Raw genomic sequence first — 49,899 nt, forward strand, 5'->3', positions numbered from 1 at the left:
TTAATACTGCGCTAGTGTGCGTGAGAGACCATTCATTCGTCCACATTAAATTAAATGCTTTTCGTTTTGTTTGAGCAGTAGCAGCATGCTTAGTTGGTAAAAATGAATCAGTACCATGGATGGCAAAGACTTGAGCCCAATACCGTATCTGTCTTGAAGAAATTGAATATTGTTTTGCTAAGTAGAGAGATGACGTGCCATCTAAGTATTGCTTAGCAATGATACATTTTAGCTCTCGGCTATATTTGGACATAAAAAGACCCCCAATAATTGGTGTCTAACTATTGGGGGTCAGTTCAATTGCGGGCTTTTTCAATCAAGTAGAATCATACTAGTCTTTAACTAACAAGATTTCACTCCACGGTAAATTTTCATCACCCAAAACAATAAAGTTGGGGTTTTCTAACGTATCACGCTCGTTGTATGACAACGGCTCTAATTGGGTACTTAAGATTCGCCCACCCGCTTCTTCAACAATGCACTGGGTCGCTGCGGTATCCCACTCACCTGTCGGACCAAGGCGCAAGTAGCAATCCACCGCCCCTTCAGCAACTAGGCATGCTTTTAATGCCGCAGAGCCTAATGGCACTAAATCGTAATTCCACGCACTGCACATACGGCTAGTAATACGGTTGATATCTTGGCGTCGACTAATCGCAATCGCGATTGGATGTTGTTGACCTTGATGTTGGTGCGTGGTGATGCGAACACTTTCGTTCATATCAGGGATTTTCCATGCCCCTTTGCCCTTATAAGCATAAAAAGTCACGCCAGAGACTGGTGCATAAACCACACCCATAACCGGCTGATGGTTTTCAATTAAGGCAATGATGGTAGCAAAGTCACCACTGCGAGCAATGAACTCTTGCGTACCATCAAGGGGATCCACCAGCCAATAACGATCCCACTGAGAGCGCAACTCTAAACTGACGTCAGCCGCTTCTTCTGACAACACCGGAATATCCGGTGTCAATGCAGACAACTTTTCAACGATAAATTTGTGTGCAGCTAAATCAGCACTGGTAACGGGCGTGTCATCGTCTTTAATGAATTCTTCGTACTGCTTTTTCTGGTAGATATCTAAAATTAACTGTCCAGCAGTTCTCGCCACATCAATCACTGCGGGAAGATGGTGCGATAGGTCTTGGGTTATTGGCATAACAAATTCCTTGGGCACGTCGCTCTATTATAGTTTTAGGTGTCTAAGAGCGAGCATAAGTGCGGTAATACTCCGCGCCTCACAAAAGTCGAGGTGCGTTAACAGTTCTTCTGCTTGGGCAAGCGGCCAACGAACAAGCTCTAGTGGTTCTGGCTCATCACCTTGCAACTGCTCTGGGTATAAGTCCTGCGCGACGTATAGTGTCATTTTGCTAGAGAAATAAGATGGGGCTAACACCACCTCTTTTAATGGCACGAGGTTATTAGCACCAAACCCAATCTCTTCTTTTAGCTCACGGTTTGCCGCGTCTAACGCGCTCTCACCTTCGTCGATCAAACCCTTAGGAAAGCCCAACTCATAACGTTCTGTGCCTGCGGCATATTCACGTACCAGTAATAGGTCTCCTTGCGCAGTAACTGGTACGATCATCACCGCATGGCGACCACTTGGGCGCATGCGCTCATAAGTACGCTCTTCACCGTTACTAAAGCGTAGATCCAACGCTTCAATGGCAAATAATCGCGATTGGGCAACCGTCTGCTTTGCCAAAATTTCTGGCAGCGTCTTTCTGCTCACAAGATTTCTCCTTCTCTCAGCGCTCGATTCTTAATATATGAGAAGACACAACTTTAAACCAGTTCCAAACGCACTAATTTGCACAATTCGATCTATGGTTGTAGCAAGTGAAGCAGAATATCTCCGCAACAAAGAGGCGAAAATCGCGAGTTGCTATGCATTTTTCATGCAGCATGATGAGTGCACCCATCTCAGAGTGAGACTAAAAACCCACATTCAACACATTGCACGGTATCTTGAACAAATTACTTCCACCACGCACATTCTTTTCGTAAAACTGGTCGCATACTGCTCGAAATTCAACCATCAAAAATGAGGGCAGTACGATGAAAATTCATCACATTTTAACCAGCACGATACTCTATTTAGTGGCATCTACTTTCGCGCATGCGCAAGAAAGCCAGCCAAATGGGCAATGGTATTTTCAAGGGTCGATTGGCTATAGTGTTATCGATCTAGATGATATGCTTGATAGTGATCACTATGGTATCGAGGATAGCGATACTAGTTATGAGCTTGCGCTCGGATATTTATTTACCGAACATGTTGGAATTAAGTTTGGCTACCGAGAACTCGGTGAAGGACAATTTATACAAGATGATACTCCCGACAAGCTATTTGTTCAAAAACTAGATAGCTTATTCATCGCGATGACGGGGCATTACCCAATATCAGACCAATTTGAATTACTCGGTGCAATTGGTTTTTCCAAAATATCTCAAGATCTTCAAGTTACCCGCCTAGATAGTAGCGGTAGTGCATCTTTCAGTTACGATTTTACCGAACCCTATTTTTCTTTAGGGATCGAATATAAATTCAATAACACTCTCTCCATTCTCTCTGAGTTTATTCATCAGCCTATACCAAATCTTGTTGAAGGGAATACCTACCAAATTGGTCTTAAATACAAATTTTAAAGACAAAAAAGGCGCTCTTGAGCGCCTTTTGACCATCTTAACGATGAAAATTAGTAGTAAGAGTGCTCACCACGATCATGCTCTGTTGCATCACGTACCGCCGTTAGTTCGCCTTCAAACTGTTGTAGTAATTCTTTCTCGATGCCTTCTTTTAGCGTCACATCAACCATAGAACAACCGTTACAACCGCCACCAAACGCAACAATCGCGATACCCGCTTCTGTAATCTCAATTAAACTAACGTGGCCACCATGCCCCGCCAATTGTGGGTTAACTTGAGTTTGAATGGCATACTCTACACGCTCTACCAAAGAGGCATCATCTGCCACTTTACGCATTTTTGCATTTGGCGCTTTAAGCGTTAACTGAGAGCCCATCTTATCCGTCACGTAATCAATGTCGGCGTCTTCAAGGAATGGAAGGCTTAGCTCATCAACATACGCAGATAGAACTTCGAATTTTAACTCTGTATCAGTAGCTTCGACTGCTTCTGGTGGGCAGTAAGAAACACCACATTCTGCATTTTGAGTGCCTGGATTAACAACAAACACGCGAATGTTGGTGCCTTCAGGCTGCTGAGCTAGCAGCTTAGCAAAGTGTTCTTGAGCGCTTTGGCTAATAGTAATTGTATTTGACACGACGAATACCTGAGTAAAATTGTAAGATATTTGTTAACCATTCTACTCCTGAAAATTTTCAGATCTAGTCCTTTGAGGCGAAATCATTCGCTTATCGCCTATTGATCGGTTCAGGAGTTCGGCAAACACAATAAATATCAACGTTTTGGACGCCATCAGCAAGCAGTAATTTGCATAGTTGCTGTACGGTACTGCCTGTCGTCACGACATCATCCACAATGGCAATTGAAGCATAATCGGATGCCGCCTTAAGACGGAAAGCGTTGCGTAGATTGTTCTGCCTATCGTTTCTGTCCATGCCCAATTGCGTTCGCGTCGCTCGTGTACGTTGAAACATAGAGATACAAGGGATGTTAAGCTGCTTCGCGAGCGGTCTAGCTAACCATTCACTTTGATTAAAGCCACGCCAAAGTTGCCTGCGCCAATGCATAGGGACATAAGTTATCGCGTCGACATCTAATGCAACTCTATCTGCCAATAACCGCGCCAGTAAATCCGCTTGATGTAGTTGCTGTGAAAACTTGAGTTGCTGAACATAACTGGAGAGAGGCAGCGTATAATCACCAACACAATAAAGCTTGCGCCAAAGTGGTGGTTGCGTAAGACATTGCCCACAGTGCTCTACCTCAAACGAACTTCGCAATCCACAATGAGAACACCGAGGCTGCACCATATCACTGATACAGTGTTGACATAACACCCAAGGTAAAGAGCCCCCCAAGCTTCGAGGCTCAATCGGTAACAAACAATGCTGACAATAATGCACTATCAACCGTTGCCTGTTTTTCTGCCACCATTGCGTTAACATAGTCAAACTAAAAGAGAGAGATTTGGCTTCATAGTGCAAGTCGAGTAAGCAAAGAATGGATGAATTAAGTGGCACAAACTGAGAGTAAAACAACAAAGTTGCATTGGCAGAGCTTTGGTGAAGGTGAAAATCTTGTGCTGCTGCATGGCTGGGGCATGAATGGCGCGGTATGGCAGCAAACTGCTGAGGTACTTAGCCAATATTTTCGCGTACACGTCGTTGACTTGCCCGGGTTTGGCTATAGCCGCCACTCATCTTTTCAACGCATCGACGATCTCACCGAACAAGTGTTAGCGGATGCACCAGAGCAAGCAATTTGGCTCGGATGGTCATTAGGCGGTTTGGTGGCTTCTCACATTGCTATTCACCATTCAAGCCGCATAAATGGGCTTATAACGGTGGCGAGTTCGCCGTGCTTTTCAGAACAAAAACCATGGCGTGGCATCCAACAGAAAGTCCTCCAAGCCTTCACTGTGCAACTATTAGAAGATTTCCAGCTCACAATCGAACGCTTTATTGCCCTGCAAGCGATGGGTAGCCCATCAGCAAGACAAGACTTAAAAGCACTTAAACAAGCCGTGTTATCTCGCCCCGCGCCAAACCAACAGGCACTATTGGCGGGTTTACAATTACTCGGTGATGTCGATTATCGAGAGCAACTGCATCACGTATCCGCACCCACGTTGCGCTTATATGGTCGACTTGATGGTTTGGTACCGATACAAGTGGCGAAAGACGTAACTGAGCTCATGCCAAATAGCCAAAGCTTTGTGTTTACTCAATCCTCTCATGCGCCCTTTATGACGGAACTAGAGTCCTTTTGCCAGCAAGTCACTGCGTTTTCCGGTCTCAAACAAGCGACAAAAAATTGAATAAAGCGCTAAATTTTTGACCACTTTTGCCGATAATAACTTCAACTGACATTACTAATAGCCATGTCAGTGGGCGAAACTGAGGAGGTCTCGGTTATGATCGTGTCACCCACAAACGTGAGTGTGCCACTTATCGCCCCATCGGTTAATGTGCATACAGAACAAACCGCGCGTGACAATAAAATTCGCGAGCCAATTGTTGCCACTGTTGCACTAGCCAGAAGTAATGCTGAACGTAAAATCAATTCAGAGGATAAGCGCAGGCGAGAGTCAGCGTGGGACCCCTCCGAACATCCAAACTATGGCACCGATGATGAGCACGAGATCAACGCTTCTCAACACGACCCGCCAGAAAACAGTTTGGATCGTTTGTTTGAACTGCTGGCACTCTCCAGCTATAGCGCACAGCAAGGTAAAGGCTACGCGATGCGGTTTCGTTTACCGAAGCGCGTAATCGATGCAGCGATAACCGAAGGTCGAATGGCTAAACGCCGTGTCATAATTAAGTTTCGTTATGGTCATGCCGTTGCGCCACATACACCTTCCGAGGTCATTGCGGTGTTGTAGTCGCCCTTTACAATCAAAAAGGGTGAATACCAGACAAACAAAGCCCCACTCATTCGAGTGGGGCTTTTTATTTTTACAACCTGTCCCGTTAATTAACTAGCGTTTGGCTTTAGCAAAGGCGTCGGCAAAAGCACCGCCCATCGCACTATTTTGCGACTCTTCACGCTTACGTGGTTGGCTTTGCGCACGCGCTTGATTTTGTCCTTGATTGCGCCCTTTATTATGAGCAGGTGCCGAACTACGTTGAGTACGATTATCTTGCCCAGGCTCATCATTTAAGCGCATTGAAAGTGCAATACGTTTACGCTGTACATCCACTTCCATCACTTTTACTTTCACAATATCACCCGCTTTCACCACTTCACGCGGATCAGATACGTAGCGATCGGTTAACGCGGAGATATGTACCAAACCATCTTGGTGTACGCCAATATCAACGAAAGCGCCAAAATTGGCGACGTTGGAAACCACACCTTCCAGTACCATACCCACTTCAAGATCCGACATCGAATTTACACCGTCAGCAAAGGTAGCGGTTTTAAATTCAGGACGCGGGTCACGACCTGGTTTATCTAGCTCTTTAATGATGTCTGTTACGGTTGGCAAACCAAAATTATCATCAATGTAATCAATCGCGCGCAAATCTTTGAGGAAATTTGAATCGCCGATCAGTACTTTGACGGCTTTGCCACTCTTCTCAGCAATGCTTTTCACCACAGGGTAAGCTTCTGGGTGAACAGATGAAGCATCAAGCGGATTTTTGCCATCCATAATACGTAGGAAACCGGCACATTGCTCAAATGCTTTAGGTCCAAGGCGTGCCACTTTCTTCAGCGTAGTACGGCTTTCAAAGCGACCGTTCTCATCACGGTAATCAACGATATTTTGCGCCAAGGTGGTTGAAAGACCCGCAACACGAGTCAGCAATGCAGCAGAAGCGGTATTCACATCTACACCCACCGCATTTACACAATCTTCCACGACCGCATCAAGTCGTTTCGCCAACATAGATTGGCTAACATCGTGCTGATATTGACCAACACCTATCGATTTAGGGTCAATTTTCACTAATTCTGCTAGTGGATCTTGCAAGCGACGAGCAATCGACACCGCGCCACGCAGGGATACATCTAAATTCGGAAATTCATTGGCAGCCAATTCAGAGGCAGAGTAAACCGATGCGCCCGCTTCGCTCACCATGATTTTTTGTGTATTTAGATTGCCACGCTGAATGACATCTGCAACAAAGCTATCTGTTTCGCGTGAGGCAGTACCGTTACCAATCGCAATCAAGTCCACATTGTATTTACGTACCAACTGCTCAACCACATGTGCAGATTTGTCGTACTGCTTTTGTGGTGGATGCGGATAAATAGTCTCTGTCGCAAGCACTTTACCAGTAGGATCGACAATCGCGATTTTGGAGCCAGTTCGTAAACCCGGGTCCAAACCTAATGTTGCACGTGGTCCGGCTGGCGCAGCCATTAATAAATCTTTCAAGTTGGTAGCAAACACTTCAATCGCTTCGATTTCGGCACGCTCTTTCATGGCGCCCATCAACTCAGTTTCCATGTGCATTGAAACTTTAATCCGCCATGCCCAGCTAATCACCTGCTTCCGCCATGCATCCGCAGGGGCTTGGCTAAGAGAAATGCCATAATGATCAGAGATAAGCGTTTCGCAATATGAGTGACGAACACCTTCTTCTTGCTCAGGATCTGCATTCATAGAAAGTGAAAGGAAACCTTCATTACGACCGCGTAGCATCGCTAGTGCTCGGTGTGATGGCGCCTTACTGATCGCTTCATTGTGGGCAAAGTAATCTTTGAACTTCTCACCCGCTTGCTCTTGTCCAGCAACCACGCGAGAACCTAACTGAGCGTTACGCTTAAGATGATTTCGGATCTTTTCCAACAGGTTCGCATCTTCTGCAATACGCTCCATGATGATCGCACGTGCACCGTCAAGTGCCGCTTTGTTGTCGGCAATGCCTTTATCCGCATCAAGGTATTTTGCGGCTTCGCTTTCTGGCTCAGTCTGCGGTTCATTCCATAACTTGTCCGCTAATGGTTCTAAACCCGCTTCAATCGCGATTTGACCTTTAGTGCGGCGCTTAGGTTTATATGGCAAATACAAATCTTCCAAACGCGTTTTGCTGTCGGCTTGTTGGATCTCTTGCTCCAACTCCACGCTGAGTTTGCCTTGCTCTTTAATTGATTTCAGAATGGTTTGGCGACGGTCATCCAATTCACGCAGGTAAGCCAAGCGGCTATCTAAGTTACGCAGTTGAGTATCGTCTAGCCCACCCGTCACCTCTTTACGGTAACGCGCAATAAAAGGCACCGTGTTGCCATCATCAATTAACTTAACAGCGGCAATCACTTGCTCAGAGCGAACATTCAGCTCTTGAGCGATTAATTTGCAGATAGCTTGGCTCATCCGTGCAATCTCTTTTGGGGAATTAGTAAGTATATGAGGGTGGAATTGAGAAAAACCACCCTAACGGTCGGTGGTCCGAGGTTAATCGTGATAATGAATAGCGTTAACAAACCACTCTTTATCACCATCCGGCGTTTTTACTGAAAAATCATCATCGACTTGTTTTTTCAGCAAAGCTCGCGCCATCGGTGAATCAATAGAGATGTAGCCTTTCGCACCGCCGTAGATCTCATCAGGTCCCACGATGCGAAATGATTTGGTCTCACCATGTTCATTTTCGATCTCAACCCAAGCACCAAAAAACACTTTGCCTTCTTGCTGGGGAGAATAATCAACAACGGTGATCTGCTCTAAACGCTTACGCAAAAAGCGCACTCGGCGGTCTATTTCACGCAAGCGCTTCTTGTTGTACTGGTAATCCGCGTTTTCACTACGGTCGCCTAAACTCGCCGCCCAAGTCACTTTCTTTGTTACTTCTGGGCGATCTTCTTTCCATAGAAAGTCGAGTTCTTTCTTAAGGCGATCAAAGCCTTCACGGGTGATCAGGTTAGTTTTCACACTAGTTATCCATCTCGGTTAGTATCCACTGATTGTCGTTATTTTTTAACCTCTGGCAATAGCTAACACTTGTACTGAGCCACATTCAATCATCAGAGTTTTTCGATAAGCTCATAAACCATGATAGATCATGAAAAAACTGTTCTTAATATATCCTTAATTGAGCAAGACTAAACGCAAAAACCAACCAATAACACCTTGAAACAAGGAACGTTTCTCATTAATTCTGTTCTGTTTTACTGTGAGAAAAATTATATCAATATGGCAGTTAATTACGATATCCAATTGAAATACAATTTAAATTCAACGACGAGTTAGGGGATTCCTATGCAAAACCATAGCGCACAAAGCAACGCCTCGCAGCACAATTTTATTGGTGAGGTTGTTCTAACCACTGAGCAGATCGAGCAAGGTGTAACTCACGTAGCACAAACTCTCAATCATCGTTTTAACGATGAAAATGTGGTGTTTATTTCTGTCGTCCCAGGTGGCATCTTATTTACCGCCGATCTCATTCGAAAGATCGATTTCAATGTAAAACTCGACTATGTATCTTGCCACCATACTCCCGGTTCTAGTACCAATAACTCCGCCATTATTTACCAGCAAAACGTCAATATTAATGACGCACACATTATTTTGCTTGATGATGCGATAGAAACGGGTGGCACCATGAAACGCGTGGCTGCCTTTTTTGCAGAAATGAGCGGGGTAAAATCCGTGTCTATTGCCACCTTGTTTGTAAAGCCGGGGCGAATCGACATCCCATTTACTCAATTCTTTGCTTATGAAATGGAAAATGACGATATGATCATTGGCTATGGTCTATCATGGCAAGAGCACTTGCACAACTTGCCTTACGTGGCGAAACTTATCCGCGAAGATTAACGATAAACGTCGCAAATTCTGATGAGCACCTTAGCTAAAGCTTAGTTGATGAAGAAAAAACAAGCTTAAGATAAAAAGAGTAACAATTTGAGCAAGCACGCTTTCACAAACAGTGATACATTTTTGCTTATATGCTTTGTTTTTGAATAAGGTGCTTCAATGCAAGAAAATCATAAAATACTCGTAGTAGATGACGATGCACGATTACGTTCGCTTTTGGAGCGATACCTCTCGGAGCAAGGCTTTCAGGTGCGCAGTGTCGCCAATGGCGAACAAATGGATCGCTTACTGACACGTGAAAACTTTCATTTAATGGTGCTCGATTTAATGCTACCTGGCGAAGATGGTCTTTCAATCTGCCGCCGCTTGCGAAATGCCAACAATGAGATACCGATTTTAATGTTGACGGCAAAGGGCGATGAGATCGATCGTATCGTTGGCTTGGAAGTCGGAGCTGATGATTACCTACCAAAACCCTTTAATCCTCGCGAGTTGCTAGCACGGATTAAAGCCGTTCTTCGTCGCCAAACAACCGAACTACCGGGTGCCCCAAGCACTGAAGAATCGGTTGTTGAGTTTGGTCAATTTCGTCTAAACCTAGGGACGCGTGAAATGTACCGTGGTGATGAGGCGATGCCATTAACCTCTGGTGAATTCGCAGTACTCAAAGCACTGGTCACTAACGCACGCGAACCACTATCACGTGATAAGCTGATGAACATGGCACGAGGGCGTGAATACTCTGCGATGGAGCGTTCTATCGACGTGCAGATTTCTCGCCTACGACGTATGCTGGAAGTAGATCCAAGTAAGCCTCGCTACATTCAAACTGTATGGGGTTTAGGTTACGTATTTGTGCCTGATGGCAAAGAAGCTTAATCCGCGAATTAGTCAATAAGTGCGAGCATTAGTCTCGCACTTTTTCTAACTCTGCACCCTATCACTCAATAGGTTATTTCTATGCGTTTTCGCAGTTCCTTTACCCAATCAATCTTACTGTTTGTTACCCTGCTGATCGCTAGCCAAGTTTACTCTTACTACGCCGTTTTTAATTACGCTTTGCTCCCAAGCTTGCAGCAGTTCAATAAAATCCTAAGCTATGAAATCAACTTGATGTTGGATCACCCTGATCACAGCGATAATGGTTTGGTAATGGATGCCCCTCTACGTCGTCAGGTTTTGGAGCAACTAGGGGTAACTATTCACGCTAAAGATAGTCCGATTGCCGAACAATACCACCAAGCTATCAGTATCGACCTGATGAGCGAAGAGATGAGTCATGAACTTGGTACCCCAACCGATGTACGCATGATGCTTGGGGAAGAGAGCTATATTCTGTGGATGAATATTGAAACCTTGCCCGATTCATTAATCCGCATTCCACTCTCAGAGTTACAGGAAGAAGATTTTGCGCCGCTATTTCGCAATAGCTTGTTGATGGCTCTACTTATCATTGCTGGTGGTTGGCTATTTATGCGCTTGCAGAATCGACCACTCTTAGCATTAGAGAAAGCAGCTAAAGGCGTTGGTCGCGGCGAGATACCACCACCATTGTCTGAGAAAGGCTCAACAGAAATCCGCTCAGTCACCCATGCCTTCAACCAAATGTCGAAAGGGATTCAAGCACTAGAAGAAGACCGGGCGCTGCTGATGGCTGGTATTAGCCATGACTTGCGTACTCCTTTAACACGCATTCGCTTAGCCACAGAGATGATGTCACCAGAAGATCGGTATTTAGCCGAAGGCATCATCAGTGATACTGAAGAATGTAATGAGATCATCAGCCAATTCATGGATTACTTAAAGCCGGTTAACAAGCAGTCTTTTGTTCAAGTTGATCTCAATGAGATTGCCCAAGATATAGCAAATTCAGAAGGCAATAGTGAACACGTCGAGATAGCGACTGAACTCCATGCGCATAAAGCTGCATTTGGTAGCCCTATCGCGATTAAGCGCGCCATCAGTAACTTGGTGGTTAACGCCGTACGTTACGGTAATGGTTGGGTCAAAGTTTCCACGGGCATGACAGCAGACAACCAGCTGTGCTGGATATGTATCGAAGACAATGGTCCTGGAATTGAAAAAGACCAGATCTCCAAATTGTTTGAACCATTCACTCGTGGCGATACTGCTCGAGGCAGCGAAGGAACAGGGCTGGGGTTAGCCATTGTGAAAAGGATTGTTGGACAACACAATGGCTCGGTAGTCGTGAACAACCGAGGTGAAGGTGGTTTGAAAGTGCAAGTTAGCTTTCCAACCAAATAGTTCACTAAAATCATAAGTAAAGTAAGCAGTAAAAAGCCCCAGTTTTAGGGGCTTTTTACTCTATTAGAACGGGGAAAAGCGTTGTCAGCTACAAACTGCCACGATAACTAAACTGATAACGACCTCGATTATCTGGCTCAGGTAGCCACTTCAACTGATCGGTAAAGAGTTGGGGCATATCAGCTTGAGGGCTAAACCACGCTTTAGCCACATATTGACGGTTAGCTTGTAAATCTAGAGAAAACTCACTCTTCACCTGCTGACTTTCCTGATTACCCGCCATATTTATCAGGTGATCTTTACAACTCAAGTTAGCCACAACCGGTCCGACTTCCAGTGGTGCTAGTGGAGTGCCAATTTGGTCAGTATTCCACACTAATTTACCTTGAGCAGATCGACAATATGGCGCTGCGTATTGCCAAGATTGAAGACTCAACTCTAGTTGCCCGGCAATATCTAATGGAATTGGCATTGATGGAGCAAAGCCCATCGCCTTGGTTGCTGGCATCGAGGCAATCACATTCTCAGCATAAGCGCCTTGAAAACTATATCCGACAACACCGCGCGCGCGCAGTTGCCATGGATTTCCGCGCCCTAACCTAACCACGGCTTGCAGCTTACCTGCGAGTAATTTACTCGGCTCTAATTGCCAAGAGATTTCACCTAGATTATAACGTTGCCATTGCAGTTGCTGTACTTGCCCTTGCCAAAGGGTGCCACTCGCTCCGGAGACATTAAGCTGTTTAGGTAAAGGAGCGTGATTGAGCACGAGCTGAATCGGTAGGTGAACAATCGCGCTGACAATAAACGTCATAGATAAAATGAATGTCAGCAATATTTTTTTCTTCACTGCCTTACCCTTTAATTAACTGCAATCGCTTAATTTCAACCATCCCTGCTTGGGTGCTTTTATCAATATCAAGAAATAGAACGTCAATCGCGTGATTGGTTTGCATATACTCCAGCCAGTTAACTAACTGATTAAAAGGCACTGGTTGCACCCAAACTTGCATTTCATTTTCGCGCGGTTGAACACGCACCAATTCAATATTGAAACGGCGAGCAGAGGATGAGATCGCTTGGTTCAATGGCAAAGGTGAGATGGCTTTTGCACCACCGCCACGTAATTCAACAATGTGATCAGCTTTATTTTTTACCCAAGCCAACAACTGCTTCTCACTATTGAGCGCTAGCTGTGCTTGCTCTGCACGCTGAACGATGGGCTGATAAATGCCCCAAAAGAGCAACCCAAACCCCAAGACAACACTGCCAATGACAACCAAACGCTGCTCACGCAGTGTAATACTAGACCACCAAGCTTGCAGCGAGCTTAAAATACTATTCATCTTATTCATCTCCCTGCGCTTTTAGGACGAAACTGCCCGTCACAAAGTCAGCAGATTTACTGAGCTGGCCTTGCTCAACCTCAAACTGTTGCTCCAGTTGTGCTCGCGCTTGCTCAAATGCCTGAAAATTATTGCTACGTGCTTGCAGCTTAATTTCACCTCGCTTGCTGTCGAATGTTAGCCCTGTCATCTCAAAATTGGGGATATTCTTAAATGCAGTTGGCAGCTTCACTAACCACTGAAGAAGGGCGCCTTCTGTACTGTTACCCGAAAGACGCTTTGATTCATTATCCAACTCACGCTTTAAGTATTTCACCGTCGGGATCTTGCTTTTGCCAACTAAAACCGTACGGAAAATACGTTCGCTTTCAGCACGATAAACATCCGCTTGTTGCTGGGCTTGATGCGTTTGCACAAAGTGTTGAACCAATAAAACAACAACCAATACACCGGCAGCTATCGCCGTTTTTCGCCATATTTTTAGATGCTTAGATAATGATGACTTGGGCTTAAACTCTCCAGTAAGCAGATTAATTTTGCTACCAATTGCGTGATGTCCCAATAACTGCATCACTAAGTGAGGTTCACCTTGTTGCCAAGTTTGCCCTTCCGCCAAAGTAAGATCCGGCAATTGGCTGTAAGCTTCCAACGCTATCCACTCACCATCCGCTTTGACCCAATCAGATTGAGCAACCATAGCCAACCAATCTGACTCGATGGTTAATGCTTGATAATGCGATTTTTTCAACAACCATTGACCCGCGATTTCAACCGCGGCGATACCATTAAAATCAGGCAAAGCCAATCCATCAGGGATGACTTTAATAACATTGAATCCTGCTTCTGCAAGTATTGTCAGCTCGCGAGTTAGCCATGCTTTATCTACGGCGGCAATGAATGCCTGATCACCTTGTTTAGACAAAATTGTAATGTGTAGGCTGTCTACGTCTTGGGCGACATCGTCTTCTATTAAATAGGGCAGCATGCTTTCAAACTGCCTTGAACCACCTGCGGGGATGGTAACTTGTTTTAATAGAACATCGGCGCTATTGAGTAAGACGATACTTTGGCGCTGCTGAGCATAGCTCTCAATATCGGCCAGCGTTTGCTGCGCTCCAAGTTCGCCACTGGCGATGACTTCCTGCTGACTCTCAGACCAAACCAACCATTGTTTGCTAGCTTGACGATTATTACTCAGTCGAACGATTAGGTACTCGCTCACCGATTCCTCCAAAGCGACGGCTAATGACAGTCGCAGTTTCTCGATTTGCACTAAACAGTAAGCTACGAACTCTCACGCGAGATTCGCCAACTACCACCTGCGCATCCAATTCAAAATAAGCGCTATCTACACTGAGATAGCCTTTAACCTGTTTCTTTGTTTCATCGCTAAGTGCAGCGAACTGCGATTCGGATAAAAACTGCTCGACACTACCCCAACCATCAAATGGTCGATTTTCTAGTACCTGCTTGGCGTCACTCACACTCAACTGCTGACCAAACATCGCTGAAAGTAGCTCTGATTGTTGCGGCGATAGTGTGTTTACATTAAGTCGAAATACCGATGTTGGTAGCGCACACAAATACGGGCTAACCAAAGCCATCACCTCACCAGAAACTTGGTTAATCGCGCGAAATTCGCTCTCATCGGCTAAAGCACTATTTGCGGTCATGTATTCAGGTGACATCGACTCATAAGTGCTGTCTTCAACCCCAGTGACCGAGTTCACCACGCTGTTTTTGTCGACAAACTCCCAGCTAGAGTGGGCTACAATTTCCGCCACATAAGTATCAACCTCTAATGCTGACATTAAATCTTGTAAAACCGTCACCAAATAAGGAGCTTTCTGAGAATTGCTCTCCGTTTGTGTATCGACTAAAGCATTGAGGTTAAAGCACGCTTGGCGATCAACCAAACGCCCAGTCAATGTACCGTAATCTAAAGGAAAGCTCTGTTGATCCAATGCCCAAGGCTGTGACAAATTCACCGTTTCACTGTCTTTATAACTCTGCTCAACACCTTCAATCGCCAATGCTTCAGCACCGACGCTATACCAATAGGCTTGCTGATAATTAATCTGGTTTGAAGAGCGCTTAAATTGCCCAAACAATCGTTCAGACATCGTTGCAGCAACGGCTGTCATCATCGCCAATAGCAACAAAACAACCAGCAGCGCTACGCCACGTTGTTTAGTTTTCATCGCTATTCTCCAATGCGATTGAACCACCACCGGTTAGATAAATTCGCTCAATCTCGCCGTAATCACTGAAGGTTAGCGACACCTGTACCGCTTTGGGTAGCGCCATTGTCTTATCCCAACTCTCGCGCCACTGCTTACCATCAAAAAAACGCATTTCAAAAGCTTCAACCTGATCGATCAATGGCATCACCGATCCCTGCTGTCCAACTGGTGTATCTACGTAATACCACCATACACGCTGCAATTGCGAATCTTTCACTCGATAACCAACTTTGGTTACTTCACCACGAGGAAATTGCTGAACGGGATTGTGCCAGCCACTACGCGCAAACATGACACCTTTCACGTCTGAATCGAGTAAATATTCTTTCCACTCAATCAGTTTTTTGCTTGGTTCTTCACCGTTGGTACGCATTTGGCGCAATGCCATTTGACGAAAATCGTTATCCATAAACACCAGCGCACGTTGTAAGGTTTTTAGCCGCTCACTGCGTTGCTGTGAAATATCGTTGCTGCGATAGATTTGACTGAGCACTTGTTGCGCCCCTACCGCCATAAAAGCAAAGATTGCCATGGCGATCAGTACTTCAATTAAGGTAAAGCCTAAGCGTTTGTTCAACGATGCCTGACGCGTCGGTCTACTTGGGAACATAGCTTCTCACCGATACAATCGCTTCACCTTTTGACTCACGTGCAACGTCGACATCAAACGCGCGAATCAGTCCATCTTGGGTCGATACAGGCGTAATGGTCCAAAACCAGTCTCTATCAGCCAATTCATCTTTGCCCGATTGCTTCTTCAACCCTTTGGGATCAAGCATCACTTTCGCCATTTGGTTATCGACAACCATCGCAGCAAAAGCTTTTTCTTCCATCAAGGTTAAGGTGTTTATGTGTTGCCCGACCGAACGAATCAACGCCATGGCAGACATTGCAAAAATAGCTAATGCCACCAACACTTCAAGTAAGGTTAAGCCTCGCTCATTGCGTCTCATCTTGCTCCCCCGGAGCGAGTAAAATGATTTGACCATTTTCTTTTGCAACTACGAGCCAAGCCGATTGTTCAATCTCAGAATTGCTCGGATAAATGGCAATAGAAAATGGAGTTACCTCTCCACTCGACATAAAAAACACTTCGGGCTGTGGCAGTATTTTTTTCTCTTCTAATTCAGCTTCAGCAAACATCGTTTCATCAAATAACGAGGACGGATTAAAAAGGCGCGCCTGATCTTGCCAAATCGAACCACCTAAACTGAACTTAACGGACACATTTTTTTGAAATTGGGTCTCATAAGGTATGCGATCTAATACCAATGCCTTCCACCCTTTTTCATCAAGCTGCTGTAAATAATATCTCGAATTCTCCTCGTCCACTCGCAAACCAAAATTTCGCCCACTTAACAGCGCCTCTTCATTGAGTAGTTGCAAGCGATGCCATAGCGAACGCGCTTGCAAGTTCGCTTCATCTCGCTGATTGTTCGGCAATGAAAATACCACTACCGTTACCGTGACGGCGAGTAAAGCAACCACGAGTAGTACTTCTAATAAGGTAAATCCTTTATTTTTTGGCATCGCGCATTACATCAAACTAGAAATGGCGGGGTGAGCCGCCATTGATATTAAGTACAAGATTACTGGAAATCATTTAAGTTCCAGTTACCGATATCAGCGTTGACGCCTTCACCACCTTCTTGACCATCAGCCCCCAAGGTAAAAACATCGATAGTGCCATTATCGCCAGGGCTTAGGTATTGATAGTCATAGCCCCATGGGTCTTGTGGCAGACGTTTAATGTAACCGTCTTGCGGGTAGTTACGTGGCGTTGGGTTATTTGGCTCAGTCACCAATGCCTCTAAACCTTGATCCGTCGTTGGGTAAACGTTGTGGTTCAATCGGTAAGTATCGAGCGCCGTTTCTAACGATTTGATATCCACCGCGGCTTTCTTTTGAGAGGCGGTATCTTTACTGCCGAGTAGATTAGGAGCCACAACACTCGCAAGGATGCCAAGTATCACAACGACTACCATTAATTCTAATAAGGTAAAGCCTGATTGTTTTTTATTGCGTTGGTTTTTCATTTTCTCTCCAATAACACAACTTAATGAGTGTATTAACCGCTCATTAAGTTATTCATTTCCAAAATTGGCATCATGGTCGCCATCACGATAAACAGCACTAACCCAGCCATTATCGCGATCATCAATGGTGTAAATATACCTAAAGAGATGTTCACCATCGACTCAAAGTTCGCGTCCTGATTGTCCGCTGCGCGGGTTAACATACTCTCTAATGCACCACTTTGCTCACCTGACGCGATCATATGCAGCATCATCGGTGGAAATAGCTTGGTTTGATCAAGCGACTTACGCAAACTTGACCCTTCTCGCACGTGGTCGGCTGCTAGCAGCACTTGTTGCTTAACGTATTGGTTAGACATTACGTCGACAGCAACTCGCATTCCATCAAGAATCGGTATCGAACTTGAAGTACAAATCGACAAAGTCCGAGCAAAGCGTGCTGTATTTAAACCACGAGCTATTTTGCCAATAACTGGCATGCCTATCACTTTACGATCCCAAGCAAGGCGAATACTAGCCTTTGACAATGCCACGCGACATAAGTAAAAAATGCCAATGAAAACGATGAGAATATATCCCCACCAATTTTGCACAAACTCACTGCAAGCAATCAGTATCTGAGTCGAAAAAGGCAATGCTTGCCCCATTTGCACAAACTGACCGACTATTTTGGGCACCACAGAGGCGAGTAGGAACACCACTATACTTATGGCAAATACAACTAATACAATCGGATAAATCAGTGCTTGCAGTAAGGTGCTGTGCATCTTTTGTCGTTTTTCGGCGTAATCAGCCAGACGCTCAAGCACTGCATCTAAGTGACCCGACTTCTCACCGGCAGCCACCATAGAACGGAATAATTCATCAAAAACATGCGGATAATCAGCCAAGCCATCAGCCAGAGTATGCCCCTCTACCACTTTGGCACGCACAGCCATTAGCATGGTGCGAATACGTGCTTTTTCTGATTGATCAGAAACCGCTCGCAGACACTCTTCCAAAGGCATACCAGATTGAACCAAGGTTGATATTTGACGAGTAATCAAAGCCAAATCAGGTGTACTGATTCCACGCTTAAACGACACCGTTTCTTTCCCGCGTTGGGTTGATGTTTTTGCGCGTGTTGGCAACACATCAATCGGCATCAACCCCTGCTCTTTTAAGCGGCTACGAACTTGGCGAGCATTATCTGCTTCGATAACCCCTTTTTGAGATTTACCCTTCGCGTTAAGCGCTTTGTATTCAAACGCCGCCATTAGCTTTCCTTAGTCACTCGCATGACTTCCTCTAGCGAAGTGATTCCTTGGCGAACTTTATCTAAACCATCAGAACGAATCGCTTGAGTCTTTGGTCGAATGGCTTTTTCAATCGCTTGTTCGCCTGCTTCGTTGTGGATCAATTCTTGTACTTGCTCATCCACCACCAGCAACTCATAAATACCCGTACGTCCGCGATAACCTTTACCGCTGCACGTATCACAACCCACTGGTTTATAGAGTGTTAGCTCTTCATTGCTCGCTAGCCTAAACAACTCTTTTTGCGCCGTATCAGCTTGGTAGCTCTGCTTACAACTAGGGCATAGCGTACGCACCAATCGCTGTGCCAATACACCAAGTAGCGATGAAGAAATAAGGAAGGGTTCAATCCCCATATCACGCAAACGAGTAATGGCACCAATCGCCGTATTAGTGTGCAGTGTCGACATCACCAAGTGACCTGTTAAAGACGCTTGCACAGCAATTTGCGCTGTTTCTAAGTCACGGATCTCACCCACCATCACCACATCTGGATCTTGGCGTAAAATAGCACGCAAACCACGGGCGAAGGTCATATCAACTTTTGGATTCACTTGAGTTTGACCGATACCATCGATATCAAATTCGATCGGATCTTCGACGGTAAGAATATTGCGCTCATTACTGTTTAGCTCCTGCAAACCGGCGTATAGCGTGGTCGATTTACCTGAGCCCGTCGGACCAGTAACCAAAATGATGCCGTGCGGACGTTCAATCATGGCGCGGAACTGCTGATGCGTATGTGACTTCATACCTAAACTGTGCAGATCAAGACGAGTAGAATTCTTATCAAGTAAACGCATCACCACACGTTCGCCATGAGAAGACGGCATGGTAGATACACGCACATCCACCGCTCGGCCACCAATACGCAGTGAAATACGACCATCTTGTGGAATGCGTTTTTCAGCGATATCGAGCCGTGCCATCACTTTGACTCGTGAAACCAGCAATGGTGCCAACTTGCGGCTTGGTGACAATACATCACGCAACACACCATCCACACGGAAACGAATCGTTAGGCTCTTCTCGAAAGTTTCAATATGAATATCCGAGGCCCCTTCTTTAATTGCTTCACCTAACATGGCATTAAGCAATTTAATGATTGGGGCATCGTCTTCTGATTCAAGTAAATCCTCATCCGGAGGTAAATCTTCAGCTAAAGAGAAGAAGTCGTCATTATCGGCGCCAATATCTTCCATTAGCTGACGCGCTTCCGAAGAGTCGCGTTGATAGGCTTGAGTGAGTTTTTTTTCAAACTCATCATGGCTTACCGCTTGCAAAGCAAAATTGGCTGACATGGTACGCCTGACTTCAAGCAGAGCCTCTACGGCTAAAGGCTCTACGTAAAACAGTATTAACCCTGATGATGCTTGATCAAGTACCAAGTTAAAGCGTTTAGCAAAGCTAAATGGCAGGCGACGATGAGTAGTCACTAGCTCCAGATCTATCATTGCTTGCTTTCCATTTGATCGATAAACGCTTGAATCTCAGCAGGATGCTGACGTTCTTGACCAAACTCAGGCAATACCGGGATATGGCTGTCATCCATCAACTTAAGACCTTTCTCAGACTTATACAGCTGTTCCGCACGGATATAGTTATACTTACGCTGAGTAATACCATCAGCAGTCACACCATCACGAATAATGGTTGGCTTGATAAATACCATCAAGTTCTTTTTTTCGACCTGAGTACTGGTTGATTTGAATAGATGACCAAGTACCGGAATATCGCCCAGTAGCGGCACTTTCGATTCATTTTCCATTGCGCGCTCATCAATCAATCCACCTAAGACAATCATCTGACCATCTTCGACAATCACAGAGGTGTTTAGCTGGCGTTTGGCAAAGCGCACATCGACCGCACCATTGGCACCAAGTACGTTCGACACTTCTTGTTCGATATTTAGCTGAACAGAGTTACCTTCGTTGATTTGTGGTACCACTTTAAGTTTGATACCCACTTCTTTACGATCAACGGTTTGGAATGGATTGTCGTTGTTTGAACCCGCGGTTGAGCCGGTTAGCACTGGCACTTCTTCACCAACGATGAACGAAGCTTCGCCATTATCCATCACAGTGATGCTTGGAGAAGAGAGTATATTGGAGTTGGAATCGGTTGATACCGCAGTAAGCAGTGCCGTCCAATCACCCATCATGATACTGACAGCAGCACCATTCACACCCGCTAATGCTGAAGCTAAGGTGCTGTAATCGCCTGATTCCGTTGTCTCTCTGCTCTCCCACTTATTATCTGTTGAGTTCCAATAGCTTTCCGTTTTGGTGACATCTTTAGCTTCTTCCAAACCCACCATTACTTGCCCAAGTTGAGCACCAGTATTGCCATATTGGATAACCGCACCGCTTTCTAGCGAACCCCACTGCACTCCAAGGTTAATACCATCACCTTCTGCCATCTCAACAATTAGCGCTTCAATCAATACCTGCGCACGACGGATATCAAGCTGAGCAATCACGTTTTGCAATGCCGTCATAATCGAAGGTGGTGCGGTGATGACTAAGGCATTAGTTGATACGTGCGCCGCAATCATCACTTCATTGCTCGACGAACGAGAACCTTTAGCACCTGAAGATTTTTCTGCTTGAAGGTTATCAGAAACCCCTTTAAGCACATCAACCAAATCCTCCGCTTTAGCATACTTTAAGTACACCACTTGGTTGTTGCCTCGCGTTGCCATCTCGATATCAAGTTGTTGAATTAGCTTACGCAGGCGCTTACGTACTTGTGGATCGCCAGAAATCAGCACCGCATTAGTACGATCATCAGCCACTAACTTTGGCTGTAAAAATCCTGGAGTGTTTTTGTTGTCGTTACTTTTATTGAGTGCATCAACAATACGCACCATCTCGGCCGCTGATGCGTTTTTCAGATCGACCACTTCGATTTCTTTGTCACCCGCTTGGTCAACTCGTTTGATGATGTCGGCTAAGCGGTTTACCACTGCGGCGCGACCGGTGATCAGAATAATATTAGCCGGATCATAGTGCACCACGTTACCCGCCCCCGCATTATCATTGAGCTGACGCAATAACGGGGAAAGCTCACGCACAGAAACGTTACGCACTGTCACCACTCGAGTTACCACTTCATCACCGATGACATTACCATCACCGACGACAGGAATGGCTGACGTTTTAGCATCTTTCGACTTAATGACTTTTAAAATCCCATTGTCCATCTCAATCACGGCATACCCGTACACCTCTAGCACATTGAGGAAGAAGCTGTAGTATTGCTCTTCACTCAGCGTGTCATAACTACGAACGTCAATTTTGCCACGAACAGAAGGATCAACAATGATGGTTTTCTCTAAATTACGACCAACGATATTAATAAATTCTTGAATATCTGTGCCTTTAAAACTGGCACTATATTCGCTCGCGATTGCCAGCGGAGAAATTACTAACGATGCAGCCAATAACCATGCGCTTTTCTTAAGCCAATGCTTCACTTTTTTTGCTCCTCAAAGGATAATTCCCTGCGCGTCTTATAATTCGATGTAGATATCATAAGGTTGACCATCACGCTCTATCGTCAAATTCAATTCTGTTAGCTCTACTAAGCTGTTAAAAATCTCACCCATTGCTTCAGTATTACGCAAGTCTTGCCCATTTAGGTGAGTGGCTACATCACCTTCTTTTAAACCTACCGCGTCAAACAATTCACGACTTTTGCCCGCGCTCAGTCGATAGCCCATCGCTTCGCCATTGCGTTTGAGTTGGGACATTCGAACATACTGGAAAATCTGCTGTGGGTTACTCGCGATCTCCGCTCGAATTTGAGCAAGTTTATTCTTAGTTTGGTTTGAAAGCGGCGCGCTCGAACGTTCGTTGCTCACTGGGCTTGAGTATTTCAAACCTTCAAGCATCAGCGTTTCGTTACGCCCTGCATTCTCTACAATAATTCGATCAGATTGTACTTGTACCAACTTAACGCGAGTGCCTTCAATTACCTCATCAATACCATAAGTTGCCTGTTGATTATTTTTAGCAATCACCGCCAAGTTCTTTGCTGGATTCGTGCTGGTGACTACTCCGACTACGATGAGATTTAGGCGGCTTTTCGGCGCATCTTCCAATTTAGGTTGCCGTGTCGTTTTTTTCACTGCTTGGTAGTGACCAAACAGATGGCTGTTATACAAACTGGCTAAATCAAGGCTCGCTTGCTCACTCGGCTTAGAAGAAGATGACGTTGGTTGCCACTTAATCAACTGAGGCTGCTGATAAGGAAACCAAAACAGACGACCTAGAATCCATGCGGTAATCAACAATAACGTTATCGTTGCCAACGAACTCCAACGCACTTGATTAGCAACTAGCTTTTGTAAGGCTGGAGAACTAGAGCTGAATAGCTTCACTATTTTTCCTTTATAACGGACACCCACTTCGGTCAATGTCTTGATAGACTTCAAGCTATCTATATGACCCACAAACCATAATTCTAGCAAACTATAGAAATTGGCTATATAAAAAAGATTCTTACATATTTGAATGTTAATTATTTTCTTATCACAAACTTGAAAAATGGGCGCGATATCACCATTGTATGGGCAATATGCCGTGCGAGTTAGAGGGTAGAGATTGAAATGAGTTCCCCAACAGAAGCGTTACGATTGGACAAATGGCTCTGGGCCGCGCGTTTTTACAAAACACGTTCCATTGCGCGAAACATGGTTGATGGTGGCAAAGTCCATTATAATGGACAACGCAGCAAACCTAGTAAAATTGTTGAGCTTGGTGCTGTCATTACCTTACGTCAAGGCAATGAAGAAAAAACCGTAATGGTTGAGATCATTTCCGGTCAGAGACGGGGAGCGCCTGAAGCTCAAACTCTCTACAGCGAAACAACCGAAAGTGTTGCCAAGCGTGCAGAATACGCATTGCAACGCAAGCTGAACGCACACAACCCAAGCCCAGAGCGCCGCCCTGACAAAAAGCAGCGCCGCGATCTTATCAAATTCAAAAATCAATAAGCTGGACTGTCCAAATGACTGATACTGTAATCAAGAACAATGTTTTAAATCGCTACCTATTTGAAGAATTATCAGTACGTGGTGAGATAGTGCAACTGGATGAAGCATATCAACGAGTTATTACTAGCAAGGAATACCCTGTAGCGCTCCAGAAGCTGCTCGGTGAGCTACTCGTTTCTACCACGCTGTTGACTGCAACACTGAAGTTTGAAGGCTCTATCACTATTCAGCTACAAGGTGACGGTCCGGTATCACTTGCAGTAATTAATGGCGATCACGATCAGAAGGTCCGTGGTGTTGCTCGTTGGGAAGGCGATATCGCCGAAGATGCAACGCTGCACGAAATGATGGGCAAAGGTTATCTCGTGATCACCATTGAGCCGAAAAAAGGCGAACGCTATCAAGGTGTCGTGGGGCTAGAAGGCGACAACCTAACTCAAGTAATTGAAAACTATTTTGCCAACTCAGAACAACTGAAGACACGTCTATGGATTCGTACTGGTGAACACGAGGGCAAAGCTCACGCTGCTGGTATGTTGATTCAAGTAATGCCGGATGGTACAGGTTCACCAGATGACTTCGAACATCTAGAGCAACTCACTAACACAGTTAAGAATGAAGAGCTATTTGGCTTAGGCGCTGAAGAATTACTTTACCGCCTGTACAACCAAGATACAGTTCGCCTATTTGAACCACAACCTGTCGAGTTCCACTGTGGTTGTTCACGTGAGCGCAGCGGTGCAGCAATAATTACCGTTGATCGTGCGGAAATTAATGACATTTTGGCAGAAGAAGGTTCTGTTTCTTTACATTGTGATTACTGTGGCACAACATACTCATTTGATGCAGCGCAAGTGACTGAACTCTTCATTCAAGCAGGAAGTGGTCACAAGGATCTGCATTAATTTACACCGATTACTAAGTTGCAAAAATGTTACAACAGCCAGCATCTAGCTGGCTGTTTTTATATCTAAAGTCCCGCCGAACCTAGAATCCTTAGCACCGTACGTTATACTTAATTTCTACAAATTAATAATATAATTGATCTAGCGCAACTGTTTGCGCACACGATAAAATACCCGTACCAATATGTGACGAGTCACCTAAAACAGCAGGGCGAATATGGACGATTTTTGAGCTATATCCCTGTTTTCTATTCGACCCGTTGTTAGCATGGTGTACATATAAAAATAAAAGTTATTACAAAATCCCTACAAAAAAATCTCACAAGGAGCACCTATGACCGTTATGGAACATACAAAGGCTGCAACAATTGATCTTTCAAAGCATGGACTGCATGACGTTAAAGAGGTTATTCGAAATCCGAGCTACGAGGTGTTATTCGAAGAAGAAACATGTGCCGATCTAGAAGGCTACGAGCGAGGTGTTGTTACCGAGCTTGGCGCTGTCGCCGTTGACACAGGTATCTTCACCGGACGCTCACCAAAAGACAAATACATCGTCAGAGATGCCACTACTGAAGAGCACATGTGGTGGACATCTGATGCCGTGAAAAACGATAACAAATCGATCAACCAAGACGTGTGGAATGATCTAAAGCAACTGGTGACTTCTGAACTATCAGGCAAACGTCTATTTGTTATTGACGGTTACTGTGGTGCTAACCCTGATTCTCGCTTAAGTATTCGAGTGATCACGGAAGTAGCATGGCAGGCGCACTTTGTGAAAAACATGTTCATTCGCCCAACAGAGGAAGAGTTGACAACATTCGAACCAGACTTTGTGGTCATGAATGGTGCGAAATGTACCAACCAGAAGTGGGAAAAGCACAATCTTAACTCTGAAAACTTCACCGTATTTAACCTAACTGAGCGCATGCAATTGATCGGTGGTACTTGGTATGGCGGCGAAATGAAGAAAGGTATGTTCGCAATGATGAACTACTTCCTGCCGCTAAAAGAGATCGCATCAATGCACTGTAGTGCCAATATGGGTCAAGAAGGCGATGTTGCTATCTTCTTCGGTCTATCTGGTACTGGTAAAACAACTCTGTCTACCGATCCAAAGCGCGCGCTAATAGGTGATGATGAACACGGTTGGGATGACGATGGCATCTTCAACTTTGAAGGTGGTTGCTACGCGAAGACCATCAAGCTATCAAAAGAAGCAGAGCCTGACATTTACAATGCGATTCGTCGCGATGCTTTACTTGAGAATGTCACGGTTCGCAACGATGGTTCAATCGATTTTGATGATGGTTCAAAAACAGAAAACACGCGTGTTTCTTACCCTCTTCACCATATCGACAACATTGTTAAACCTATTTCAAAAGGCGGGCACGCCAACAAGGTGATCTTCCTATCAGCTGATGCATTTGGAGTTCTACCTCCAGTGTCTAAGCTAACGCCTGATCAAACTAAGTACCACTTCCTCTCTGGCTTTACCGCTAAACTAGCGGGTACTGAGCGTGGTATTACTGAACCAACACCAACATTCTCTGCATGTTTTGGCGCAGCATTCCTAACCCTACACCCAACCAAATACGCAGAAGTCTTGGTTAAACGTATGGAAGCTGCTGGTGCTGAAGCTTACCTAGTCAACACTGGCTGGAATGGCAGTGGTAAACGTATCTCAATTCAAGATACACGCGGCATTATCGATGCAATCTTAGATGGTTCAATCGAGCAAGCTGAAACCACACACATTCCAATCTTTAATCTACAAGTACCAACAGCACTGCCGGGTGTGGACCCTACCATTCTCGATCCACGTGATACTTATGTTGATCCATTACAATGGGAAAGCAAAGCGCAAGATCTTGCTCAACGCTTCATCAATAACTTTGATAAGTACACTGATAACGCGGAAGGTAAATCACTCATTGCAGCTGGTCCGCAACTAGATTAGTGACAATGGCTTGATTCTGATCACTAGCCCCTCTTTTGAGGGGCTTTTTTGTTGCAGCTAACAAGAATTCCTTACAGAATCATATATATGACCTATTTGGGAATAATACTTTGAGCAAGCGACTCGGTTATTTACTGCTGATACTATTGATTATCTTGGGCTGCACCATTGCTGCTCTTTATGCTGCGCTACGCACTCAATACGCCACCACTATCGTTAATCACTTGCTAAGTGGTTATTCCAATCAAGAGTTACAAGTGGAAAAAGCCAGCTACACGCCCCCCTTGCAACTCTCCTTACAAGGTATCTCATTTGGTAGTGAACAGCCTCTATACTTGCCTAAAGCCGAGATGTGGTTCTCTGCAGCCCTACCTAATGAAGGTAAATTGCATCTAGATGCGGTAATTATTGAGGGCGCAAATTTCTCTCTCGATCAAACGAGTCATCTCACCAAGTTACCGTTTGATATTAAGCAGTTAGCAATAAAACATAGCGATCTCAGTTTAGGTTCAATTTCTGCTCGTGGGGTTAATCTGCAAATTGAAAACCCTAATTGGCAACCTAACCAAGCAATCCCTTACGGTAAGATTCAATTCTCCTCAGATCAGCTTTACTACGCTGGTCAGGCGCTTAATGACTTATTAATTGATGCCAACTACCAAGCACAAAACAGTACTGTGTTTGGTGCATCTTTTAAATGGAATGGGGCCAACATTTCAGGGCAGGCAGAACAATATTCACAGGGCTGGTCATTGATTAACGTTACGATTAATCAATTAAATCTGACGGAGAACCAAGCAGATTTAACCTGGTTAACTCAATTGGCAAAAAGCGCTTCAATTCGAGATATCAACAGCTTGGACATTCTCAAGAGTAATTTAAATTACCAAGGTATCGAGTTGCTCAACTTCGATCTTTCACTAGAGAATTTCAACCTATCTCATTCTTGGTGGCAACAGCCTGATGGCTACTTGTCTTTCAACGCTGATACTTTGCAATATGATCAGCAGCAATGGGTGGAACCAAGTGCGACACTCTATTTTACTCCAAACAAAATCGAAATAGCTGAACTGGATACCGATTGGCAACACGGACGAGTTCAGCTTCAAGGCGCGTTTTCACCCAATACCATCCAATTGAAAAATTTGACGCTATCCGGCGTGAAATGGCTCGATGCCAGTGCAAAAAAAATGGATATGATTGAGCAATGGAGTCAATCCATTCAGCACATCAGCATTGAACAGCTTGATATACGTAACGCACAAATGATTCAAATTGCACAAAGACCTTTTTGGCAATTCTCCGGCTTAAACATTGAAGGAAAACATCTCACCTTAAAGCAACAAGGCAAACTTGGCTTATGGCGAGGCGCACTACAAATGACCGCAAACAGTGTCAGCTACGATAAGCATTTGGTGACACAAGCAATTGTTAAGATGAGCAACAACGAACAAGTATGGCAGTTAGATAGGCTGTTCCTACCACTAGACAGCGGATATATCGAAGCGACCGGGCATTGGGATAAGCTACGAGCCAGCGCTCCTTGGCAACTAGACTTAACCATTGAGGGGCTGCCCGTAGAGGGTGAGCTAGCGGCTTCGCCAACACCTATCTACCTGCAAGCAATTACAGATGTCAGCGCTCAGTTGACTGGACTTGCGGGTGATTACTCTATGCTAGCGCATTCACTCAGCGGACAGATCTCAGCTTCGTTGCGTGACGGCTATCTTGCTGTCGGAGAGGTCAACAAAACAGCACAATTTGAACAGTCATTCTCGCTCAATGACCTCATAATTAAAGCAGATAGAGGTAGAATCAACGTAAAATCACAGCCAAGCAAACTCGGACCAAAAATAGCGGGGAAAATCGATTTGATGCAACCAGAACTCGCGACTTTGCTGCTGTACTCTCAACACAAATGCCAGCGACTTCAAGCAGAATTAACCGCCAAAGTCTATCAACTCAACAATGACTGCGTAGAGTCAAGCAATCAACAATCAAGCCTTGAATCTAGCAACTCGTTGTAGTTTGGCAACAGCATGTATGTGCCTACAAATTCAACCGCAGCTAATGCACCACTATAAATGGTGACATGAATGACGATACGAGCTTTACGCCCACTGGCGAGGCGACCTAAATCACCGCTAATGCCATCGAGTGAGCTTTGTGCGACGGGATTTTGTTCCACAGGATGACGGTAACGAATTTGACTATCAGCCAGTACAATATCACCATGTAAACCACGTTCTTTGAGCAGTAGCCATGTCATTCCCCACCCCGTCAGGGTTGCCAACGTAAATGCAGAGCCAGCAAACATAGTGTTATGAGGGTTAAGGTTGGGATTAAGTTGGGCGCTGCACTCAAATTGATAACCAGTGTACTGATTGATCTTGATCCCCATCTTGTCACTAATGGGGATATGGTGTTCCCATCGTTCTTGTAACTCAGCGCACCATTCCGGCTTACGTAGAACATTGGCTAATGGGTCGAGCGGTTTTACCATTTGCTGGTGCCTAACCGGACCACGTTCATCGGTTAGTTCTCCACGACGCTCAAAACCGTTCTTTTCATAGAATGAAATGGCATCTTCGCGAGCATTACACACTAAGCGTTTCACACCTTCTTGACGAGCAAAAGACTCCAAAGCGACCAATATAAACGAGCCCATACCTTTACTGCGGCGATTACTCTTTACGGCCATAAAACGAATTTGACCTTCATTATCAGGGGTCACATAAAGGCGACCAACCGCCATCGGACGACCTCGTCCATCAACAATCATGCGGTGATAGCTCATCACATCAAATTCATCTCGCTCAGAACCATTTGGCATCTGCCAAGGTTCTCGCAGCATTTGCCAGCGAAAATGGTAGTATTTCTTCAGTTGGTTATCTGTTTGAGGCGTGATCAGCTTAAACATAAAAATCCTTTTTATTGCTGCTCATCATTGAGTGTAGGCAGCATTTTGCTACCCATATAGTTTTTACACTTGAAGCCAGAAAGTCACCGGACCATCATTGATCAACGACACTTTCATATCAGCGGCAAATTGACCTCGTTCCGTCGGCATGACTTGTGCACACTGCTGAGTAAAATAATCGTATAAGCGCTCTGCATCTGCTGGATGCGCACCACGAGAAAAGCCTGCCCGCGTACCTTTTTTAGTATCCGCCGGTAGAGTAAATTGTGATACGACCAAAACCTTACCATCCACCTGTTGAACGTTAAGGTTCATTTTGCCATCTTGATCTTCAAAAACTCGATAGGTGGTGACACGCTCCATTAAGCGTTTTGCTTTCGCTTCATCATCATCTTTTTCTACACCAAGGAGCACTAAAAGACCACGTTCTATTTCACCGACAACTTCGCCATCAACGCGTACTGCTGCTTCACTCACTCTTTGGATCAGAGCTATCACTTTGACTTCCTTCTTGATTATTAAGCATATATGTATCGCGGGAGTGTAGCATGTCTACCTCCCCACACCAGTTCTCTTGCTCACCGAGTGCAGCAGTGACTTCCGCACCCACTAACACGATCAACCAGCATAAATAGACCCAAATAAACAGAATAGGAATAGCGGCCAGTGCACCATAAATCAACTGATACGATGGGAACTGAGTAATATAAGCGGCAAAGGCTTTTTTACTCAATTCAAACAGCAATGCTGCAACTAAGGCACCTATCATACCATGCGAAAGCTTCACTTTTTTGTTGGGCACCAACATGTACAAACCAACAAAAGCCAAGAATGACAGAATCAATGGCAACCAACGTAATATCAATTGATACGCACTCGAAAAAACTTGGTTATCGATAACGGTTAATGACGTCACATAAGAAGTCACCGCGATACTTGCACCAACCAATATCGGCCCCAATGTAAGGATCATCCAGTACATCGAAAATGAGAATACTGCACGACGCTTTTTGGTCACTCGCCAAATATAATTCAGATTTTTATCAATGTTAGAGATCAGCATTAATGCTGCGACAAACAAGAATGCACCACCAACGGCGGTCATCTTGCCGGTATTACCAATAAACTCCAGCAAGGCAGACTTAACTGCATCCCCAGCAGCAGGCACAAAGTGAGTAATGACAAAATCTTGGATGGTATTGCCGACATCAGCAAAAATAGAAAATGAAGACAGTACAGATAACAACACCGTTAGCATTGGCACAATCGAAAGTAAGGTAATGTATGCCAAATAACCCGCATTAACGTTTATACGGTCATGCAATAGACGCGCTAAGAGATAGCGCGCAAATTGGGTAAAGTATTGAATGACGTCGGTCATTTTCAACTTGTATCTCCCTATCATCTGATTCATCCTAATTAATATTACTGATTGCCACAGGGACTTAAAAATGCCTTATATCATTGCGATGTTTATCGCCCTCGCCACTTTAACTGGCTGCCAATCCACCTATTACGCAGCAATGGAGCAAGTCGGCGTTCATAAACGCGATATTATGGTTGATCGCGTTGAGGATGCAAAACAGTCTCAACAAGAAGCTCAACAAGAGTTTACCAGTGCTTTGGAAGCGTTGTCAGCTTTAACCAATTTTGATGGTGGTGAACTAGAGACTGTTTATAACCAAATCAATGATAAATATGAAGCGAGTGAGAGTGCAGCGCAAGATGTGAGCAACAGAATCGCAGCCATAGAAGATGTATCTGAAGCACTTTTTTCGGAATGGGAGCAAGAGCTTGAACTCTACACCAACGCAAAATTACGTCGATCTAGTGAGCAAAAATTGCGAGAAACGCGTACATCATACAACACTATGCTCAAAGCGATGCAACGTGCCGAACAACGTATGACACCTGTACTCAACGCACTGCGTGATAACACTTTATTCCTCAAGCACAACCTCAACGCTAGCGCAATTGGTTCACTGCAAGGTGAATTTATCAGTTTGGAAAAAGAGATCGAGAGCGCGATTGCGCAAATGAATCAAGCGATCACCGAATCAGACAAATTCCTCAATCAATTGCAGGCAAAGTAACTTATTGTACTGTGAAGTGCCTAGGGGGCAATCACGCTCTCAACGAAGCGAGCACGCTCTTCTAGTGATCCCCAAGGCACATCCACTGTTTGATAACCCAATTGCTGGTAGATCGCCACCAGCGCTTCATGAATGGCTATCGCGCCTTCATATGGATATGGACGCACTTCATCTTGCACATAAATTGCCGAATGAGGACGACAAAAGAAAACTTGAGGGTGGTAGCCTTGGCTAGCATCACGATAGCGAGCCTCAATCGGTAATTCAGCCTGCACCAAGTAGCCACAAATATCAGGGATAGCTCGGTCTAAAAACGCAACTGGGTGCTGGTATGCCTGCTGTTTTTGCTCGCCCATATGCTGCAAACATAATTGAGCAAATCCTGGCAAGTCATGCCAAGGTAAGATGCCATTTTCTAGCTGAGCTTGCTGCTCAATCAAAGTGCGAGACACTTCATCAAAAGTGGCATAGCCTTTTTGTGCCAAAGCCTCAATTAAGCTGGTTTTGCCCGCTCCGGGACCACCGGTAATGATGATAGGTAACATATCCATTCCTTTACTGAACATAATAAAAAAGGCCCTGATATTATCAGGGCCTTTCATTTAATCGCCTAGCGACTAATTACTTAGGTGCACGACCTGCGCGTTTACGTTCGTTTTCAGTAAGTAGCTTCTTACGGATACGAATGCTTGCAGGTGTTACTTCAACTAATTCATCATCATCGATGAATTCAAGTGCTTGCTCAAGCGTGTGCTTGATAGCTGGAGAAAGAACTTGTGCTTCATCAGTACCTGATGCACGAACGTTCGTCAGCTGCTTACCACGAAGACAGTTGATTGTCAGGTCGTTAGAACGGTTATGAATACCGATAATCTGACCTTCATATACTTCATCACCGTGCTCTGCGAACAAGCGACCACGCTCTTGAAGGTTAAACAGTGAGTATGTTACTGCTTTACCCATGCCGTTAGAAATCAATACGCCGTTTGCGCGTTGACCGATAACGCCACCTTTGTGTGGACCGTAGTGATCGAATGAGTGGTAGATAAGACCTGAACCAGAAGTCATAGTTAGGAATTCAGTTTGGAAACCGATAAGACCACGAGAAGGCATAACAAAGTCCATACGAATACGACCTTTACCATCTGGTGCCATGTCTTTCATCTCACCCTTACGGATACCGATGTTTTCCATAACACTACCTTGGTGCTCTTCCATCACGTCAATAGTTACCGTTTCAAACGGTTCCATTAGCTCACCATCAATTGTTTTGATGATTACTTCTGGACGAGATACAGCTAGCTCGAAGCCTTCACGACGCATGTTTTCGATCAGGATAGATAGGTGAAGTTCACCACGGCCTGAAACACGGAAGCGATCTGGGCTATCAGTTTCTTCAACGCGTAGTGCCACGTTGTGTACTAATTCTTTTTGTAGACGCTCAAGGATATTACGTGACGTTACGAACTTACCTTCTTTACCCGCGAACGGAGAAGTGTTTACTTGGAACGTCATTGTTACTGTTGGTTCATCAACAGAAAGTGGCGGCAATGCTTCAACGTTGTTTTGGTCACAGATAGTGTCTGAAATTTTCAGTTCACCAAGACCTGTGATTGCGATGATATCACCAGCGTCTGCTTGCTCAACTTCGTGACGATCAAGACCAAGGTAGCCCATTACTGTGCCTACTTTGCCGTTACGTTTTTTACCGTCAGAGCCTACGATTGTTACTTGTTGATTTGGTTTAACAGAACCACGAGTAACACGAGCAACACCGATAACACCTACGTATGAGCTGTAATCTAGTTGAGAGATTTGCATTTGTAGTGAACCATCACGGTCAACGTCTGGTGCATCTACGTTATCAACAACTGCTTGGAACAATGGTTCCATGTTCTCGCCAGTTTCGCCTTCTTCCATTGTCGCCCAGCCGTTTAGAGCAGAAGCGTAAACAGTAGTGAAGTCTAGTTGCTCATCAGTCGCGCCTAGGTTATCAAATAGATCAAAGATTTGATCCATAACCCATTCAGGACGAGCGCCAGGACGGTCAATCTTGTTGATTACAACGATTGGCTTAAGACCGTGTGCGAATGCTTTTTGAGTAACGAAACGAGTTTGAGGCATTGGGCCGTCAACTGCATCAACGATAAGTAGTACTGAATCTACCATTGACATGATACGCTCAACTTCACCACCGAAGTCCGCGTGTCCCGGAGTATCTACGATGTTGATGCGGTAATCATTCCAGTTAATTGCTGTGTTTTTAGCAAGAATGGTGATACCACGTTCTTTTTCGATGTCGTTCGAGTCCATGACACGCTCTTCAGCTTCGCCACGAGACTCTAAGGTACCTGATTGCTGTAGCAGTTTATCAACCAGTGTTGTTTTACCGTGGTCAACGTGCGCGATGATCGCGATATTTCTTAATTTATCAATCTGTGTAGTAGCCATGGATTATGATTCACTTATAAAAGAAATGACCCTCAGCGAATGTAATTCAGCCAAGCATCATTTATTTGATTAAAAAAACGACCGTAATGTACCAGATTTTAGCGAAAATCCTAGAAATATGTGATCCATCCCTGAGCTTTTCACCGATAAAATGTGAATTTAGTAGCCTATATTTCACTCAAACCCTTACTAGACCTTAAGCATAGCCAACATTCCTATCATTTTTCGACATTTTACACATCTCAAGATTAGAGATGCCTCACCAAATTTATCTTGCTGTCGTTGACTTATTGTCAAATACTCGGCTGAATGGAATCCATCAGCAATGCGCCAATACAGTGCAGCATCAAATAATTGCACCAATAAAGTGCAAGCAAGGATCAATGTGGTGCATTAGCTGCCAATCGCAACCTTTTATTTAAACTAACGCATTGATATTAAAGAGTTAGTTTTTTTGGCACGAATTTGGCTAATAGAAAATCAGCATCGATTAATGAACTTAATTCAAGATTAATCAATGCGAGATTAACCAAATCGAGCTAAACCGCTTTAATAACACTGGAGGTTATCCAAGATGTCAGTTGAAAATGTTCTATCGCTTATCCAAGAAAACGAAGTTAAGTTTGTTGACCTACGCTTTACAGATACTAAAGGCAAAGAGCAGCACATCTCGATTCCTTCTCACCAAGTCGATGCAGACTTCTTCGAAGAAGGAAAGATGTTCGATGGCTCTTCTGTAGCTGGTTGGAAAGGTATCAACGAATCAGACATGGTAATGATGCCTGACGCTACCTCTGCAGTGCTTGACCCGTTTACTGAAGACGCAACACTAAATATTCGTTGTGACATTCTAGAGCCTGCAACAATGCAAGGTTACGACCGTGACCCTCGCTCTATCGCACAACGTGCTGAAGATTACATGCGCGCTACAGGCCTAGCGGATACCGTTCTTGTTGGTCCTGAGCCTGAGTTCTTCCTATTTGACGATGTAAAATACTCAAATGATATGTCTGGTTCTTTCTTTAAGATCGATGACGTAGAAGCTGCATGGAATACGGGCTCTGATTTTGAAGGTGGTAACAAAGGTCACCGCCCTGGCGTTAAAGGTGGTTACTTCCCTGTTGCACCAGTTGACTCTTCACAAGACATCCGCAGCGCAATGTGTTTAATCATGGAAGAGATGGGGCTTGTTGTTGAAGCACACCACCATGAAGTAGCAACTGCTGGTCAAAATGAAATCGCAACTCGCTTTAATACTTTAACGACTAAAGCAGATGAGATCCAAATCTACAAATACGTGGTACACAACGTAGCACACGCATTTGGCAAAACGGCGACATTCATGCCTAAGCCACTTGTTGGTGATAACGGCAGCGGTATGCATGTTCACATGTCTTTAAATAAAGACGGACAGAACCTATTTGCCGGTGATAAGTACGGCGGTCTGTCTGAAATGGCGCTTTACTTCATCGGCGGTATCATCAAGCATGCTCGCGCAATCAACGCATTTGCAAACCCATCGACTAACTCATACAAGCGTCTAGTCCCTGGCTTTGAAGCTCCAGTAATGCTTGCTTACTCAGCTCGTAACCGCAGCGCTTCTATCCGTATTCCAGTGGTACCAAGCCCGAAAGCACGCCGTATTGAAGCTCGCTTCCCAGATCCAGCAGCGAACCCATACCTAGCGTTTGCTTGTTTGCTAATGGCTGGTCTTGACGGTATCAAAAACAAGGTTCATCCAGGCGAAGCAATGGATAAAGACTTGTATGACTTACCAGCTGAAGAAGCAGCTGAGATTCCAAAAGTAGCTGAATCTCTAGAAATCGCTTTGAAAGCACTAGACGAAGATCGTGAGTTCCTAACGGCTGGCGGTGTGTTCTCTGATGACTTTATCGATTCTTACATCAAACTGAAATATGAAGATGTTGAGAAAGTAAACATGGCAACTCACCCACTTGAGTTCGAACTTTACTACTCAGTTTAATCTGATTGCATATTTATCAGGCTCGCCTCACAGGTGAGCCTTTTTTATATGTGCTCAAAAAAGAATATTTCTATAGTGATTACGTTATCTATCTTCATTCGGAGGCGGCATGACGAAACCCATCCTATTGTGGGCACTACTGTATCTAATGATACCAACGCAAATCTTCGCTCAAGTCGCTTATACGTGGGTTGACACTAATGAAGTACGGCATTTTAGTGACACGCCTGACAGCCATAAGGCAAAACTAATAGAGCTGCCCGTGTTTCATCAACCACCATCCATCAGCAATAACACCGAACCCTCGCCCTCCGAACCAACTAAAGTAAAGCCAGACAAACTCGAGCCATTAGCACTGACTTTTCTCACTCCCGAGCACGATCAAGTCATACGAAGCAACCATGGTAATTTAACCATTGAAGTTCAGTTAAGTCGCCCTGCCACACCCGGAACAAAATTTCAGCTATGGTTCGATAACCAGCCGCATCTCCCCGTACAAACAAGTACGGCTTGGCAGCTAAAAAATATCGATCGGGGAACCCATCAAATTCAAATCAAAGTTATCCAAGACGGCAAGCAAATTGCATCGAGTTCCCTAATTACTGTCCATCTACAACGCACGACCATAAATAAGACTTAAATCACGGTTTAGCACCTCATTTTGAGTTTCTTCAATAGAGAAATCCACGGAGGTTGGTCATAATGCACCAACATGGTGCACGGGCATCACGAGAGTAATCATGGATGGAGACATAAGGTGAGCTTTGAGCTAAATACAACAATATTAAATCATCAAGTCACAGCGATTTTAATCATGAATGAGTCGCTGCAGATCCGCTATGCTAATCCATCCGCAGAGCAACTGTTTTCCCAAAGTGCAAAACGATTGGTTGACTCACCGCTTAGCCGACATATTCAACATGCTTCTCTCGATCTCGCGTTGCTCTCGCAACCACTACAAAGTGGACAGAGCATCACCGATAGTGATGTCACTTTCGTTGTCGATGGCAAACCATTAATGCTTGAGGTGACGGTAAGCCCGATCACTTGGCAAAAAGAACTGTTGCTGTTGGTAGAAATACGCAAAATTGATCAACAACGTCGACTTTCCCAAGAATTGAACCAGCACGCTCAACAACAAGCAGCAAAATTACTGGTGCGTGGCTTAGCTCACGAAATTAAAAACCCTCTCGGCGGGCTACGGGGCGCGGCACAGTTGTTGGAAAGAATGCTGCCAGATCAAAGCCTAACTGAATATACCCAGATCATCATTGAACAAGCAGATCGCCTGCGCTCGCTGGTCGATAGATTACTCGGTCCACAGAAGCCCGGCACAAAAAGCTGTGAGAATTTGCACGCCATTCTAGAGAAAGTTCGCCAGTTGGTAGAGCTTGATGTTGGCAATCAAATTGTGATGGAACGTGATTATGACCCAAGCTTGCCCGACATCATGATGGATGTTGAACAAATCGAGCAGGCGCTACTTAATATTGTCAGTAATGCTGGGCAGATTCTCACAAAGCAAGAGCAGGGGCAGATCACCATACGCACCAGAACCGTGCATCAAGCCAATATCCACGGACAACGCTACAAACTTGCCGCTCGAATTGAAGTAATTGATAACGGACCGGGTATTCCCACCGAACTGCAAGATACTCTCTTCTATCCTATGGTAAGCGGGCGTGAAGGTGGAACCGGACTTGGCTTATCCATTTCGCAAAATCTAATCGATCAACACAAAGGTAAGATAGACGTAGAAAGTTGGCCAGGGCATACCTGTTTCACTATCTACCTGCCAATAAAATAACCATATTTAGCACATGGCTGTGAGGAGTAGAACGTATGAGTAAAGGAAACGTCTGGGTAGTCGATGACGACAGCTCCATTCGCTGGGTAATGGAAAAGACTCTCTCTTCCGCTAACATTAAATGCGAGACGTTTGCCGATGGTGAAAGCGTCCTGCTTGCCCTTGAGCGTGAAACGCCCGATGTACTCATTTCTGACATCCGTATGCCTGGTATTAGTGGTATGGAACTGCTCAGCCAAGTTCATGAGCAATCACCCGACTTACCTGTCATCATCATGACCGCTCACTCCGATCTTGATGCTGCAGTAAATGCCTATCAACAAGGGGCTTTTGAATATCTACCTAAACCCTTTGATGTCGATGAAACTCTCACTCTGGTTGAACGTGCCATTGCCCACAACCAAGAGCAACGCCAGCAACAAGATAAAGCCGATAATCAAATTCAACCAACCCCAGAAATCATCGGTGAAGCGCCAGCAATGCAGGAGGTATTTCGCGCGATTGGTCGACTATCACGCTCCTCTATCTCAGTATTAATTAATGGTGAATCTGGAACCGGTAAAGAGTTAGTTGCCCATGCACTGCATCGCCATAGCCCACGGGCTAAAAGCCCATTTATCGCACTTAATATGGCGGCGATCCCCAAGGATTTGATTGAATCGGAACTGTTTGGTCATGAAAAAGGGGCATTCACTGGTGCAAACAGCGTTCGTCAGGGGCGATTTGAACAAGCCAACAGCGGGACGCTATTTTTAGATGAAATTGGCGATATGCCACTTGATATTCAAACTCGATTACTTCGTGTATTAGCCGATGGTCAGTTTTATCGTGTTGGAGGGCATTCACCAATTCGAGTTGATGTTCGTATTGTAGCGGCGACACATCAACATTTAGAAAAGTTAGTTAACCAAGGCGATTTTCGTGAAGACTTATTCCATCGTCTTAATGTGATTCGCATTCAGATCCCTGCGCTACGCGAGCGACGCCAAGATATTGAAAAACTCACCATGCATTTTCTGCAGTTGGCATCTGAAGAGTTAGCGGTTGATGTTAAAACTCTGCACCCAGCGACCGTTGAAACACTTTCAAAACTTGAGTGGCCAGGAAACGTTCGTCAACTAGAGAACATCTGCCGTTGGTTAACGGTTATGGCAAGTGGCAGTGAAGTCCTGCCAAATGACTTACCAACCGAGCTACTTGAAACTAAAACCGCTTCAGCCCAACATGGCGAAGGGAATTGGCAGCAACAATTGACTAAATGGGCTAAACAAGCACTCGCAAGTGGTGATACCGAGTTGTTGAATTACGCACAACCTGAGTTTGAGCGCATTCTTTTAGAAGCTGCATTAGATCATACCAATGGGCACAAGCAAGATGCCGCAAAAGTACTCGGCTGGGGGCGAAACACCCTAACTCGTAAGCTCAAGGAGCTCTACTAAGAGCAGAATTAACCGATTATTTCTCTTCAACGCAAATAGCTTGAGTCATGGTCATTTGCGTTATATCTCAAACCAAACTAATTGATTTGTCAAAATGATAGATTAGTCAATTTCTTGCCCGAGACGGATATAAACTGCTCGCCGTATCGACTAAAATGAATACAATTACAGTACGACATATTAAAAGTATTACATAAATGCAGCTCAACTCTCAAATCACCTTAAGAACCGCCGTTGTTCTGCCTTTTATCCTAATTTTTCTGTGTGCCTTTGGTGTAATTACTATGGTACAAGATGCAAATTATGAAGAGATGGCGAAAGAGATCAGCCGAAAACAACTTTCTGCATTGAGTAAAAATGTTGAGTTAGAACTCGACTCTTTTCTTTATGAGCCACTGCAAGCCAGTTTAGCGCTCAGCCACAGTATTGAATTGCACCGCTTGTACCAAACACATGACGTTTCAGCGATTCAATCGGCAATGCTGAGTAAGTTCCGTAATCTATATAATGATATAGCGCAACTGGATAACATCGGCTTTGGTGGTAAAGAGGGGGAGTATGTGGGTTTGCGTAAGGAAGCTGCGGATGATTACTCTTTAATGCTGCAAGATAATCTGAACCACCGAGGCTTAGTGATATATCAAAGCCATGAAGTCAGTAAAGATATTCGTTCAGTAATCAAAGACTACGACCCTCGTCTGCGACCTTGGTACAGGCCACTAGCGGGTACAAAAGAATCACGCTGGTCAGCCATTTATGCTAATGCTGATGAACGTCAAGAGGTGACACTATCGTCGATTGCACCTGTTCACTACAACAATGAATTACAAGGCGTAGTGGTGAGTGATATTAAACTCAGCACCTTCAATAATTTTCTTAGCCAACAACAAAAAAGCACAGGCGCTGTCGTCTACTTGTTTGATGATACTAGACGTCTCATTGCGCACTCTACTGGTGGTAGCATCATTTCTTGGGGTACAAAGCATAGCCTAAAAGGGCAACGCTTATTAGCCTCGGAGAGTTCAAATCCCGTCATTCAATCGAGTGTTCATTACTCAAACTCCCTCTCATTGACTGATGATAATCAATTGTTTAGCAACACCATCAATGGGGAGCGCTACTTTCACCTCATTGCACCTTACCGGGATAGCTATGGGTTAAATTGGTATATCAGTGTCTCTATTTCAGAACATGAGCTATTGGGGAAAATGCTGGAAAGTCAGCAAAACAGCTGGGCGATTGGGCTATTGATCAGTGTTATCGGTATTTTGCTCGGTCTGTTTGCTTTTAACCGCGTGGTCATGCCAATTACTTCTACAGCCAACTCTGCTAAACAACTCGCCCAAGGAAACTGGGATAGTGAACTACCGAAGCCAGGTAATATCTACGAGACCTCAATGCTTGTACATGCGTTTAACGACATGGCCAGCAACCTTAAAGCTTCCTTTGAGGAGATAAGCTTCCAACTACTCTATGATTCATTAACCAAACTCTATAGCAGAGAAGGTTTGACGAACACTTGCGATAAGCTGGAGCAATTAAACGGCTGCCTTATCTTGATTGGCATAAATAAGTTTCGTCACATCAACGACAGCATGGGGCACTTAAGTGGTGACCAACTACTAGTGATTATTGCTGAGCGTATCAAAGCGACTTTTGCTGATGATGCATACCTTGCTCGCATCGGTGGTGATGAGTTTGCTGTCTATTTACCTAAACCACAAAACAATGAGAGTATCTCGTTGGCAATTGGTCGAATTCAACAAATGTTTGCCTCGCCGTACAGCATGGGGCAAGAAAGTGTCATTATTCAAGCCTCTCTAGGCATAGTGCAAGAAATTGATTCTGCCAGTATGACCACTTGGCTACGCAATGGCAGTATTGCACTAAGTAATGCCAAGCAAGATCAAGCCTCTGTTAGCTACTACAAACCGGAGATGGCAGACATCTCGCGCAACAAGACTCGTATGCTAGCAAAAATTAAGATCGCAATTGAGGCACAAGAATTTGTTCCCTATTATCAACCGATCGTAGATATACAATCAGGCAAAGTGATTGGAGCAGAAGCACTGGCACGCTGGTTATCGCCAAGTGATGGCTTAATCTCACCACTAGAATTTATCTCAATTGCCGAGGAAAGCGGTTTTATTTCCGCTATAGGCAGACAGATACTGTCTAAAGCTTGTCATGATGCGGTAGAAGGTATGCAGCAAGGTAAATGGAACCATGACTTCCACTTACACGTTAACTTATCGGTTAACCAACTTGCTCAAACAGACTTAATCGTAGAATTGGAAACCATTCTTGCCGATTCCAAGCTACCCGCAAACAATCTAACACTGGAAATCACTGAATCACGCCTAGTGGATAATGACCCAGTGACGATTCGTAATATGCAGGCGATCCGAGATTTGGGTATTCAGATCGCTATCGACGATTTCGGTACCGGCTATAGCTCACTGGCTTATTTGCATAAACTGCCATTCGATTGCCTGAAAATCGATCGCACTTTTATCAATAAACTGGATATTAATAATCTGGAAAACTCGATTGTGGCGGCAGTCATCAACATGACCAAGGGGATGGAAGTCGACATCGTCGCAGAAGGGATCGAGACGACAGAACAAGCTGAATTACTCAAGCAACTTCTCTGCCCACAAGGACAAGGCTTCCTCTATAGCCGACCAGTTCCATTTGAAGAATGGCCAACAGATTTAGTAAACATGAAATCATAATGTGCAATATCTGGTGAAATAGCCGCTATATTGGGCTGACACTCACTAATTTGATTCTTATACTTAGCTCAAATCACAAATTGAGCTAAGTATAATGATAACTAAAAATTTGCCCCTCACCGATCTACACCGCCACCTAGATGGCAATATCAGAACTAAGACCATTTTAGAATTAGGCCAAAAATTTGCGGTTTCTTTACCCGCATACGATGTTGCTAGTCTGACTCCACATGTCCAAATTGTCGAAGCAGAACCATCTCTGGTAGCTTTTTTATCTAAATTAGATTGGGGGGTATCAGTTCTTGGTGATTTAGATGCATGTCGCCGCGTTGCCTATGAAAACGTAGAAGATGCATTAAACGCTCAAATTGACTATACAGAACTGCGTTTCTCACCTTACTACATGGCGATGAAGCACAATCTATCCTTGTCCGGTGTTGTAGAGGCTGTTGTTGATGGTGTTCAAGCGGGCGTACGTGATTTTGGTATTAAAGCAAACCTGATTGGTATTATGAGCCGCACGTTTGGTACGGACGCCTGTCAGCAAGAACTCAACGCAATCCTAACGCACAAAGATAATATTGTTGCTGTTGACCTCGCTGGTGATGAGCTCGGTCAGCCAGGCGAACTGTTCGTAAAACACTTTGCACAAGTAAAAGATGCAGGGCTTCATGTTACCGTTCATGCTGGTGAAGCGGCTGGAGCGGAAAGTATGTGGCAAGCAATTCGCGAACTAGGTGCAACGCGAATTGGTCACGGCGTGAAAGCAATTCACGACCCGAAACTGATGGATTATTTAGCAGCAAACAAGATTGGTATTGAATCTTGCCTTACCTCTAATTTCCAAACCAGCACTGTCGAAACGTTAGCAAATCACCCACTTAAACAGTTCCTTGAACACGGTGTAATGGCATGTATCAATACCGATGACCCAGCAGTAGAAGGTATTGAATTGCCATACGAATATGAAGTAGCAGCGCCACAAGCTGGCTTATCGGCACAACAGATCCGCCAAGCACAGATCAATGGCTTGGATCTGGCATTTATTTCTGACACCGAAAAACAGCAATTAAGAGTACAAGCAGCTAAACGCTAAACGCATTCAGCCAAATAAAATAGACAAAAGCCAATACCATGTATTGGCTTTTTGCTATCTGACCTCAACTCAACGTCTAAGCAACACACATAAAAAAACCGTTCATCAGCGGCAAGAAGCGGATGAACGGTTAGTTAATTAGACGCTTATCTTAAAGGCACTAATGCATTTTTAGATTGAGTAGTAAGTAAATGAGTTATCTTGAACGCACTTTCCTAACTCGAATTTCTCTACCGGTTCAACGATTTCATCTTGAGCGGCGATAGTTTGTAGCTCCCACTCGCCCAATTCATGAGTTTTCTTCACTACCGCGTATGCGGCTTCATTACAGTGTTTAAATGCTCGAGCAACCGACCACTCTTTCAGCAATCCAGCTGTAAACAAAGATGAAATTAAGTCACCAACTCCAACAAGAGCTTTATCGAAATCTAATTGAGGGCGCTGCACGATATAACACTGATCATCAAATGCTAGCATCATTGAGAACTTATCATCCGAAATCGAATACAAGTGTTTAACCAATACGATTTGCGGACCTAAAGTTAATGCCTTCTTACAAGCAGCCACAGCGTCATTCAGGCTATTAATTTCCATACCAGCAAACTGACTCAGTTCAAACTGATTTGGCACAATAACATCCGCCATAGGCATCAAAGTATCTAAGATATACTCTGAGATACCTTCATTAACAATGCAGCCTTTGTCTGGTGCACCCATCACGGGATCGCAAACATAAATAGATGCAGGGTTGTAGCTCTTCACCTTTTTAACCAGCTCAGCAACCATCTCACATTGCTCAACACTGCCCTGGTAACCAGTTACCACCGCATCACATTTTTTCAATGCACCAATGTTCTCTAAACCTAGAGTTAATTCTGCTATGTCTGAAGCCGGAAAAGCATGACCCGTCCAACCCTCAGCATATTGGGTGTGATTGGAAAACTGCACTGTATGTATAGGGAAAACTTCAAATCCCATACGTTGTAAAGGAAAAACGGCTGAGCTGTTCCCTGCATGACCGTACACTACATGGCTCTGAATCGAAATCACACCGCGCATTTATTTAAACCTCTTAACTTAATAGCTGTGAAAGAATAATCACCACACCGCAAGTTGCACAGAGCACCAGCATGACATTACCACCTGCCACTTTGTAGTAACTTGGATTTACGTTTATTTGTCGTGATTTAAACACCATCGCAACTGGTAGGAATATAGCTAGGATAACCAGCGCAATCGCTGCATAACCTAGAGCCATAATGAAACCTTCCGGATAGAACAAAGCAAAACATAGAGGTGGTAAGTAAGTAACAAACGCTACTAATACTTTATTACCGTTAAGTTTTTCTTTAGTTGTATCACGGATGAAGTCAAACAAACCTAAGCTAACACCCAAGAATGAAGTGATTAGTGCTAGGTCAGCAAATAGACCGATTATTAGTGAAAGCTGTGAGCTCTCCAATGTTGCTGATAGAGACACGATCAGCGCATTTAAATTTGGATTAGCGGTCAATTCAGATTGAGATACCACGCCAAGTGTTGTGAATAACCAAAGAATATAGATTACAAATGGTACGCAAGAACCAATATACATCGCTTTCTTAAGGTTTTTGGTATCACCACCTAAGTAAGAGACAATTGCAGGAATACTTCCATGGAAACCGAAAGAGGTAAAGACAACCGGTAGTGATGTTAAGATCAGACCATACTCGACCGGCATACTGGCGAGGTACGCACCGCTTACATTTGGCGCAAGAGACATAAGTACAACGACCATTGCACCTAACATTAGTGCAAATAAAACTCGGTTTACTTTATCAACCAAGTAAGTGCCAATGGCTACTACACACGCAACTAAGATTGCGAAGATAATCGCGCCTAGAGATGTTGGAATCTCAATTGAGGCAATAGTTCTAACACGTTCTGCAAGTTGAGTACCACCACCGGCTATATATGCAGCGGAAAGAGAATAGAACAAAAATAGCATTGCGAAACCGGCAACATATTTACCTTTTTCACCAAGAAATTGCCTTGCCAGTGTATGCAGTGTTGCGCTGCTGTCGGCATACTGATGAACTTCCAGCATTAGCATCGCGGTATACGTCATTAATGCCCACAAAGCAAACAGAATGAGACATGAAACTGTGTAACCTAATCCTGCAGAAACAATAGGCAGAGATAACATCCCAGCACCAATTGAGGTGCCAGCAATAATCAGCCCGCTTCCTATTATTTTAGACGCACCAACTTTCGTGCTGGTGCCGTAAGACATGCTCTTTTCATTCATAATTACTGTTCTTATTCACGTTATTCATTGAAATTGGAATGCTTGGATGGGTTTTGTAATCAAGATTAATACTACCCAATAGTGCTCAAGTTACTTAATCAGATGTCTACATCTTATTTCCTAACTTCTATCGTCTCCCAGCGCATTCATTGCGCTTAGTCGTAGCTACAGCTCCGACTATTTTAACCAAAGGACGATTCGGCAGGTTAAGCCATTAGTGTTGAGCCTATTTAATCCATCTAAATTTGGAAATATTTGATTTCATATTTCCTTTCAGCATTTTCAATTAAAATTTATTTATTAAACGAAAGAAACACCTTGTTAGGTTATCCGACGTTATATTTCGTAAAAAAAAACACACACAGATATTTTATTGATTATTTTGATATTCGACGCTTTTATATTTTAATAATCAGACCGAGCTACATTGAAAAAAATATATTTTTTTGATAGGAAAATCGCTAATAAGTGATATATATTGCACTGAAAGTACAAAAATGGTGTTTAAGTCACATTTTTATTGTGTAAAAAATAATGAACAGCCGTGAGCAATCGCGCTTACTTTTGATAAAATACCAATTGTAAAATACCATCCTTGCTATAGTGATTTTCTCAACTAACTGGTATTAAACAATATTTACATTAATCTATAAATCTAACACTAGCCAAGTTCGCTCAATACTAATCGTCCTCGATAACTCTAAATCAACCCAATCCTTTGTCAGCGCGAACATTACACTAACTTTTAGGGTAATCATGCCGCCAGATTAATTAACCATAACCACCAATTTTGTTCATTACTACTTCATTTTATCTGTAAAAAAATGACAATTAAGGTTCACATCGTAAATGCCCCCAATCAAGGGGAGAGCCTAATAATAAATACAAAGCACCATGCTAACAAATCAACTTATTAGTTGAATTGATGGCAATTTTTTATCTTCAGAACGTGTATTTATGACAAACATCCGACTTACAGTTCTAATTAGCACCTAATGGGGCACACCATCCAAAACGGAACTCTTCTGAGCATCTATAGCATGTTCTTTTTCTTTGAACGTATCGGACTAGGGAGGAGGATAAGCCACAGTCAGTAGAAGCGGGAGGTCTAGTCTAGTTATCCCGTCGAGTTTAGTCTTCTAATATATGATGTGATAAAGTATCAGCTTGCAGCTGTTAAACCAGTCTTGCGTCAATTGGGACCCATTCTGAGTTAAAACAGTGCTGCATTTATATGCAAACAAGTGCTAATAACTAACAAGGTGTCTGCAAATTCCACGTCAAACACCACGATACCAATAACTCGGTTTAATCTTCAGTATGTATCAAAATAACGCTCAAAAATTAATTCGAATCATTTGGATTCAAGTTGCTCTATTCGCTTTTTTACTCTCAGTTTTTCGCCAAATATTTACTTTTTCAGTCGGTGATATTTCTACGATATCGACTGTTTTACCTGACTACTTTCAATCGATCATCATAGGTCTTCGCTTTGACTTGCGAGTGGCTACTATGGCTTTTGCGCCATTGTTTCTTATTGGTCTTCTGCTCGCTGGCAGCAAATATTTCACATACGTGAAACGCAGCTTGCTGGGCTACAGCAGTGTCATTTATTTCTTAGCTGCCGCGGTATCCATCGGTAACTATTACTACTACAAGACTTACGGCAACTACTTTGACATTTTTGTATTTGGATTAGTCGAGGATGATACTTCTGCCGTATTGCTGACTATGTGGCAAGACTACCCAATACTGATCAGCTTTCTCATATCTATTCTCATTATGTTAGGCGCTACAAAAATAATTAAGTACCGCTGGAAAGCCATCGATTCGTTTTCTTGGCCTAAACGTAATTCATTCGTTACCGCCCTATTCGTACTTATCACTATCAGCGTCTATTTTGTATTGGCTCGAGGTTCAATCGGCACTTTTCCACTCAAGCAATACCATGCCAATGTCTCCAGTTACGAAATTTTAAATAAAGCGACACCAAATGCATTCTTGGCATTAGATTGGGCTCGCAGTAACCATAAAAAAAGCGCGACATTTAAGCCGGTATCAAAACTAGAATATGAACAGCAAATGCAGCAAGTTCTTGGACAAGTTAGCCCTATTTACCACACAAGCAAGAATGGCTACCTAGAAAAGAACCAACCTCATGTTGTATTCGCATTGATGGAAAGTATGGGAACTAACCTACTTACCGAAGACAACAATAACGGAACCGATTTGCTCGGCGCTCTTCGACCTCATTATGAGCACGATTTTAGCTTTGAGCGCTTCCTATCCGGAACAGATGGAACAATCAACAGCATAGTGATGATGCTTTTCCACAGTAATATCGGCTCAATAAGCCACGGTAGTGAACAAAAAACCGTTTTACCTGACACAGCGTTCTTACCTTATAAGAAAGCGGGCTATCAAATCGTCTACATTACTGGAGGCAGCCCTCTTTGGCGTAATCTAAAATACTACTTGCCGATTCAAGGTGTCGATAAGTTCTATTCGGAAGATGATATTTATCAAGCATTCCCGGAATCGATAGAACACGCCAACACTTGGGGGGCGACAGATGAATATACGTTTAAATTCGCAGAAGACATTCTTAAGAATAGTTCACAGCCAACGATGATTATGGTGCAAACACAAACCAATCATCCTCCGTATCAGATCCCAAGTAATTACACACCCAACAAGATTGAAGTTAGCGATCATGTAATGAACAAAGTATCGCTTAATGAAGATAAATCGAAAAAGATTTATGAGACTTATCAGTATGCGGCAAACTCGCTAGGTGAGTTTATAACCGATATTAAAAACACCGAACTGGGCGATAAAACGATCATAGCAGCCTCTGGGGATCATAGGCTCCGTGACTATTCGATCTCTCTTCCAGCAGATCTTGGTACCGCCCATTCTGTACCTTTTTACTTATACGTCCCTGAGCCCATACTTGAACACAGTTCTTATCAGTATCAAAAAAATAGAATTGGCTCTCATCGAGACATTTTCCCAACACTGTATGCTTACAGCCTCTCGGAGGCGGAATATATCTCATTAGGCGGTCGTAACTTACTCGCTGAAACAGATATACAAACACCTTACGCATACAACAACGGCATAACCTTGACCCAAACAGGGGCGACATACAATTCTAACGAAGAGGTTATCTATCCTTGGAAAGATGACGAGGGGTTGTCCGTTGAAACAAAGGGGACTCCGAACCCAACACCGCACTTAGACGAAGAATACATTAAGCTGCAAACCTTATTCATTAATGCTCAAATTAAAGGTTTCAACGCGGAATAGAACTACATGGTGTGAGGGGAACGTCGTTCCCCTCACACCATGAAACATCACAATCAAAGTCACTACGGCTTAAAAGCCAATTCCCCGTCGCTATATACCCTCCCCATTTGCTGAGCCAGCAGAAAACCAACCACAGAACATCGCCACTATCGCGTCAAATAATATACGTCCTGCAAAGCAAGACAAAGAAATGCAGTAACTCTTCTCATCCATCTATTAAATAGAGAAAACACACCGTGAATGTTTATATTCATCATTCGCTTTTAAGGGCTTACGATATGCCTTACGTTTTCTAAATTGTGGGGAAAGGCAACACGCCAACGAAGTCAATAAGAATGGATAGAACGCCTTGTAGCTTTGGTTAGGCAGCCCAAGTCATTAATGACAGATATCCATCTAAAAGCCTTTATCTGCTCGTGATACCACCACAAAAAAATAGCTTATCTAACCGCTTGAGGTTCAATAATGTGGCATCCCTTTAACTCGCATTTTTCATGGTAACGACTCTGCGTGCGATAAGAACTACGACGATAAATAGGTTTTCTACTTAAGGATAAAACAAGGTGAGAGCTAACTTAAGGGTTGTCCATGTTCAAGCACTAAACATGGTATTAATATTCTCAGGTATACAAGGAGGAGCTTTAAGTTTCAGATACGAAAAAGCCCTGCTATTGCTAGCAGGGCTTTTCGAATGTGGCGGAGAGATAGGGATTTGAACCCTAGGTGGGCTATAAACCCACGCCGGTTTTCAAGACCGGTGCTTTAAACCACTCAGCCATCTCTCCACGTTCTGTCATCATCAGATTAGTACACTGACGATGTTATTACTTGCTATGCAAATAACGATACCTCTTGTCTTCATTTTTTAATATGAAAACGAAATTAAAGCCTGGCGATGTCCTACTCTCACATGGGGAGACCCCACACTACCATCGGCGCTATTGCGTTTCACTTCTGAGTTCGGCATGGAGTCAGGTGGGTCCGCAACGCTATGGTCGCCAAGCAAATTCTTTAATTCGGAAAGCTGGTTTCTCTAAAATAGAGAGTAAAGTTCTAATACACATTCAATGTTCTTGCATTGAGTCCACAAAACCCCTTGGGTGTTGTATGGTTAAGCCTCACGGGCAATTAGTACAGGTTAGCTCAATGCCTCGCAGCACTTACACACCCTGCCTATCAACGTTCTAGTCTCGAACAACCCTTTAGGGCACTTAAAGTGCCAGGGAGAACTCATCTCAAGGCTCGCTTCCCGCTTAGATGCTTTCAGCGGTTATCGATTCCGAACTTAGCTACCGGGCAATGCCATT

Annotated in this window: 43 protein-coding genes, 1 tRNA gene, 2 rRNA genes and 1 pseudogene; 18 read left to right on the forward strand and 29 right to left on the reverse strand. The window is 44.1% G+C overall.

Annotated elements, in window-relative coordinates:
* The 3 genes and pseudogenes from L4C38_RS19810 to nudE all read right to left on the reverse strand — a co-directional run.
* Window positions 1-253: pseudogene (locus tag L4C38_RS19810) on the reverse strand (helix-turn-helix domain-containing protein); the annotation flags it as partial.
* A gap of 78 nt (window positions 254-331) precedes the next feature.
* Window positions 332-1,159, reverse strand: a complete 828-nt coding sequence (gene cysQ, locus L4C38_RS19815; RefSeq protein ID WP_428799272.1) for a 3'(2'),5'-bisphosphate nucleotidase CysQ — start codon at window positions 1,157-1,159, stop codon at window positions 332-334.
* Window positions 1,160-1,186: 27 nt separating this feature from the next.
* The gene (nudE, locus tag L4C38_RS19820; RefSeq protein WP_428799273.1) at window positions 1,187-1,735 is read right to left on the reverse strand and encodes an ADP compounds hydrolase NudE; all 549 of its coding nucleotides are present in this window, start codon (window positions 1,733-1,735) and stop codon (window positions 1,187-1,189) included.
* Window positions 1,736-2,061: 326 nt separating this feature from the next.
* Between nudE and L4C38_RS19825 the strand changes: the two genes are divergently transcribed.
* On the forward strand, window positions 2,062-2,652 hold the full coding sequence (locus L4C38_RS19825; protein WP_428799274.1) for a porin family protein: 591 nt from the start codon (window positions 2,062-2,064) through the stop codon (window positions 2,650-2,652).
* A 50-nt stretch (window positions 2,653-2,702) separates the two neighbouring features.
* Here L4C38_RS19825 and nfuA read toward each other — a convergent pair whose 3' ends face one another.
* Together nfuA and L4C38_RS19835 are read right to left on the reverse strand one after the other, a co-directional pair.
* The gene (gene nfuA / locus L4C38_RS19830; RefSeq protein WP_428799275.1) at window positions 2,703-3,290 is read right to left on the reverse strand and encodes a Fe-S biogenesis protein NfuA; all 588 of its coding nucleotides are present in this window, start codon (window positions 3,288-3,290) and stop codon (window positions 2,703-2,705) included.
* Window positions 3,291-3,381: 91 nt separating this feature from the next.
* A complete protein-coding gene (locus tag L4C38_RS19835) occupies window positions 3,382-3,933 on the reverse strand; it encodes a ComF family protein (protein ID WP_428799276.1) in 552 nt (183 codons plus the stop codon).
* Between the two features lie 233 nt (window positions 3,934-4,166).
* Here L4C38_RS19835 and bioH point away from each other — a divergent pair, with 233 nt between their 5' ends.
* Window positions 4,167-4,970, forward strand: a complete 804-nt coding sequence (gene bioH, locus L4C38_RS19840; RefSeq protein ID WP_428799277.1) for a pimeloyl-ACP methyl ester esterase BioH — start codon at window positions 4,167-4,169, stop codon at window positions 4,968-4,970.
* A gap of 96 nt (window positions 4,971-5,066) precedes the next feature.
* Window positions 5,067-5,537 carry an ATP-dependent Lon protease gene (locus L4C38_RS19845; RefSeq protein ID WP_428799278.1) on the forward strand — a complete coding sequence of 157 codons (471 nt, stop codon included), beginning with the start codon at window positions 5,067-5,069 and terminating at the stop codon, window positions 5,535-5,537.
* Between the two features lie 96 nt (window positions 5,538-5,633).
* On the opposite strand, the gene L4C38_RS19850 is transcribed toward L4C38_RS19845, so the two are convergent.
* Window positions 5,634-7,976 carry a Tex family protein gene (locus L4C38_RS19850; RefSeq protein ID WP_428799279.1) on the reverse strand — a complete coding sequence of 781 codons (2,343 nt, stop codon included), beginning with the start codon at window positions 7,974-7,976 and terminating at the stop codon, window positions 5,634-5,636.
* Between the two features lie 81 nt (window positions 7,977-8,057).
* Window positions 8,058-8,534, reverse strand: a complete 477-nt coding sequence (gene greB, locus L4C38_RS19855; protein WP_428799280.1) for a transcription elongation factor GreB — start codon at window positions 8,532-8,534, stop codon at window positions 8,058-8,060.
* A 327-nt stretch (window positions 8,535-8,861) separates the two neighbouring features.
* Between greB and L4C38_RS19860 the strand changes: the two genes are divergently transcribed.
* From L4C38_RS19860 to envZ, 3 genes are all read left to right on the forward strand, one after another.
* Window positions 8,862-9,422, forward strand: coding sequence for a phosphoribosyltransferase (locus tag L4C38_RS19860; protein ID WP_428799281.1), 561 nt, complete (start codon window positions 8,862-8,864; stop codon window positions 9,420-9,422).
* A 159-nt stretch (window positions 9,423-9,581) separates the two neighbouring features.
* A complete protein-coding gene (gene ompR / locus L4C38_RS19865; RefSeq protein ID WP_428799282.1) occupies window positions 9,582-10,301 on the forward strand; it encodes an osmolarity response regulator transcription factor OmpR in 720 nt (239 codons plus the stop codon).
* An 81-nt stretch (window positions 10,302-10,382) separates the two neighbouring features.
* On the forward strand, window positions 10,383-11,687 hold the full coding sequence (gene envZ, locus L4C38_RS19870) for a two-component system sensor histidine kinase EnvZ (RefSeq protein WP_428799283.1): 1,305 nt from the start codon (window positions 10,383-10,385) through the stop codon (window positions 11,685-11,687).
* Between the two features lie 88 nt (window positions 11,688-11,775).
* Here the strand turns inward: envZ and L4C38_RS19875 are convergent, their stop codons facing one another.
* Genes L4C38_RS19875 through gspC form a run of 12 tightly spaced genes read right to left on the reverse strand, consistent with a single transcriptional unit; the run spans window position 11,776 to window position 22,988 of the window.
* On the reverse strand, window positions 11,776-12,537 hold the full coding sequence (locus L4C38_RS19875) for a type II secretion system protein N (RefSeq protein ID WP_428799284.1): 762 nt from the start codon (window positions 12,535-12,537) through the stop codon (window positions 11,776-11,778).
* 4 nt (window positions 12,538-12,541) lie between these two features.
* Window positions 12,542-13,033 (reverse strand): type II secretion system protein M, encoded by a 492-nt coding sequence (locus L4C38_RS19880; RefSeq protein WP_428799285.1) that lies wholly within the window; start codon window positions 13,031-13,033, stop codon window positions 12,542-12,544.
* Between the two features lies 1 nt (window position 13,034).
* Window positions 13,035-14,255: a type II secretion system protein GspL gene (gene gspL, locus L4C38_RS19885; protein WP_428799286.1), complete on the reverse strand. Its 1,221-nt coding sequence runs from the start codon at window positions 14,253-14,255 to the stop codon at window positions 13,035-13,037.
* On the reverse strand, window positions 14,224-15,234 hold the full coding sequence (gspK, locus tag L4C38_RS19890) for a type II secretion system minor pseudopilin GspK (protein WP_428799287.1): 1,011 nt from the start codon (window positions 15,232-15,234) through the stop codon (window positions 14,224-14,226). The genes gspL and gspK overlap by 32 nt, the downstream gene beginning before the upstream one ends.
* Entirely contained in the window at window positions 15,224-15,886 is a 663-nt protein-coding gene (gspJ, locus tag L4C38_RS19895; RefSeq protein WP_428799288.1) for a type II secretion system minor pseudopilin GspJ, read from the reverse strand. Before gspJ ends, gspK begins: the two co-directional genes overlap by 11 nt.
* On the reverse strand, window positions 15,873-16,229 hold the full coding sequence (gene gspI / locus L4C38_RS19900; protein WP_428799289.1) for a type II secretion system minor pseudopilin GspI: 357 nt from the start codon (window positions 16,227-16,229) through the stop codon (window positions 15,873-15,875). The genes gspJ and gspI overlap by 14 nt, the downstream gene beginning before the upstream one ends.
* On the reverse strand, window positions 16,216-16,806 hold the full coding sequence (gene gspH / locus L4C38_RS19905; protein WP_428799290.1) for a type II secretion system minor pseudopilin GspH: 591 nt from the start codon (window positions 16,804-16,806) through the stop codon (window positions 16,216-16,218). Before gspH ends, gspI begins: the two co-directional genes overlap by 14 nt.
* 59 nt (window positions 16,807-16,865) lie before the next feature.
* A complete protein-coding gene (gene gspG / locus L4C38_RS19910) occupies window positions 16,866-17,312 on the reverse strand; it encodes a type II secretion system major pseudopilin GspG (RefSeq protein ID WP_428799291.1) in 447 nt (148 codons plus the stop codon).
* Window positions 17,313-17,344: 32 nt separating this feature from the next.
* A complete protein-coding gene (gene gspF / locus L4C38_RS19915) occupies window positions 17,345-18,568 on the reverse strand; it encodes a type II secretion system inner membrane protein GspF (RefSeq protein WP_428799292.1) in 1,224 nt (407 codons plus the stop codon).
* Window positions 18,568-20,061: a type II secretion system ATPase GspE gene (gspE, locus tag L4C38_RS19920; RefSeq protein WP_428799293.1), complete on the reverse strand. Its 1,494-nt coding sequence runs from the start codon at window positions 20,059-20,061 to the stop codon at window positions 18,568-18,570. Before gspE ends, gspF begins: the two co-directional genes overlap by 1 nt.
* The gene (gene gspD, locus L4C38_RS19925; protein WP_428799294.1) at window positions 20,058-22,082 is read right to left on the reverse strand and encodes a type II secretion system secretin GspD; all 2,025 of its coding nucleotides are present in this window, start codon (window positions 22,080-22,082) and stop codon (window positions 20,058-20,060) included. Before gspD ends, gspE begins: the two co-directional genes overlap by 4 nt.
* Before the next feature lie 36 nt (window positions 22,083-22,118).
* Window positions 22,119-22,988 (reverse strand): type II secretion system protein GspC, encoded by an 870-nt coding sequence (gene gspC, locus L4C38_RS19930; RefSeq protein WP_428799295.1) that lies wholly within the window; start codon window positions 22,986-22,988, stop codon window positions 22,119-22,121.
* Window positions 22,989-23,216: 228 nt separating this feature from the next.
* Between gspC and hslR the strand changes: the two genes are divergently transcribed.
* The 4 genes from hslR to L4C38_RS19950 all read left to right on the forward strand — a co-directional run bounded on the left by hslR (window position 23,217) and on the right by L4C38_RS19950 (window position 28,498).
* On the forward strand, window positions 23,217-23,603 hold the full coding sequence (gene hslR / locus L4C38_RS19935; RefSeq protein ID WP_428799296.1) for a ribosome-associated heat shock protein Hsp15: 387 nt from the start codon (window positions 23,217-23,219) through the stop codon (window positions 23,601-23,603).
* A gap of 29 nt (window positions 23,604-23,632) precedes the next feature.
* Window positions 23,633-24,508, forward strand: coding sequence for an Hsp33 family molecular chaperone HslO (hslO, locus tag L4C38_RS19940; protein ID WP_428799313.1), 876 nt, complete (start codon window positions 23,633-23,635; stop codon window positions 24,506-24,508).
* Between the two features lie 334 nt (window positions 24,509-24,842).
* Complete coding sequence (gene pckA, locus L4C38_RS19945; RefSeq protein WP_428799297.1) at window positions 24,843-26,471, forward strand: phosphoenolpyruvate carboxykinase (ATP); 1,629 nt, start codon at window positions 24,843-24,845, stop codon at window positions 26,469-26,471.
* A gap of 110 nt (window positions 26,472-26,581) precedes the next feature.
* Window positions 26,582-28,498, forward strand: coding sequence for an AsmA family protein (locus tag L4C38_RS19950; RefSeq protein ID WP_428799298.1), 1,917 nt, complete (start codon window positions 26,582-26,584; stop codon window positions 28,496-28,498).
* Here the strand turns inward: L4C38_RS19950 and L4C38_RS19955 are convergent.
* The 3 genes from L4C38_RS19955 to L4C38_RS19965 form a co-directional block, all read right to left on the reverse strand.
* Entirely contained in the window at window positions 28,462-29,391 is a 930-nt protein-coding gene (locus L4C38_RS19955) for a bifunctional GNAT family N-acetyltransferase/hotdog fold thioesterase (protein ID WP_428799299.1), read from the reverse strand. The two genes, L4C38_RS19950 and L4C38_RS19955, sit on opposite strands and share 37 nt — an antisense overlap.
* A gap of 63 nt (window positions 29,392-29,454) precedes the next feature.
* Entirely contained in the window at window positions 29,455-29,889 is a 435-nt protein-coding gene (gene dtd / locus L4C38_RS19960; protein ID WP_428799300.1) for a D-aminoacyl-tRNA deacylase, read from the reverse strand.
* Entirely contained in the window at window positions 29,861-30,772 is a 912-nt protein-coding gene (locus L4C38_RS19965; RefSeq protein WP_428799314.1) for a virulence factor BrkB family protein, read from the reverse strand. Before L4C38_RS19965 ends, dtd begins: the two co-directional genes overlap by 29 nt.
* A 70-nt stretch (window positions 30,773-30,842) precedes the next feature.
* On the opposite strand from L4C38_RS19965, the gene L4C38_RS19970 reads away from it, so the two are divergent.
* The gene (locus L4C38_RS19970; RefSeq protein WP_428799301.1) at window positions 30,843-31,484 is read left to right on the forward strand and encodes a DUF2959 domain-containing protein; all 642 of its coding nucleotides are present in this window, start codon (window positions 30,843-30,845) and stop codon (window positions 31,482-31,484) included.
* A 20-nt stretch (window positions 31,485-31,504) separates the two neighbouring features.
* Here the strand turns inward: L4C38_RS19970 and L4C38_RS19975 are convergent, their stop codons facing one another.
* Together L4C38_RS19975 and typA are read right to left on the reverse strand one after the other, a co-directional pair.
* The gene (locus tag L4C38_RS19975; protein ID WP_428799302.1) at window positions 31,505-32,029 is read right to left on the reverse strand and encodes an AAA family ATPase; all 525 of its coding nucleotides are present in this window, start codon (window positions 32,027-32,029) and stop codon (window positions 31,505-31,507) included.
* Window positions 32,030-32,105: 76 nt separating this feature from the next.
* On the reverse strand, window positions 32,106-33,935 hold the full coding sequence (gene typA, locus L4C38_RS19980) for a translational GTPase TypA (protein ID WP_428799303.1): 1,830 nt from the start codon (window positions 33,933-33,935) through the stop codon (window positions 32,106-32,108).
* Between the two features lie 574 nt (window positions 33,936-34,509).
* Between typA and glnA the strand changes: the two genes are divergently transcribed.
* From glnA to add, 6 genes are all read left to right on the forward strand, one after another.
* Window positions 34,510-35,919, forward strand: coding sequence for a glutamate--ammonia ligase (gene glnA, locus L4C38_RS19985; RefSeq protein WP_428799304.1), 1,410 nt, complete (start codon window positions 34,510-34,512; stop codon window positions 35,917-35,919).
* Window positions 35,920-36,028: 109 nt separating this feature from the next.
* The gene (locus tag L4C38_RS19990; protein WP_428799305.1) at window positions 36,029-36,559 is read left to right on the forward strand and encodes a DUF4124 domain-containing protein; all 531 of its coding nucleotides are present in this window, start codon (window positions 36,029-36,031) and stop codon (window positions 36,557-36,559) included.
* Between the two features lie 117 nt (window positions 36,560-36,676).
* Window positions 36,677-37,726 (forward strand): nitrogen regulation protein NR(II), encoded by a 1,050-nt coding sequence (gene glnL, locus L4C38_RS19995; RefSeq protein WP_428799306.1) that lies wholly within the window; start codon window positions 36,677-36,679, stop codon window positions 37,724-37,726.
* Window positions 37,727-37,761: 35 nt separating this feature from the next.
* Complete coding sequence (gene glnG, locus L4C38_RS20000) at window positions 37,762-39,165, forward strand: nitrogen regulation protein NR(I) (protein WP_428799307.1); 1,404 nt, start codon at window positions 37,762-37,764, stop codon at window positions 39,163-39,165.
* Window positions 39,166-39,362: 197 nt separating this feature from the next.
* Window positions 39,363-41,900 carry a phosphodiesterase GepA gene (gene gepA / locus L4C38_RS20005; protein WP_428799308.1) on the forward strand — a complete coding sequence of 846 codons (2,538 nt, stop codon included), beginning with the start codon at window positions 39,363-39,365 and terminating at the stop codon, window positions 41,898-41,900.
* A 94-nt stretch (window positions 41,901-41,994) separates the two neighbouring features.
* On the forward strand, window positions 41,995-42,996 hold the full coding sequence (gene add / locus L4C38_RS20010) for an adenosine deaminase (protein ID WP_428799309.1): 1,002 nt from the start codon (window positions 41,995-41,997) through the stop codon (window positions 42,994-42,996).
* A 171-nt stretch (window positions 42,997-43,167) separates the two neighbouring features.
* Here the strand turns inward: add and pdxY are convergent, their stop codons facing one another.
* On the reverse strand, window positions 43,168-44,055 hold the full coding sequence (gene pdxY, locus L4C38_RS20015) for a pyridoxal kinase PdxY (RefSeq protein ID WP_428799310.1): 888 nt from the start codon (window positions 44,053-44,055) through the stop codon (window positions 43,168-43,170).
* Window positions 44,056-44,068: 13 nt separating this feature from the next.
* Window positions 44,069-45,283, reverse strand: coding sequence for an aromatic amino acid transport family protein (locus tag L4C38_RS20020; protein WP_428799311.1), 1,215 nt, complete (start codon window positions 45,281-45,283; stop codon window positions 44,069-44,071).
* Window positions 45,284-46,603: 1,320 nt separating this feature from the next.
* Here L4C38_RS20020 and L4C38_RS20025 point away from each other — a divergent pair.
* Entirely contained in the window at window positions 46,604-48,592 is a 1,989-nt protein-coding gene (locus tag L4C38_RS20025) for an LTA synthase family protein (RefSeq protein ID WP_428799312.1), read from the forward strand.
* Window positions 48,593-49,286: 694 nt separating this feature from the next.
* On the opposite strand, the gene L4C38_RS20030 is transcribed toward L4C38_RS20025, so the two are convergent.
* From L4C38_RS20030 to L4C38_RS20040, 3 genes are all read right to left on the reverse strand, one after another.
* Window positions 49,287-49,377: transfer RNA gene (locus L4C38_RS20030), tRNA-Ser, on the reverse strand.
* Between the two features lie 102 nt (window positions 49,378-49,479).
* A 5S ribosomal RNA gene (gene rrf, locus L4C38_RS20035) occupies window positions 49,480-49,595 on the reverse strand.
* Window positions 49,596-49,699: 104 nt separating this feature from the next.
* A 23S ribosomal RNA gene (locus tag L4C38_RS20040) occupies window positions 49,700-49,899 on the reverse strand; the annotation flags it as partial.

The organism is Vibrio kasasachensis (genome assembly GCF_050337565.1).
Taxonomy (GTDB): Bacteria; Pseudomonadota; Gammaproteobacteria; order Enterobacterales; family Vibrionaceae; genus Vibrio; species Vibrio kasasachensis.

Coding starts and splice junctions, on each gene's coding strand:
- cysQ (WP_428799272.1), bottom strand. CDS start 1,159: ATGCCAATAACCCAAGACCTATCGCACCATCTTCCCGCAGTGATTGAT.
- L4C38_RS19825 (WP_428799274.1), top strand. CDS start 2,062: ATGAAAATTCATCACATTTTAACCAGCACGATACTCTATTTAGTGGCA.
- L4C38_RS19845 (WP_428799278.1), top strand. CDS start 5,067: ATGATCGTGTCACCCACAAACGTGAGTGTGCCACTTATCGCCCCATCG.
- L4C38_RS19850 (WP_428799279.1), bottom strand. CDS start 7,976: ATGAGCCAAGCTATCTGCAAATTAATCGCTCAAGAGCTGAATGTTCGC.
- L4C38_RS19860 (WP_428799281.1), top strand. CDS start 8,862: ATGCAAAACCATAGCGCACAAAGCAACGCCTCGCAGCACAATTTTATT.
- ompR (WP_428799282.1), top strand. CDS start 9,582: ATGCAAGAAAATCATAAAATACTCGTAGTAGATGACGATGCACGATTA.
- envZ (WP_428799283.1), top strand. CDS start 10,383: ATGCGTTTTCGCAGTTCCTTTACCCAATCAATCTTACTGTTTGTTACC.
- L4C38_RS19880 (WP_428799285.1), bottom strand. CDS start 13,033: ATGAATAGTATTTTAAGCTCGCTGCAAGCTTGGTGGTCTAGTATTACA.
- gspK (WP_428799287.1), bottom strand. CDS start 15,234: ATGAAAACTAAACAACGTGGCGTAGCGCTGCTGGTTGTTTTGTTGCTA.
- gspJ (WP_428799288.1), bottom strand. CDS start 15,886: ATGTTCCCAAGTAGACCGACGCGTCAGGCATCGTTGAACAAACGCTTA.
- gspI (WP_428799289.1), bottom strand. CDS start 16,229: ATGAGACGCAATGAGCGAGGCTTAACCTTACTTGAAGTGTTGGTGGCA.
- gspH (WP_428799290.1), bottom strand. CDS start 16,806: ATGCCAAAAAATAAAGGATTTACCTTATTAGAAGTACTACTCGTGGTT.
- gspG (WP_428799291.1), bottom strand. CDS start 17,312: ATGAAAAACCAACGCAATAAAAAACAATCAGGCTTTACCTTATTAGAA.
- gspF (WP_428799292.1), bottom strand. CDS start 18,568: ATGGCGGCGTTTGAATACAAAGCGCTTAACGCGAAGGGTAAATCTCAA.
- gspE (WP_428799293.1), bottom strand. CDS start 20,061: ATGATAGATCTGGAGCTAGTGACTACTCATCGTCGCCTGCCATTTAGC.
- hslR (WP_428799296.1), top strand. CDS start 23,217: ATGAGTTCCCCAACAGAAGCGTTACGATTGGACAAATGGCTCTGGGCC.
- pckA (WP_428799297.1), top strand. CDS start 24,843: ATGACCGTTATGGAACATACAAAGGCTGCAACAATTGATCTTTCAAAG.
- L4C38_RS19955 (WP_428799299.1), bottom strand. CDS start 29,391: ATGTTTAAGCTGATCACGCCTCAAACAGATAACCAACTGAAGAAATAC.
- L4C38_RS19965 (WP_428799314.1), bottom strand. CDS start 30,772: ATGACCGACGTCATTCAATACTTTACCCAATTTGCGCGCTATCTCTTA.
- L4C38_RS19970 (WP_428799301.1), top strand. CDS start 30,843: ATGCCTTATATCATTGCGATGTTTATCGCCCTCGCCACTTTAACTGGC.
- L4C38_RS19975 (WP_428799302.1), bottom strand. CDS start 32,029: ATGTTACCTATCATCATTACCGGTGGTCCCGGAGCGGGCAAAACCAGC.
- typA (WP_428799303.1), bottom strand. CDS start 33,935: ATGGCTACTACACAGATTGATAAATTAAGAAATATCGCGATCATCGCG.
- glnA (WP_428799304.1), top strand. CDS start 34,510: ATGTCAGTTGAAAATGTTCTATCGCTTATCCAAGAAAACGAAGTTAAG.
- L4C38_RS19990 (WP_428799305.1), top strand. CDS start 36,029: ATGACGAAACCCATCCTATTGTGGGCACTACTGTATCTAATGATACCA.
- glnG (WP_428799307.1), top strand. CDS start 37,762: ATGAGTAAAGGAAACGTCTGGGTAGTCGATGACGACAGCTCCATTCGC.
- gepA (WP_428799308.1), top strand. CDS start 39,363: ATGCAGCTCAACTCTCAAATCACCTTAAGAACCGCCGTTGTTCTGCCT.
- add (WP_428799309.1), top strand. CDS start 41,995: ATGATAACTAAAAATTTGCCCCTCACCGATCTACACCGCCACCTAGAT.
- pdxY (WP_428799310.1), bottom strand. CDS start 44,055: ATGCGCGGTGTGATTTCGATTCAGAGCCATGTAGTGTACGGTCATGCA.
- L4C38_RS20020 (WP_428799311.1), bottom strand. CDS start 45,283: ATGAATGAAAAGAGCATGTCTTACGGCACCAGCACGAAAGTTGGTGCG.
- L4C38_RS20025 (WP_428799312.1), top strand. CDS start 46,604: ATGTATCAAAATAACGCTCAAAAATTAATTCGAATCATTTGGATTCAA.